The 56716-nt window shown below is 59.4% G+C and carries 51 protein-coding genes and 2 riboswitches (2 of these 53 running past the window's edge); of the genes, 28 read left to right on the forward strand and 23 right to left on the reverse strand.

Going from position 1 to position 56716, the window contains the following annotated elements; all coding sequences use genetic code 11:
• The 10 genes from AC1MDT_RS28925 to AC1MDT_RS28970 form a co-directional block, all read right to left on the reverse strand.
• Window positions 1–188, reverse strand: the 5' portion of a protein-coding gene (locus AC1MDT_RS28925) for a sensor histidine kinase (RefSeq protein WP_480420066.1). The gene continues 835 nt to the left of window position 1, outside the view; 188 of the gene's 1023 nt are visible here — the first part of the coding sequence; it begins with the start codon at window positions 186–188; the stop codon falls past the left edge of the window.
• 9 nt (window positions 189–197) lie between these two features.
• Window positions 198–1673, reverse strand: a complete 1476-nt coding sequence (locus AC1MDT_RS28930) for an ATPase domain-containing protein (protein ID WP_480420067.1) — start codon at window positions 1671–1673, stop codon at window positions 198–200.
• Window positions 1670–2104, reverse strand: coding sequence for a hypothetical protein (locus AC1MDT_RS28935; protein WP_480420068.1), 435 nt, complete (start codon window positions 2102–2104; stop codon window positions 1670–1672). Before AC1MDT_RS28935 ends, AC1MDT_RS28930 begins: the two co-directional genes overlap by 4 nt.
• Before the next feature lie 232 nt (window positions 2105–2336).
• Window positions 2337–3197 carry a fumarylacetoacetate hydrolase family protein gene (locus tag AC1MDT_RS28940; RefSeq protein WP_480420069.1) on the reverse strand — a complete coding sequence of 287 codons (861 nt, stop codon included), beginning with the start codon at window positions 3195–3197 and terminating at the stop codon, window positions 2337–2339.
• Between the two features lie 110 nt (window positions 3198–3307).
• Window positions 3308–3928: an HD domain-containing protein gene (locus tag AC1MDT_RS28945; protein ID WP_480420070.1), complete on the reverse strand. Its 621-nt coding sequence runs from the start codon at window positions 3926–3928 to the stop codon at window positions 3308–3310.
• Between the two features lie 33 nt (window positions 3929–3961).
• Window positions 3962–4840: an SDR family NAD(P)-dependent oxidoreductase gene (locus tag AC1MDT_RS28950; RefSeq protein ID WP_480420071.1), complete on the reverse strand. Its 879-nt coding sequence runs from the start codon at window positions 4838–4840 to the stop codon at window positions 3962–3964.
• Window positions 4841–4897: 57 nt separating this feature from the next.
• On the reverse strand, window positions 4898–5629 hold the full coding sequence (locus AC1MDT_RS28955) for an SDR family NAD(P)-dependent oxidoreductase (RefSeq protein ID WP_480420072.1): 732 nt from the start codon (window positions 5627–5629) through the stop codon (window positions 4898–4900).
• A gap of 40 nt (window positions 5630–5669) precedes the next feature.
• Window positions 5670–7007, reverse strand: coding sequence for an MFS transporter (locus AC1MDT_RS28960; RefSeq protein WP_480420073.1), 1338 nt, complete (start codon window positions 7005–7007; stop codon window positions 5670–5672).
• A gap of 66 nt (window positions 7008–7073) precedes the next feature.
• A complete protein-coding gene (locus tag AC1MDT_RS28965) occupies window positions 7074–7922 on the reverse strand; it encodes a TauD/TfdA dioxygenase family protein (protein ID WP_480420074.1) in 849 nt (282 codons plus the stop codon).
• A 14-nt stretch (window positions 7923–7936) separates the two neighbouring features.
• Window positions 7937–8899 (reverse strand): quinone oxidoreductase family protein, encoded by a 963-nt coding sequence (locus tag AC1MDT_RS28970; RefSeq protein WP_480422882.1) that lies wholly within the window; start codon window positions 8897–8899, stop codon window positions 7937–7939.
• 169 nt (window positions 8900–9068) lie between these two features.
• Here AC1MDT_RS28970 and AC1MDT_RS28975 point away from each other — a divergent pair, with 169 nt between their 5' ends.
• Together AC1MDT_RS28975 and AC1MDT_RS28980 are read left to right on the forward strand one after the other, a co-directional pair.
• A complete protein-coding gene (locus AC1MDT_RS28975) occupies window positions 9069–10076 on the forward strand; it encodes an AraC family transcriptional regulator (protein ID WP_480420075.1) in 1008 nt (335 codons plus the stop codon).
• Window positions 10077–10303: 227 nt separating this feature from the next.
• A complete protein-coding gene (locus AC1MDT_RS28980) occupies window positions 10304–11329 on the forward strand; it encodes a GlxA family transcriptional regulator (protein WP_480420076.1) in 1026 nt (341 codons plus the stop codon).
• 62 nt (window positions 11330–11391) lie between these two features.
• On the opposite strand, the gene AC1MDT_RS28985 is transcribed toward AC1MDT_RS28980, so the two are convergent.
• The 3 genes from AC1MDT_RS28985 to AC1MDT_RS28995 all read right to left on the reverse strand — a co-directional run bounded on the left by AC1MDT_RS28985 (window position 11392) and on the right by AC1MDT_RS28995 (window position 14150).
• The gene (locus AC1MDT_RS28985; RefSeq protein ID WP_480420077.1) at window positions 11392–12693 is read right to left on the reverse strand and encodes an MFS transporter; all 1302 of its coding nucleotides are present in this window, start codon (window positions 12691–12693) and stop codon (window positions 11392–11394) included.
• An 88-nt stretch (window positions 12694–12781) separates the two neighbouring features.
• Window positions 12782–13723 carry an NAD(P)-dependent oxidoreductase gene (locus tag AC1MDT_RS28990; protein WP_480420078.1) on the reverse strand — a complete coding sequence of 314 codons (942 nt, stop codon included), beginning with the start codon at window positions 13721–13723 and terminating at the stop codon, window positions 12782–12784.
• 79 nt (window positions 13724–13802) lie between these two features.
• Window positions 13803–14150, reverse strand: a complete 348-nt coding sequence (locus AC1MDT_RS28995; protein WP_480420079.1) for a RidA family protein — start codon at window positions 14148–14150, stop codon at window positions 13803–13805.
• Between the two features lie 259 nt (window positions 14151–14409).
• Here AC1MDT_RS28995 and AC1MDT_RS29000 point away from each other — a divergent pair, with 259 nt between their 5' ends.
• The 3 genes from AC1MDT_RS29000 to AC1MDT_RS29010 all read left to right on the forward strand — a co-directional run bounded on the left by AC1MDT_RS29000 (window position 14410) and on the right by AC1MDT_RS29010 (window position 17655).
• Window positions 14410–15816, forward strand: a complete 1407-nt coding sequence (locus AC1MDT_RS29000; RefSeq protein WP_480420080.1) for an NAD(P)/FAD-dependent oxidoreductase — start codon at window positions 14410–14412, stop codon at window positions 15814–15816.
• Between the two features lie 10 nt (window positions 15817–15826).
• A complete protein-coding gene (locus tag AC1MDT_RS29005; protein WP_480420081.1) occupies window positions 15827–16177 on the forward strand; it encodes a cupin domain-containing protein in 351 nt (116 codons plus the stop codon).
• Window positions 16178–16730: 553 nt separating this feature from the next.
• A riboswitch (guanidine-I (ykkC/yxkD leader) is annotated at window positions 16731–16832 on the forward strand.
• Window positions 16833–16884: 52 nt separating this feature from the next.
• Entirely contained in the window at window positions 16885–17655 is a 771-nt protein-coding gene (locus AC1MDT_RS29010) for an MBL fold metallo-hydrolase (RefSeq protein ID WP_480420082.1), read from the forward strand.
• A gap of 50 nt (window positions 17656–17705) precedes the next feature.
• Here AC1MDT_RS29010 and AC1MDT_RS29015 read toward each other — a convergent pair whose 3' ends face one another.
• From AC1MDT_RS29015 to AC1MDT_RS29030, 4 genes are all read right to left on the reverse strand, one after another.
• On the reverse strand, window positions 17706–18545 hold the full coding sequence (locus tag AC1MDT_RS29015; RefSeq protein ID WP_480422883.1) for an ABC transporter ATP-binding protein: 840 nt from the start codon (window positions 18543–18545) through the stop codon (window positions 17706–17708).
• 2 nt (window positions 18546–18547) lie between these two features.
• A complete protein-coding gene (locus AC1MDT_RS29020) occupies window positions 18548–19396 on the reverse strand; it encodes an ABC transporter permease (RefSeq protein WP_480420083.1) in 849 nt (282 codons plus the stop codon).
• Window positions 19397–19475: 79 nt separating this feature from the next.
• Window positions 19476–20162 (reverse strand): cysteine hydrolase family protein, encoded by a 687-nt coding sequence (locus AC1MDT_RS29025; protein WP_480420084.1) that lies wholly within the window; start codon window positions 20160–20162, stop codon window positions 19476–19478.
• Between the two features lie 44 nt (window positions 20163–20206).
• Window positions 20207–21214, reverse strand: coding sequence for an ABC transporter substrate-binding protein (locus tag AC1MDT_RS29030; RefSeq protein ID WP_480420085.1), 1008 nt, complete (start codon window positions 21212–21214; stop codon window positions 20207–20209).
• A 47-nt stretch (window positions 21215–21261) separates the two neighbouring features.
• Window positions 21262–21364: riboswitch (guanidine-I (ykkC/yxkD leader) on the reverse strand.
• Window positions 21365–21639: 275 nt separating this feature from the next.
• On the opposite strand from AC1MDT_RS29030, the gene AC1MDT_RS29035 reads away from it, so the two are divergent.
• Complete coding sequence (locus AC1MDT_RS29035; RefSeq protein ID WP_480420086.1) at window positions 21640–22134, forward strand: hypothetical protein; 495 nt, start codon at window positions 21640–21642, stop codon at window positions 22132–22134.
• Between the two features lie 65 nt (window positions 22135–22199).
• Here the strand turns inward: AC1MDT_RS29035 and AC1MDT_RS29040 are convergent, their stop codons facing one another.
• Both AC1MDT_RS29040 and AC1MDT_RS29045 read right to left on the reverse strand, forming a co-directional pair.
• Window positions 22200–22799 (reverse strand): cupin domain-containing protein, encoded by a 600-nt coding sequence (locus tag AC1MDT_RS29040; RefSeq protein WP_201119509.1) that lies wholly within the window; start codon window positions 22797–22799, stop codon window positions 22200–22202.
• A gap of 68 nt (window positions 22800–22867) precedes the next feature.
• Window positions 22868–24829: an oxidoreductase gene (locus tag AC1MDT_RS29045; RefSeq protein ID WP_480420087.1), complete on the reverse strand. Its 1962-nt coding sequence runs from the start codon at window positions 24827–24829 to the stop codon at window positions 22868–22870.
• A gap of 214 nt (window positions 24830–25043) precedes the next feature.
• On the opposite strand from AC1MDT_RS29045, the gene AC1MDT_RS29050 reads away from it, so the two are divergent.
• From AC1MDT_RS29050 to AC1MDT_RS29135, 18 genes are all read left to right on the forward strand, one after another.
• Window positions 25044–26093 carry an ABC transporter substrate-binding protein gene (locus AC1MDT_RS29050; protein ID WP_480420088.1) on the forward strand — a complete coding sequence of 350 codons (1050 nt, stop codon included), beginning with the start codon at window positions 25044–25046 and terminating at the stop codon, window positions 26091–26093.
• A 74-nt stretch (window positions 26094–26167) separates the two neighbouring features.
• Complete coding sequence (locus tag AC1MDT_RS29055; RefSeq protein ID WP_480420089.1) at window positions 26168–26962, forward strand: class II aldolase/adducin family protein; 795 nt, start codon at window positions 26168–26170, stop codon at window positions 26960–26962.
• Window positions 26963–27259: 297 nt separating this feature from the next.
• On the forward strand, window positions 27260–27907 hold the full coding sequence (locus AC1MDT_RS29060; protein WP_480420090.1) for a TetR family transcriptional regulator C-terminal domain-containing protein: 648 nt from the start codon (window positions 27260–27262) through the stop codon (window positions 27905–27907).
• A 91-nt stretch (window positions 27908–27998) separates the two neighbouring features.
• A complete protein-coding gene (locus AC1MDT_RS29065) occupies window positions 27999–28715 on the forward strand; it encodes a response regulator (protein WP_480420091.1) in 717 nt (238 codons plus the stop codon).
• Window positions 28716–28720: 5 nt separating this feature from the next.
• Window positions 28721–29494, forward strand: coding sequence for a substrate-binding periplasmic protein (locus tag AC1MDT_RS29070; protein WP_480420092.1), 774 nt, complete (start codon window positions 28721–28723; stop codon window positions 29492–29494).
• On the forward strand, window positions 29491–31764 hold the full coding sequence (locus AC1MDT_RS29075) for an ATP-binding protein (protein WP_480420093.1): 2274 nt from the start codon (window positions 29491–29493) through the stop codon (window positions 31762–31764). The genes AC1MDT_RS29070 and AC1MDT_RS29075 overlap by 4 nt, the downstream gene beginning before the upstream one ends.
• Window positions 31765–31958: 194 nt before the next feature.
• A complete protein-coding gene (locus AC1MDT_RS29080; RefSeq protein ID WP_480420094.1) occupies window positions 31959–33371 on the forward strand; it encodes an amino acid permease in 1413 nt (470 codons plus the stop codon).
• Between the two features lie 1079 nt (window positions 33372–34450).
• Window positions 34451–35242, forward strand: a complete 792-nt coding sequence (locus AC1MDT_RS29085; protein ID WP_480420095.1) for an enoyl-CoA hydratase/isomerase family protein — start codon at window positions 34451–34453, stop codon at window positions 35240–35242.
• A gap of 51 nt (window positions 35243–35293) precedes the next feature.
• Window positions 35294–36454 carry an acyl-CoA dehydrogenase family protein gene (locus AC1MDT_RS29090; RefSeq protein ID WP_480420096.1) on the forward strand — a complete coding sequence of 387 codons (1161 nt, stop codon included), beginning with the start codon at window positions 35294–35296 and terminating at the stop codon, window positions 36452–36454.
• 18 nt (window positions 36455–36472) lie between these two features.
• A complete protein-coding gene (locus AC1MDT_RS29095; protein WP_480420097.1) occupies window positions 36473–38572 on the forward strand; it encodes an acetate--CoA ligase family protein in 2100 nt (699 codons plus the stop codon).
• Between the two features lie 10 nt (window positions 38573–38582).
• Window positions 38583–40190, forward strand: a complete 1608-nt coding sequence (locus AC1MDT_RS29100) for a 5-guanidino-2-oxopentanoate decarboxylase (protein WP_480420098.1) — start codon at window positions 38583–38585, stop codon at window positions 40188–40190.
• A 27-nt stretch (window positions 40191–40217) separates the two neighbouring features.
• Window positions 40218–41408: a pyridoxal phosphate-dependent aminotransferase gene (locus AC1MDT_RS29105; RefSeq protein WP_480420099.1), complete on the forward strand. Its 1191-nt coding sequence runs from the start codon at window positions 40218–40220 to the stop codon at window positions 41406–41408.
• The gene (locus AC1MDT_RS29110; protein ID WP_480420100.1) at window positions 41401–42816 is read left to right on the forward strand and encodes an aldehyde dehydrogenase family protein; all 1416 of its coding nucleotides are present in this window, start codon (window positions 41401–41403) and stop codon (window positions 42814–42816) included. Before AC1MDT_RS29105 ends, AC1MDT_RS29110 begins: the two co-directional genes overlap by 8 nt.
• A gap of 106 nt (window positions 42817–42922) precedes the next feature.
• On the forward strand, window positions 42923–44524 hold the full coding sequence (locus tag AC1MDT_RS29115; RefSeq protein ID WP_480420101.1) for an ABC transporter substrate-binding protein: 1602 nt from the start codon (window positions 42923–42925) through the stop codon (window positions 44522–44524).
• A 130-nt stretch (window positions 44525–44654) separates the two neighbouring features.
• A complete protein-coding gene (locus AC1MDT_RS29120; protein ID WP_480420102.1) occupies window positions 44655–45614 on the forward strand; it encodes an ABC transporter permease in 960 nt (319 codons plus the stop codon).
• A gap of 3 nt (window positions 45615–45617) precedes the next feature.
• Window positions 45618–46445 carry an ABC transporter permease gene (locus AC1MDT_RS29125; RefSeq protein ID WP_201119220.1) on the forward strand — a complete coding sequence of 276 codons (828 nt, stop codon included), beginning with the start codon at window positions 45618–45620 and terminating at the stop codon, window positions 46443–46445.
• Between the two features lie 2 nt (window positions 46446–46447).
• Entirely contained in the window at window positions 46448–48103 is a 1656-nt protein-coding gene (locus AC1MDT_RS29130; RefSeq protein ID WP_480420103.1) for an ABC transporter ATP-binding protein, read from the forward strand.
• Between the two features lie 9 nt (window positions 48104–48112).
• Window positions 48113–48817 carry an NAD(P)H-dependent oxidoreductase gene (locus AC1MDT_RS29135; RefSeq protein ID WP_480420104.1) on the forward strand — a complete coding sequence of 235 codons (705 nt, stop codon included), beginning with the start codon at window positions 48113–48115 and terminating at the stop codon, window positions 48815–48817.
• A gap of 179 nt (window positions 48818–48996) precedes the next feature.
• Here AC1MDT_RS29135 and AC1MDT_RS29140 read toward each other — a convergent pair whose 3' ends face one another.
• Entirely contained in the window at window positions 48997–49188 is a 192-nt protein-coding gene (locus AC1MDT_RS29140) for a YegP family protein (RefSeq protein WP_201119215.1), read from the reverse strand.
• A 186-nt stretch (window positions 49189–49374) separates the two neighbouring features.
• Here AC1MDT_RS29140 and AC1MDT_RS29145 point away from each other — a divergent pair, with 186 nt between their 5' ends.
• Both AC1MDT_RS29145 and AC1MDT_RS29150 read left to right on the forward strand, forming a co-directional pair.
• Window positions 49375–50301 carry a LysR substrate-binding domain-containing protein gene (locus tag AC1MDT_RS29145; protein ID WP_480420105.1) on the forward strand — a complete coding sequence of 309 codons (927 nt, stop codon included), beginning with the start codon at window positions 49375–49377 and terminating at the stop codon, window positions 50299–50301.
• Between the two features lie 57 nt (window positions 50302–50358).
• Entirely contained in the window at window positions 50359–50724 is a 366-nt protein-coding gene (locus tag AC1MDT_RS29150; protein WP_480420106.1) for a 5-carboxymethyl-2-hydroxymuconate Delta-isomerase, read from the forward strand.
• Between the two features lie 3 nt (window positions 50725–50727).
• On the opposite strand, the gene AC1MDT_RS29155 is transcribed toward AC1MDT_RS29150, so the two are convergent.
• The 3 genes from AC1MDT_RS29155 to AC1MDT_RS29165 all read right to left on the reverse strand — a co-directional run bounded on the left by AC1MDT_RS29155 (window position 50728) and on the right by AC1MDT_RS29165 (window position 53877).
• A complete protein-coding gene (locus AC1MDT_RS29155) occupies window positions 50728–51663 on the reverse strand; it encodes a LysR family transcriptional regulator (protein WP_480420107.1) in 936 nt (311 codons plus the stop codon).
• 96 nt (window positions 51664–51759) lie between these two features.
• On the reverse strand, window positions 51760–52677 hold the full coding sequence (locus tag AC1MDT_RS29160) for a DMT family transporter (RefSeq protein WP_480420108.1): 918 nt from the start codon (window positions 52675–52677) through the stop codon (window positions 51760–51762).
• 15 nt (window positions 52678–52692) lie between these two features.
• Window positions 52693–53877: a cyanate transporter gene (locus tag AC1MDT_RS29165; protein WP_480420109.1), complete on the reverse strand. Its 1185-nt coding sequence runs from the start codon at window positions 53875–53877 to the stop codon at window positions 52693–52695.
• A gap of 552 nt (window positions 53878–54429) precedes the next feature.
• On the opposite strand from AC1MDT_RS29165, the gene AC1MDT_RS29170 reads away from it, so the two are divergent.
• Entirely contained in the window at window positions 54430–55812 is a 1383-nt protein-coding gene (locus AC1MDT_RS29170; RefSeq protein ID WP_480420110.1) for a glutamine synthetase family protein, read from the forward strand.
• Between the two features lie 166 nt (window positions 55813–55978).
• Window positions 55979–56716: the 5' end (the start) of a phosphoethanolamine transferase gene (locus AC1MDT_RS29175; protein ID WP_480420111.1), read on the forward strand. 912 nt of this gene lie beyond the right edge of the window; only the first 738 of its 1650 coding nucleotides appear in the window; the start codon lies at window positions 55979–55981; its stop codon lies beyond the right edge, outside the window.

Consider the following 56716-nt stretch of genomic DNA (forward strand, 5'->3'; position numbering starts at 1 on the left):
AACTGCTGATTGGCCTCGATCACTTGCTCGACCTGTTGGGTATCCACCAGCCGGCTACTGGCGTCGCTCAATTGTTTTTGCAGTGCTGCCAATACGGCGCGTGCTTCAACAGTTTTTTGACCAAGCAGGAAGAGTTCGTGAGCAGCAGTGGCCATCTCACACTCATTCTTGCCACCGGCGTTACTCATGAGTCGAGCTCAAACATTGTTATCTCCTGTGCGTACCGCTCCTGAATTCTGTTTTGTCGGTCGACCACCGAGCAACCCCTCCTGATCTGGCAGCATTTCGCCGATCTGCAGACCGTTATCGTCGATGTAATATTGGCGCAACTCATCGGAGTGGGCGCTGGCCCGAACCTTGACCACGGCCATGATGCGCAACAAGCGACTCTCTACTTCAATATAGCGTTGAACGATGATCGCGTCGGTGAGAAACGCCGTGCCGTAAGGGCTGAAACGCAGGTCGGTGTAGCGGTCTTCCAGCTCAGAGGTCATCAACACGCTGACCCCGGCGCTCGTCAACGCAGTGACCATGCGCGACAGCGACTCACGGAAGTCTTCACGAAAGGTCGGCGCCAGCGCCAGCTCGAAGCCCGATAACGAATCGATCACCACCCGAGTGGCTTTCAGTCGGCTGATCTCGCTGAGCAGCAACTGGACGATTTCGTCGATGGACAGGTCCGGCGCACGGCTATCCACCAGGCCGACCTGACCGCTCTGGATCAGGCCCGCAAGGGTGGCGTTCTGGGAGTGATGGGGCCGTTGTTCAAACACCGCGATCACACCGGTTTCGCCATTGCGCGCGCCTTCGGCGAGGAAGGTTGAGGCTAGAATGCTCTTACCTGAACCCGACGGCCCGGCCACCAGCAAGGAATAACCGCGAGGCAGGCCACCGCCCAGCATCTCGTCGAGCTGTGGCACGCCCATTTTCAGGCGCTTGATCGGAAATTCCAGCGGCGCTTCAACGGGGTTGAGTGCCGCTGGGGCAAAGACCTTGATCCCCGACGTCGCGATGCGGAAGGTGTGCAGCCCTGGCAGCGTTGGCTGGCCGCGCATCTTCATGATTTCCATCTTGCGCACCATGGAGTTGCGCTGAACGCTCTGGCGCAGCCAGATCAGGCCGTCGGCCACGGTGAAAATCGGGTTGGTGTCGGTTTCGGTGAAATATTCACCAATCAGGAACGTCGTCGCCTGCCAGGTGGTCATCAACATACCCAGTTGCTGAACGAACTGCGGCAGGTTGTTGTTGGGGTTGTCCTGGGTCTGGCTGGCCAGCACCACCGAACGGAACGAGTCGACGAACACCAGTGACGGGGAGTGAGCCTCCACCTCGCTGACGATGCGCCGTAGCACTTCGTCCAGATTCCCGGCCAGGGTGTCGTCAGCCAGGTTGATGTAGCGGATCGACTGGTTGATCGCTTCGCTGTCGAAAAAGTCGAATTGCTGCTGATAACGCAGCATCTTCAGCGGCGGCTCGCCGAGCACCGTAAAAAACAGCGCCGGGCGCTCGGGCGTCGCCAGAGCGAACATCATCTGATGCGCCAGGGTGGTTTTGCCACAGCCAGGGGGACCTGCGATCAGGTTGAACGAAAACTCCGGCAATCCTCCGCCCAGCACCTCGTCCAGTCCTGGCACGCCGGTGGCCAAGCGGTTGATAGTCACTTTGGTGCTCATGGCGAAATTTCCTGCGAAGGGGTGTCGCTCAAAGAAGGTTCCCATACGCCACGAAGCAAACGTGCGGTGAGCGAGGGCCCGATCAGCGTGGTCAGCAACTCGTAAAACGTGGTCAGCAACACTTCACCGAAAAACAGTGCATCGGCTTCGCTTTGCTCAACGAGTACGGACTTGAGGGCAGTCAGATCCAGGGAGGCCTGCACACCGTCATAGGTGCCGACCAGACGCGGATGGTTGGAGGTGCACAGGTGAAGGCTGCGGCGATAAAGTGCGCCAACCCCTTGTTGGCCGATGATGGGCGTGAGGGCTACATCCATATCCTGCAATATTGATGCGATCGCTTGCGCGACGGTTGCAATGTCAGCGTTGGGGCCAACGCGGTGCACCAGAGAAGCTACGATCTGGCGGCTCTCTTCGCTTAGCGTGGACATGGCTAACTGATATCTGATGGACAGAGTTAGATGGTACACCCTAAAGCTAGCTGTCGAGCCCCAAATCGGACGCAGCATTGCAGTTGGTATCAATTACGGTGGCAGAATGAGTTAATGGCCAGGCGTAAGTAGCTGGGTTCGTCAGAATTCAGATCCAGGCTTAAGCGCGCAATCACCAGCAAGTTTGCCGACCTTGACGCTGAGTACCGGCTGCTCCGTGTCGGTGAAACACTCAGGCTTCATCTATCACGTGATTGCGCAATAAGCCGATGCCTTCTATCTCGACCTCGCACACGTCTCCTGCTTTCATGTAAAGCGCCGGCTGGCGGGTGAACCCGACTCCCGGCGGTGTGCCGGTCACAATGATGTCGCCTGCCTGGAGCGTGAGCGCTTCGCTTAACAAGGCAATCAACGTGGCGGTATCGAAAATCATGTCGTCGGTGGAAGCGTCTTGCACAATCGTGCCGTTCAAGCGGGTCTGCACGCGCAAACCCTTGCCGCCTGCCGGTACCTCGTCAGGGGTGACGAGACATGGGCCGAAAGCGCCCGTACCGTCGAAATTCTTGCCGACGGTCCATTGCGCACCCTTCATCTGGTAATCGCGCACTGAGCCATCGTTAAACACCGAATAGCCCGCAACGTGTTCAAGCGCTTTTTCCTGGGTGATGTGGCGTCCTGGCTTGCCGATCACGACGACGAGCTCACCTTCAAAGTCAAATTGTTCCGAGGCTTTTGGCCGCACCAGAGGCGCGCCGCTACCGATCAAACTTGTCTGAAAGCGGGCGAAAACAGCTGGATAGGTGGGGGGCTGGAATCCGCCTTCTTTTGCATGCTCCAGATAGTTCAAGCCAATGCAAATAATCTTGCCCGGACTTTGCAACGGCGGCAGCACTTCAACGTCTGTGGCGCTGAATGCACGCCCATCCAGCAGACACCGTCCGGCGGCCTGAAGCACTTCCTCACCTTTCTCGATCAGGGTTTCCAAGGTTCCAGGGTAGGCATTTTCATCCTCCAAACAACCGCGCAACTGTCCTTTTGCATCTACAACTCCCAAACCTTGTTTGCCGCCCGACTTGAATACTTGAAATCGCATGCCTCTTTCCTCAATTTCTTTGCTTGAGTGTTACCAGCGGTCCTCTCGACCTACTTCACCAATTGACCGCCCGACCTGCCAGCACAACTTACGTACCGTTCCCGAGAGAATTACTCCGTGTCCATGACCGCCTTGTAGATCGATCGCTTGGGCGCTCCCATCACTCGTCGCACCATTGGCTCGAAGGTGCTCAGCGGATAAATCTCGCCGTCTGGATCGAAGGCCGGGCTGTCGTATTTATCGATAAACTCTACCGTGCGCTCATAATGCGGATGGCTCTTGAACCGGTCACGCATGTTGCGATCCATGCCGATGTAGTGGAAGAAATTGTGTCCCTGAAAAATGCCGTGATGCTCAATCATCCACACGTTGGCTTCGGATACGAAAGGCTTAAGGATCGCCGCCGCGACTTCAGGGTGGTTATACGAACCCAGCGTATCGCCAATATCGTGCAGCAGGGCGCACACCACATACTCTTCGTCGCGTCCGTCTTTCAAGGCCAACGTGGCGCTCTGCAGGCAGTGGCTGTAGCGGTCGATTGGAAAACCGCTAAAGTCGCCTTCCAGAAGCTTCAGGTGCACCAACACGCGCTCAGACAGTTCGCTGAAGAATTTCGCTGCCTGGGGTTTGATGATCTCCCAATCTTCCTGAGTGCTGTCCTGCATGCGTTTGAATGTCGCCAGTTTCATCATGAGAACCTTCATTTCTAATGTGCCGTAGGGGATTGCCATCTGCAACGCCAGATGGCTTACGGTTCATTTCATTTAAATCACGGCCCCGCCATTGGGACTGATCACCTGTCCCACAAAGTAATGGTCTCCCGCCAGGTACGTCGCCATGGATGCATATTCCTCCATCTGGCCGAAACGCCCCGCAGGAATCATCTGCCAAAATCTGTTCCTGGCTTCTTCGCCGATGGAATCGAGATATTCCTCGAAGAAGGGTGTCGACACACCTCCCGGCGCCAGCGCGTTGACGAGTATATTGGCGCCGGCCACTTCCGCAGCAACCGACTTGGTGAACGCAATAACGGCCCCCTTGGTGGCGCAGTAGTGGGGGCTGTGCAGGCTGATGGTGGAGAAGCCCGCGATGGAGGCCAGGTTAATGATCCTGCCGTACTGCTGCGCTTCCATCAGCTTGAGGGCTTCGCGCGTGCAGTAAAACAAGCCATGCACATTGACATCCCAGTAGCGGAGCCAGTCCTCATCGGTGATTTGGCTGGTGAAGCCGAGGGACTGACGAGGCACAGGCGTGGTCATGTAGGCGTAATGCTTGTTGCGTCGCTCAGCGTCGGCTTTTCCGGTGGGCGCGACCGCCGCGTTGTTCACCAGAATATGCAGCGTGCCAAAACGTTCAACGGCGCTGGCAAACATCGCTGCCACCTCACGGCTCGATGTGATGTCGCAGCGCAGCGCCATACAGGATGCGCCCGTCTCTTCCACTTTTTGCTGGGTTTCTTCCAGGGCAGGCAGGTCAATATCGCAGATAACGATATCCGCGCCGGCCCTGGCCAAGTCGACCGCGATGGTGCCGCCAAGACCGCGGCCTGCACCGGTGATCAGGGCAATGCGGCCAGCGAGCTTGCCTTGTGTTCTGTCACTTGTCGCATGTTCGGTTTGTTGTGAGTGCTGTGACGACTGCATGGCGTTCTCCTGCGTTTAGATACGATCAATTCTTCAGCGCGTATTCGCGGCCATGTCTCAGGCAGGTCGGCGCATGAGGCTGTAGCTCTGGGCCGTCGGGCCGCCGTCGGGCATGCTTGCCAGGAACAAGGCCATGGGCGTCACCTCCTGGGGGGACTTGAACCACTCCCCGGGAGGGATGGCCGCATCGCGGGTCATGTCGGTCTTGACCGGGCCAGGAATGAGTTCGTTGACGCTGATGTTGTATTCATGCAGTTCCAGCGCCAGCGATTGAGTGAGCATCCACATGCCGCTCTTGGAACAGGAATAAGCCGAAAATCCAGGAGTAGGGCGATAGCGTTGACCGGAGCCGACCATGATGATCTTGCCGGCGCCACGCTTACGCAGATGCGGGATGGCGGCATGTGCCGTGTAGTAGGCACCGGTCAGGTTGATGTCGATCGTCTTGCGCCACAACTCAGGGTCGCTGTCTTCGATCCGACGTTGCTCGGTGGCGACGCCGGCATTGGCCACCACAATATCGACTCCACCATATTCATTGCTGGCGCGCTGAAATAACGAGACCAGCGAAGCGTAGTCACCCACGTCAGCGACATGAGCAAGCGCCTGGCCACCCGCTTCCTTGATCAGAGCGGCCGTTTCTGCGATTTCCACGCCGCTGCGAGCGCTGCATACCACGGCAGCGCCAGCCTTTGCATAAGCAATGGCAATGCCGCGACCGATGCCACGACCGGCACCGGTAATGATGGCGACCTTACCCTCGAGCGGGTTGGGATTGGTTTGGATCATGGTCTATTCCCTTATTGCCGGTAGGATGAAAGATGGAGATTCAAAAGAATTGCTGCGGGTTATCCGCTTCGAAACGGCGCAAATCGCGCCCGTAGCTGGCCCTCGCGCAAGCAAATGCCAGCGCAGCGGCGATGGAAATCAGCGGAATCCATTGCAAGGCCCCCAGCAAGCCAATCCGATCGGCCAGTACGCCGGTCAGGTAGGGGCCTGGCGCACCACCAAGCAGATTGTTGGCCAACACGAGCGTGGCAATGGCCGTCGCATGAATGGATGTGTGCACCAGGTTGGTCACCACGGCGCCAGCGGGACCATAGCTACCGCCAGCGAAAAAGACGCCAACGGCGATCAGGGAGAATTGTGCTGCGCCCGGTGGCAAGCGCATGGCGATCATCAGCAAGACACAGGCGCCCAGACAGAGCTTGATCGCCAGCGTCAGTTGTTTCTCAGGCGCTTCGCGCCCGGATCTGTCGGCGAAGGCACCGCACACGGCCATGCCGATCCCGCTGGCAATGAGCAGGACTGCCGCGGCCAGGGCCGACCTGTCCAGAACCATGCCGTAGTAGCGGTTAATGTAGCTCGGCATCCAGGCGATGATGGCGTACACGATAAAAAGCTGCAGGCCACTGGCGACATAGGTGAAAACCAGCGTAGGAGCGCCGAACAACGCCTTGACGATCTTGCGCAGCAGCTTGCGGTCCATTTTATTCCGACGGCCCGCACTACTCACTGCTTCAGACGAATGCGTATGCACGTGCCGGGCAACGCGGGCTTCGGTAATGGTCAATACATAGACCAGCACCAGCAGCAGGCCGAAGAGGGCCATGGCAATGAATGCGGCGCGCCAGCCAAAGTGGGTTGCCAACACGCCACCTGCAGCCATGCCCAGCACCGAACCGAACATGCCGGCTGCAGTGAATGCACCGGTCAGAGTGGCGCGCATGGCCGGGGGGAAAATACTCAGGATGATAGCGAGACCGACGCTTCCGTAACCGGCCTCACCCAGCCCCACGAAAAAACGCGCGGTCAGCATATGACCATAGTTTTGCGCGAATCCGCACCCCAGGGTGGCGAGGCTCCAGAACAGTACCATCAGTACGACACATTTAACGCGTCCCAAACGGTCGGCCAGAACAGCGATCGGGACAGCCAACAAACCAACCATCAGACCGACAATACCGCTGAGCAAACCGAGCTGGGCATCGGTCAGGCTCCATTGCGTTTTCAGCAGGGGAAACACGGCGCTGAGCACTTGCCGAGACATGTAATCTGACAACATCAGGCCGAAGATGATGGCAAATACCAGCCAGGCATAGGCGCGCGAGGGTGAAGCCTCGAGCGGGCCTGCTTTGGCAAACGAGGCGAAAAATTCTTCCTGCATGGGTGCGCCCTCTTGGTCTGTACACGGATACGGGAGATCAGATGGGGTCGATGGTGCTGGCGTGTCTTAGTAAGGCTGATCGCCAATGATGGTGGCGCGGTCCATCTTGCGATGGCAGGGCGGGTAATCCATCACGGCGTAATGCTGGGTCGAGCGGTTATCCCAGATCGCCACGCTGTTTTTCTTCCAGCGCCAGCGCACCTGGTACTCGGGGATGTAAGCCTGGCTGATCAGGTACTGCAAAAGATCACCGCCGCTCTTGTTGTAATCCTGGCCGTAACGCACCCGCTCCTTGGTGTGGTAATTCACGAAGTGCGTCGTGAAAGCATTGACGAACAGGATCTTTTCACCGGTTTGCGGATGCGTGCGCACCACCGGGTGTTCGGCATCTGGAAACTGGGTCTTCAGCGCGAGGCGCTTATCCTTCGGCATGGCGGCGCCGAAGCTGGACTCGATGCTATGGCTGGCAATCAAGTCGGCAATCCTCGCTTTGATGTCATCCGGCAGCTTCTCGTAGGCCAGCACCATGTTGGCCCACAGGGTGTCGCCACCGACCGGCGGGCATTCCACGCAGCGCAGCACGGCACCAAAGGGCGGTGCTGCGCGCCAGGTAGCGTCGGTGTGCCAGCAATTCTCGTAGCGGTCGATGGGGTGGTCCGGGTTCTTGTAGATTTGCACCAGACCCGGCGCGTCCGCGTGCGTGGGGGCCACCGGATGATCTTCAAGGTCGCCGAAGCGGCGCGCAAAAGCCGCATGTTCGGCGCTTGTGATGTCCTGGTCGCGCAGAAAGAGCACGCGATGCTTGATCAAGGCCTCGCGGATCGTTGCGAACAAACCATCGTCATGCACCGCGTCGCGTAAGTTGACACCCATCAGCTCGGCACCGATGGCACCGTTCAGTTGTTCGACTCTCATTTGCGCCGCACTCCTTAGATGACGAAGATCGAGGAGCCGGTAGTCTTGCGCGCTTCCAGGTCGCAGTGCGCCTGTGCCGCGCCTTCCAGCGTATAGCGCTGGTTGATCTCGATCTTGATGCGGCCCGCGCCTACATGGCCAAACAGCTCGCCGGCCAGATCCGCCTTCTCGGCCGGGTCGGCAATGTAGTCGGCCAATGCTGGACGCGTCAGATAAGGTGAGCCCTTGGTGGCCAGGATTTGCGGATCGAAATTGGAGAGGGTTCCGGAAGTGAAGCCCAGGCAGACCACCAGGCCGCGGCGCTTGACGGAATCGAGTGAGGCATTGAAGGTGCTCTTGCCAACGCTGTCGATGACGACGTTCACGCCGACACCATCGGTCATTTCGCGCACGCGCCTGGCCACATCTTCATGGCTGTAATTGATGGTGTGATCGCAGCCATGGGCCCGTGCGATGGCCGCCTTTTCTTCGGTTGAAACGGTGCCGATGACCGTCAAGCCCAACAGCTTGGCCCACTGCGAGACGATCAGGCCGACGCCGCCGGCGGCAGCATGCAATAGAAGGGTGTCGCCCGGCTTGAAGTCGTAGATGCGACGCATCAGGTAGGACGAAGTCAGGCCACGCATGGTCATGGCGGCAGCGGTTTCACAGCTGATCGCTTCGGGCAACTTGATCAAGGGCGCAGCCGGAATCAAGCGCTCGGTACTGTAGGCACCCAGCGTGTTCAAAAAGCCCGTGTAGGTAACACGATCGCCTACCGAGACATTGGTCACGCCTTCACCGATGGCATCGACAACGCCGGCGGCTTCAACGCCCATGCCGGCGGGCAGCGGCATCGGATACAGGCCACTACGGAAATAGGTGTCGGCGAAATTCAATCCGACCGCTTCATGGCGCAGCCGAACCTGACCAGGACCGGGATCGCCGACTTCCACTCTCTCCCAGCGCAGGACTTGCGGGCCGCCTGTTTCATGCATGCGTATGGCGTGTGGCACATTAATTCTCCTGATTCAATACCTACGGCGCGCTGACTTCACTTCATCGCAATGTCATCGCAGTGCAGGAAAAGTATCGGTGAATGAATGTGTGCGAATTTGATATTTTGGGGCGCAGACTTTACATTTTGGGGCATTAGAGGAAATGTCGATGCCGACCTTAATAAGAAGCTCAAGCCTGACAAACTTTATCGAGGTTGCCCGCACAGCTGGCCTGGACCCCTATCGCCAGTTGCGAAAAGCCGGCGTCAGCGCATCAGCTTTATTGGATCCGGACATCAAGATCCCGGCGAAGTCGGTGATGCGCCTGCTGGAGGACTCGGCTCAAGATTCAGGCGTCGAAGACTTCGGCCTGCGCATGGGCGAAACGCGCCAACTGGAAAACCTCGGGCCGTTGGCGGTTGCCCTGCGCGAGGAAGCCACGCTGCGCGAAGCGTTGGGATCGGTCGCACGCCATCTTGTGCTGTATAACGAGTCGATGGATTTGTGCATCGAGGAAGTGGAGGGCGTGGTGCTCCTCAGGCTGCAAGTGATACACGGTGCGCGCGGATCTCTACGCCAATCAATCGAGATCGTCATTTGTACGTTGTACCGCATACTCAAACTGTTCCTTGGGGCAAGCTGGAAGCCAAGAAGTGTCTGCTTCGAGCACAAGGCACCTGTCAGCCTGGCCACGCACAGACGCGTGTTTGGCACGTCAATCCTGTTCAATCAGGACTTCGACGGTATCGTGTTGACCCAAGCCGATTTCGATACAACGATCTCCTCGTATGACCCTGTCCTGGCGTGGCATGCCCGCGACTTCCTGAATGCGAAACTGGCGCAGTCTGATGTGACGATGCCAGACAAGGTCAGAAAGCTGGTATTCGCGCTGCTACCGAAAGGAGAGTGTGTTGCCGAACGCGTAGCCGAGCAACTGGGTATGGACCGCAAAACCGTGCACCGCCATCTGGCCAGCCACGGCCAGAATTACTCCTCCATCGTCGACGCAGTTCGAGTCGACCTGGTGATTCAATATGTCGAAAACAGAGAGCGACCGCTGTCTGATATAGCGACTTTTCTGGGCTTTTCGTCCTTGAGTGCCTTTTCTCGATGGTTCTCGGACCGCTTCGGCTGCAGTGTATCGACGTGGCGCCGCGAAAAGCGCCAGCCGGTTTGAACGCTGAAAACTCACGGGGCTTTTTCGTTTCCGGAGCCTGCCCGAGCAGCAGTTGCACTGGCCTGTTAGCAACGAGTAGCATCGCGTCGCTGCGGGCAGGACCAAGGGTTCTGTTCGAAACCAGCGCAACCCGTAGTGAGGCTTCCCTTGCTGGCGCAATCACACGATTTTTCAACCAGGCCTTCAATTGATCAGGCTGGCATCCGGGTGCTTCTGGAGCAAATAGCGTGAAGACTCAGAGCCGTTTTGAATTGCCGGATGACGCTTCGGAACAGGCGGCGACCAAACCTGATCTGCGCGTGGCCTTCGTGCTTATCGATCAGTTCACCCTGACGCCGGTGGCCGGTTTCGTCGACTCGCTGCGCTTTGCTGCAGACCGCTCTTTCGACAGTCGACAAATTTTCTGTCAATGGGATTGGTTAAGCGTAAGCGGTGAACCAGTGACGGCGAGTTGCGGACTGCCGATCGCTCCGACCAGACGCCTCGACCCGGATGCCCACTACGACTATGTGGTGCTGGCGGGCGGCCTGCTTTCGGGTGTGCTGAATCCTGGGCCGGAGTTGCTTGCCTACATTCACCACATGCATGCGCGAAACGTTCCGATTATTGCGCTCTGTGCGTCCTACTTCACCCTTGGCATTGCGGGTCTGCTCAAAGGTCGACGCTGCGCGGTGCACTTCACCGTGCGCAACGAATTTGCAGCGATGTTTCCTGACACCCACATCGTTGTCGACAAGAGTTATATCGAGGATGAAGGGATATTTACCTGTCCGGGCGGAACCGCTTTTGAACTGGCCGCGGAAATAATCAGCCGCCATTGTGGAAAGCGCCGGGCTCAGAAGGGACTGGAATACTTGCTGGTTGATGACGAGGAAATTCAGCGCAACGGCGAAATCACTGTACCCCATGTCTATCAGGATCCATTGGTGCAACGTGCCATCGACTATATGAAGAGGAGTTTCGACAGTCACTGCACGCTTAAGCAACTTGCCGCCAGCCTGGGTTGTAGTGAGCGTCAACTGCATCGCGGGTTTATGCTCAATACCCATCAACCGCCTGCGCAGTATTGGCGTAAGTTGCGGTTGCAGCATGCACGCAAGCTGCTGAGCGACACCAGTCTGCATGTCACCCAGATTGCTTATGCCACCGGTTTCTCGGACGCCTCACATTTCATTCAGCAGTTCCGCAAGGTCTATGGCGAAACACCTCATCTGTTCCGCAAGTTGCGGCATCAGACTGAGCGATTGGTTTAGCGTGGGCCCAATGGCTTGCAACTGCAGTGTCACGCTGTAGTCGCAAGCCGTGAGAGTGGCGGTCAGTTAACGTAGCGAGGATTGGTTTCGGGGGCCCATCGCTGGCAAACCAGTGCACCGATCACCAGAGCCGCCACGCAGGCACCGATGGCCATTGACGTGCCGAAGCGCTCCATTACCACTGGCAGGAGAAAGGTGCAGGAAGCCGCACCAATACGGCTGGCGGCCACCGACAGGCCTACCCCGGATGCGCGTAACTCAGTGGGAAACAGTTCTGAGGTGTAGGCGAACTCCAGCACCCCGGACGCCGCCATTACAAACGCGAAGATGGCGAACACACCCACCACATAAACCGCCGGCATGCCGCTCCAGGTTGCCAATATGAACAGTGCAATTGCATTGATGCTGAAGGTGCCAATCAGAAAGGCTCGACGTGTCAGCCGGTTGATCAACATCAGCCCGACCACTGAGCCTGCCAGCAGAAAGATGTTGTAGACCAGCCCGCCGGTGTAACTGTCTTCCACTTTTAACGCGGTAAAAATGCGCGGAATGAACGTACTCATGGCGAAGTAAGGAATGACCTGGCAGGTATAGAACACTGCGCCGACCAGTGTGTTGCGACGCCATTTTCGACTGAACAGTTGGCTCCAGGAGGCTTTCACCACATTTTGCTCGATCCTGGGCAGGTCGCCACCGCCAAGACGCTCGACCACCTCGCGAGCTTCTCGTTGGCGCCCCTTCTTCATTAGCCACAGCGGTGACTCGGGGGTGCCTTGTCGAACAAGAAAGACCAACAGGGAAGGCACTGCGCTGCTGAACAAAATCCACCGCCAGGCATCATCACCCATTGTTTGCAGCATATAGCCGATGACATAGGAGATCGTGAAACCGAGTGTCCAGGCAACGGCCATCAACGCAAGTAACGGTCCCCTGAAACGTTGTGGCACCAACTCCGCTACCAGCGATACGCCGACAACAAAATCGGAACCTAATGCAAAGCCCAACAGGAGCCTGAGCGCTAAAAGTTGTGATGCATCCTGGGCGAAGAACTGGGCGATGGAAACGACGCAGAACAGCGCCATGTTCCAGCGATAGATATGCTTCCTGCCGAATCGGTCTGCCAGCGGCCCGGTCAGTAAACTACCGAGGAACAGCCCAATCAGTGCGGCGCCTCCGAGTAAGCCAAGCCACAGAGCATCCAGGCCCAATGGAATGGTTGCCAGGCTGATGGCAATACCGATGATGCCCAACACGTAGCCGTCACAGAACTGGCCACCGACGCCACCCACGGCGGCCTTGATATGCAAGGGGCGAATAGGCGATTCATCAAAAGAGCGGGTACTCGTTATCTCGACGTTTTGCATGACAATAACCTGCCTGTTGTTTTTCTATTTATTGGGTTATGGGCTTACAAGGGTGAAGCAAACGACGGTCAGGACGTCGTAATCGGGTTCAATGACCGGTGACGAACGCTGTGACATTTTCCAGTGCGGCATCCATCAGTCCCTGCATGGCCTCGGCACTGCTCCAGGCGACATGCGGATTGAGAATCAGGTTGTGTGTGGCTGCCAGGTGCAGCAGTGGGTCATCGACGCTAATCGGCTCATGGGTGACGACATCGAGTGCCGCACCGGCAATCTGACCCTGCTGTAGGGCCCCTATCAGATCGGGCTCGTTAATAACGGCGCCCCGAGCGGTATTGATCAGCACGGCATCGCGCTTCATCCATTCCAGCTGTTGACGGCCAATCAAGTGTCGGGTCTGTGGCGTGAGTGGGCAGTTGATCGACACCACATCACTGCGTGCGAGCAACTGTTCCAGCGGCAGATAACGTTCACCGACGTAGCGTCCGTCGCGATCATGGAAGTAAACGATCATGTCCAGACGCGTGGCCAGTTCCGCCAGGCGCTGTGCAATGGGGCCATGGCCGATGATGCCAAGCACCTTGCCGCGCAGATCGCGGATGGGGTAATCGAAATAGGCGTTACTCGTGCTTTTGCCTTGGTCGCGAACACTCATCAGCAATTGGTGATAACGGCCTACGTTGCGCATCAGGGCGAAGATCATTGCCAGTGCGTGCTCGGCAACCGCGTGCGTGCCGTAACCCGGAACGCTGCTGACATGGATACCGCGTTGGCGGCAATAGTCGAGGTCCAGCACGTCGGTGCCGGTCATCGCCAGCGAAATCATCCGCAGAGACGGCAGTTGCTCCAGTTGTTGCACCGACAATGGCACGCCGCTGGAAATGGCGATGGTGGCGTTAGCCAGTCGCGGGACCATTGCCTCTGGCGGCGTGTAGCCATGACTGGTCCAGCGGTGCGCGAACGGCAATTCCTTTATCTCCACGCTTTCTGCAAACCCGTCACGGTCCAGGAATACAACGTCATGCATCATCGACAGCTCCTAAAGGCATCAATAGTGTTTTTATGGGGAGGCGCCGGGGTGGAGGAAAAAGGCGCCGCAAACGTGCGGTTCAGCTGATAGCCGTGGCCTGGATTTCCAGAAGGTAGCGGCTGTCTGCCAGTGCAGAGCCGACGCAGGCACGGACCGGTGGATGGTCACGGTCAACCCAGGCGTCGTAGACCTCGTTCATGGCGCAGAAGTCGTTGGTGTTGGCGAGCCAGATTTGCACTTTGATCAGTCGGGACTTGTCGACTTTCGCCATGGCAAGAATGCCCTCCAGTTGCTGCAGGACGTCATGGGTTTGGGCGCCAATGCCAAGGCTTGGGTCACGGGCGACGATTCCCGATGTTTCGATCTTTCCATCGCAGATGACGCACTGGCTGTAGCGGGCGTTGACGCCCAAGCGTTCGATGTTCATACCGACCTCCTTCTTGTTGATTTAATAGCCACAGAGCCACTGCGGCGGGTCTTGGCGCAAAGTGTGTGGGCTGCTGCGATCGGTGGGCTAGGAAGAAAATGACGATAAACAGGAGAAATCGGCAAGTCTTGAAAATAATCTATAAATTTACCTTCAGTAAAAATATCGTTGTTTTTTTAGATTTGACGGGATAGCTTTCTACGACCGAAACGGCGATGCGCAAGATCCATCAGACGATCCCCTGGAACGAGACGTGCCAATGAAATTCCCTGTCACCCCACCGCTAAAAAGAAGCTTTTGGTTGCAGTCCGCTGAGCCTGCGCTCCAGCCCTCTGATTCACTTCAAGGCGTGCAGGCGGCTGACGTCGTTATTGTCGGTGGCGGATTTGTGGGGTTGTGGACGGCGCTGACCATCAAGGAGCTTGAGCCGCACTGCCGTGTCATCGTTTTGGAAAAGGACGTTTGCGGAGGTGGGGCGTCCGGGCGCAATGGGGGGTTCGTGATGTCCTGGTGGCCCAAAATCAAATCGCTCACTTCGTTTTGTTCCACTGAACAAGCGACCTTTTTGGCACACAGTGCCGAACGTGCGATCTCAGAATTGGGCGAGTTTTGTGAACGTCATAAGCTCGATGCATCGTTCAAGCAGAAAGGCTGGCTGTGGACCGCGACATGCCCGGCGCACATTGATTCCTGGAACGCGACGCTTGAAGCCTGCGAGCGGTTGGGCGCCAAGCCGTTTGAGCGGTTATCTCGCCGCGAAGTGGCAAAACGTACTGGCTCGGATGTTCATCTGGCCGGTGTGCTGGAACGCAGTAATGCCACCGTTCAGCCGGCGGCGCTGGTGCGTGGCATGCGCAGAGTGGCGATGGAAGCGGGCGTTGAAATATTCGAAAACAGCGCGATTACCGCCATTGATCCGGGCGACCTCGTCGGGATTCACACGGCACATGGCCGGGTCGATGCGAAGCGTGTCGTGCTGGCGACCAATGCCTGGTCATCGGCCATACCTGAATTGGCGAAGCTGTTTGTCCCGGTGGGAAGCTCCATTGTGGTGACCCAGCCCATCAACGATCGCCTGGTCGATATGGGATGGAGTGGCGCTGAAGCGATTACCGATTCACAGCTGATGGTGGACTACTACCGCACCACGCCAGATGGGCGGATTGCCTTCGGCAAAGGGACTGGCTCTCTTTCCTATGGGTCAAAAATGGGGCCCCTGTTCAGCGAAGATAGCGAGGGCATAGGTCTCACTGAAGCGGACCTGCGTCGAACCTACCCCCTGTTGAATGACGTTGCAGTGACCCATTCCTGGTCAGGCCCGATTGATCGTACCTACGACAGCCTCCCGGTGTTCAACCACCTGAACGGTTGCGACAACATTCACTACGGGATTGGCTGGAGTGGAAACGGGGTCGGGCCCAGTCGCATCGGTGGCCGCATCCTGGCCAGCCTGGCGCTTGGCAGAAAAGATGAGTGGAGTGGCTGCGCGCTGGTTGGACGCCGTTGCAAGGCATTCCCTCCCGAGCCTGTGCGGTTTATTGGCGGCTCAATGGTTCGCAACGCTGTCATCCGCAAGGAGCGGGCTGAAATCGGCGGCCACAAAGCCAACCGGCTGGATGTGTTGATGGCCGGTTTTGCACCGGCAGGTCTTGAAGATAAATCTTGAGGGAAATGACATGACGCCTATTTTGATCCGGCTCCAGAACGACGCCCAGTTTTGCGCTCCGGTCCCTGCCGGCAAACCGGTCGGGGAGACGATGCCCATGACGCGTACCGCGCTGGACCAGGATGTCCCATCGCAGAATGTATCAACCGGAATCTGGGAGTGCACACCAGGCTGTCTGAGGCGGCAGATCATGCAGGCCGAATACAGTTACATTGTTGAAGGCAAGGGCGTATTCATCCCGGACAACGGCGATCCCATCGTCTTCCAGGCCGGTGACGCGATCTACTTTGCACCGAATACCCACGGCGTTTGGGAAATCACTGAAACGGTACGCAAAACCTATCTGATCCTGGGTGATTGATTTCAATGGCCATGACGGCTCGATCTGTAGCAGCCTGCGTCCGGCTATTTGTAGGAGCGAGCTTGCTCGCGAAGATGGAACATCCGACACATTTTCTGTGGCTGAACGACCATCGCGAGCAAGCTCGCTCCTACACACAGCCGGACGCAGGCTGCGCCAGCTGCTACGGATTGCGTTGTTAGCCCTAAGTCGGGATTTTTTTGATCCTTCCCTAACCTTACGATGAATGCCGGAAAGGGGGACATCTTCAACGGCAAGCGCAATGACTTCGAGCCAGCGGGATCAAGCGCACACCGCCCTCGTAGACAGTGGCTACGGGACTCATCAGCAGACCTTGGCCTATTCACAACGTGTAAGTCTGAATGCCGTCATGCCCGCATGCGCCAAATTTAATCAGAATATGGGTGCTGCCTGATTTTTTGCTTTGTTTTGGTTCGCACGAGGCAAGTGGTCTGTTTATTTCGTCCAATTGGCTCAATTTTTCTTTGGCATACAACGTGCTTTGACTACGCCAGCATGAAGAGCGATTTGCACGTTGTTTGCAATAGCTTATGCGTAGGCTCACTAGGGTTCCGATCGCTCAAAAAGCGCTGACTGGTCCGAGAGTAAGCCGGCCTCGAAAGAGGCTCCACGGAGGGATAAAAGCCCGGGAGAACGTCATTCGATCGTTTCTTCCTGCCCCTTTTATCTATTACTGGAGCTTCATCATGCGCATTGCAGATCGCTGGTTTGAGAAAAAACGTATCAATGACCGGATAACGTTGTTGTGGGAGCCTCATGTTGCTCGGGTCGAACAATGCAATATGTGGCATGTTCGTGGTCGCGACAGCGATCTATTGGTCGATGCGGGGATGGGCATCAGCAGCTTGAAATCGGCGATGGCAGAGCTGTTGAACAAGCCGCTTCTCGCTGTAGCGACCCATAGCCATATGGATCATGTCGGCAGCTTGCACGAGTTTGAACACCGACTGGCGCACCCTTTGGAGGCGCATTCACTGGCAAATCCCAGCGCGTACCCAGTTCTGTGTAGTTGTCACTGGCCAGGCACTATGCGCGCCGATATTGAAGCGCAGGGTTATGAAGTGCCCGATATTTTGATCGATGCTTATCCTCATGAGGGTTTTGACCCACTCGCCTTTCGTACCCTTGGAACTCAAGCGACGCGTCTGATTGATGAGGGTGATGTGGTTGATTTGGGCGATACGGCGTTCGAGGTGTTGCATCTCCCCGGCCATTCCCCGGGCAGCATTGGTCTTTGGGAGAAACGTACCGGCACCTTGTTTTCCGGTGATGCCATTTACGATGGTCCGCTTCTGGACAAGATTGCGGGTGCCAACCTTACTGACTATCAGCACACGATGCAGCGCTTGAGAAACCTTCCCGTCGAAGTCGTGCACGGTGGTCACGATCCAAGCTTCGGTCGAGCACGGATGCTTGAACTGACCGGCCATTATTTGCGCAATAGCCGCCAGGACTGATCACCGCTGCTGGAGCCGCACCAACGTGCAGCTCCAGCTCCGCCTCGACGCTAGGCGTTGACAGCGGTCAGTTTGGTCAGTTGATCGAGGTCGGTCTGCATCCCCGAGGTTTCACGGATACGGGCAAGAATCTGGCGCTTGAGTTCGGTAAATTCAGGTGCGAGCTTCATGTCTTGATGCCTCAGGGATGGCAATGGCACGTCGAAAATCGAATCGATGCGACCCGGACGAGGCGCCATCAGCACCACGCGGCTGCCGAGGTAAATGGCCTCTTCGACGTCATGGGTGACGAACAGGATGGTGGTTTTTTCCAAGCGATGCACATGGCGAATCAAGTCATGCATCACCTCACGGGTCTGGGCGTCCAGAGCGCCGAAAGGTTCGTCCATCAAGAGGGTCGCGGGCTTGGGCATCAGCGCCCGGGCAATGGCGACCCGTTGTTGCATGCCGCCGGAGAGCTGGCTGGGATAAGCGTCGATGCAATGACCCAAGCCCATCAGATTGAGCAATGCATCAGCGCGACCACTGGCGGTTTCGATGTCGCTGTCGTTGCGCACGCTGTCAGAGATCACCTTGAGTCGGCGACAGAACTTGATGTTTTGCATAACCGTCAGCCACGGGTAGAGGCTGTAGTGTTGGAAGACCATGGCCCGGTCTACACCAGGTCCGTCGATGGGGCGGCCATCGAGCAGGATGTCACCACTACTCAGGCTTTCCAGTCCGGCGATGATCCGCAGCAGTGTGGATTTACCACAACCGGAGGCACCGACGAAGGTAATGAACTCGTTGGGCTGTACCTCCAGGTTTATATTCTGCAGGGCTTCCACGTCGCGCTCTTCACTGTGGAAGGTTTTGCCGACCTGTTTGACGGATATTTTCGGTAGGTTCATCTTCATGTCCTCTTCCAGGGGAAGGCGCGTCGACCGATCCAGCGAAATGCCTGATCGGTGAGCAGGCCAATCAGGCCGATCAGCATGATGCCGGCAAAGATTTTGTCGGTATGCATATAGCGCTGTGCCTTGAGAATGGCGTAACCAATGCCGGAGTTGGCGGCCACCAGTTCGGCGACCACCAGATAGGTCCAGGCCCAGCCGCAAGTGATTCGCAACGTGTCGAGCAGTGCCGGTCGGGCCGAGGGCAGAATCACCAGTTTGACGATCTCGCTACGCGAAGCGCCCATGGTCTGCGCCGTCTCAATCTGCGCCATGGGAACCCTGCGCACATCCTCGGCCACCATCAGTACCATCTGGAAAAAGGTGCCGATGAAAATAATGAGAATCTTGGAGCCTTCGCCGATACCCGCCCACAGCATCACCAGCGGAATGAAGGCCACCGCTGGCATATAACGAATGAAATCGGTGAGGGGTTCGAGAAATACCTGAACCGGGCGATAGGTACCGATGTACAAGCCCAACGGGATCGCAAGCAATGTTGACAGGCCAAAACCAGCCATGACCCGATAGACGCTGATGCCTATATCGCTGAGCAGGCCCTCATCGCTCCACCATCGACCGACACTCAGCACTACCGATTGCGGGCTAGGCATGAACATCGGGTCGGCCAGCCCCAGCGCGGTATAGGCCCACCACAGTAGAAAAGGCGAAACCAGCCCGGCCGTGGCGAGAGTCCAGGTGCTGCGTCGCGACAAGTCACCGCGAATGACCCACCAACGTGACGGGCGCTTCTCAGGTGGCGCGCAGGTTGAGGCAGTAGATTTACTGATGGGCTCGTGCGCAGTCATGGCGACGTCTCCTGGCTGTTGGCGAGAGTAGGGTAGGGCACCGTGATCCAGCCACCGAGATAACTTTCAGGAACACAATTCATGGGCAAGTCCTTAGCTGTTCTACCACGGTGGCGCTGTCGAGAACGGTACCGAACAATCCGCCTTCGACACCGATCATGGCCAGCGCCGCAGCGTGTAATTGCGGATACGCCGAGGCGCAGGCGTCGGCGACGGTCAGACAGTCGAAGCCCCGATCGATGGCGCTTCGCAGCGTTGAAGACACACAGACTTCGGTAGTCACGCCCGTCAGGATCAATTGGCGGATGCCTCGCACGGCCAGTAGTAACTGCAGATCGGTTTGGGCAAAGGCGCTGTAGCCCGGTTTGTCGATGATGGGTTCACCGGGCAGCGGTTGCAGCTCATCGATCAGGTCATGACCGTATTCGCCGCGAACCAACAAGCGTCCCAATGGACCCATGCTGCCGATGGCCGCACCGGCGCATTCAGCGCGTCGACGTTTGGGCTCAGGCAAATCACTTAGATCGGGGCGATGGCCTTCACGGGTATGGATGACCAACAAGCCGCGGGCTCGGCCTTGTTCCAGTACTCGGCGGATCGGTTCGATCGACATGCGCAGTTTCTCGATGTCCATGCCAGCCTGATCGGCATAGCCACCGGGAGCGCAAAAATCGCGCTGCATATCAATCACCAGTAGCGCGCATCTCTCAGGATCGAATTCGCTGTTGAACATGTCGCTATAACGAGACAGTGATTTGGTCGACATGGTTATCTCCCGCGAAGGCGGGCCGATGGGCCCGCTATTGGCATTTACTGGGCGAGTTCTTGGGTGAACTTCGCGTCGTAGGTTTCATTGAGGTCGGGGATGGCAGATATCTGGGCGTTGTTTTTCAGCAGTTGAGCGATGATCGTTCCGCTGCCCTTCAACGAGCTGGTCTCCAGCGATGGGGTAAAGCTCTTCGCCATCTCGCCAAGCGGGATATTGTAGGCACCGCTCATCTGCGCCTTGGCCTCGGTGGCACTGACACCCAGCACCTGACCGATGATTTGCGCGGCTTCATCGGGATGGGCATTCATATAGGCCAAGCCATCGAGATAGCCCTGCATCAGCGCCTTGATCGCCACGGATCGCTTGGCGATCACCGCCTTGTCGAACACCAGCACATCGGTGATCAGGCCCGGAGCGTCCTTGGACGAAAACAGTACTTTGAACTTGCTGCCGCCGCTCATGGACAGGATTTGTGAGACGCTCGGTTCGTAGGTCACACCGATCGCCAGGTTGCCCGACGCCATCGCACCAGGAACGCCTTCGGGGGTCATGTTCACAGGCTTAATGTCGTTCTCGCTCATCCCGTTTTTTTGTAAGGCATACGCCAGCAGGAAGTCCGACGGGGACAATGGATTGAACCCTACCTGCTTGCCCTTGAGGTCGGCGACAGACTTGATCGACGTGTCGGTGACGATGGCATCACCGCCATTGGAAAAGTCGATAGGCATCACGACCTGCTGCTTCAGGCCCTTGGCTGCCGAGCCGACGACCTGGTCGTAGGTCAGCATGCCACCGTCCAAGGCATGGCTCGCCATCGCCGTGGGAACCAAGGACGGATCACTGAAAAACTTCAGTTCGACTTTTAGGCCGTGCTGTTTATAGAGGTCGAGTTTGTCGGCGACATAGAAGGGGCCGTAACCGGCCCAGACCGCCGTACCAATGGTCAGCTTCTCCATTGCCTGGGCGGCCAGCGGAATGACACATGCGGTGGTCACTAGAGTCGTTGCAATCAGAGTCTTGCGCAGCGAACGGAACATTAAAGCTGACATGGCGTTACTCCTACACGTTGGAAAAAAGCGGCACGGGATGACATCGCGTCTCCCGGGCTTTTATCCCGCCGTGTAGTCCTGATCCTTAGGACCGGAGAACTCTCGGACCAGCGCTCATGTGCATGAGCCGGAACCCTAGTTCGCCTTGGTGTTGCTCCTGTGTGCCAAGCGCTATGAGTGCCATTTGGCGACTCACCCCGTTCTGATTCAATCAGAGCAGAATGTGTGCCAGATATTCTTTTAAAAAAAACTCATGCAAATACAGCAGCTTGCCAATGTTTCCTCCGCGGTGGAGAACAAAAGACTGGGGGAACAGGCGCGCTCGGTCTGAAATGGGGCGCTGCTATGCATCGAAAGAGGGCGTTGCAGTGTCTTCGGCTTACCGAAAGATGATGCAGGAAAAGACCAGGTGGCCTTTGCCGTGCATGTATCAGAAAAGCACGGCATTAGCCCAAAGCCGTTTTTTTGATCCTTTCCTGGCGTTATGGCGAATGCCGGTGAGCCGCCGGGCATTCAAGAAATACGGCGCATCCAGCTCATTAGCTATCATGCATAACAGAACACATCGCCGGATGACGGGAGGATGCATGAACAGATGGCGACTGCTTTGGTTGTCTGTGAAGCTGCTGGCAGCCGCTGGGGCCTGTCTGGCTGTGGCTTTTCAGGCTTTTCAATACCTGTTGGAAAGCCCTGACGCAGTGCAAATTCATCCCTTGAGCATTGTGGGCGTCGGGCTGATTTTTGGCTTCGTCACCTATGGAGTCCTTTCACTGATTGAATGGGTTGTCCGCCGTTTCGTGGCGCGTTTTACCCGGGTGACTCCTCAACCTCCGGCAGAAGTTGAGAGCGATGTGGCGCTAGCACCGGAACCGCCACTCACCTTGGCATCTGAAGATTCAACTCAGCAGAAAAATCAGTGAGCAGGGCTTCTCAGATCCTCAGCGAATTTGCGTTGCGGACTTCTTTTTTTTTCGTTTGCGCACGTTTAAAACGTAGGTGGCGTAATCACCCAAATCACCACCGCATCCACTTCTCCAGGATTCCCATACCGATGGGGTTCTTGGCTCGAAAAGCTGAAACTATCCCCTTCACTCAGCTGAAAATGCCGATCCCCGACCCACAACTCAAAACTCCCTGACAGTAAATACCCAGCCTCTTCACCTTCATGGCTGTAGCTCTGCTGGCTATACGTCCCCGGCGGAAACCGCGAGTGCAGCATCTCCAGTTGCCGATTTGGCTGCGGCGTCAGCAGGTGATCAACGATGCCGTCTTCGTAGTGCACGCTCATCCGGCTGTTTTTGCGAACGACAATGCCATCGTCTTCGGGTGTCGTTTGAGCTTCGCTGGCAAAGAACCACTGAATGGTTACGCCCAGACTACGGGCGATGTTGAACAGGGCAGGGATGGAGGGATAAGCCAGATTCCGTTCAAGCTGACTGATATAGCCCGCCGTCAGCTCGCTCATCTGCGCCAATTCCGCCAGGGTCATGCCCCGGCGTTTGCGCAGGCCACGAATGCGGGTGCCGAGAAAATGCGGTTCCGCCGTGGCGCTGTCTTGCGTAGGCGCACTGTTGGCAGGCGGCATCGTGCTGCTGTTGCTCATGGCGTGCTCCGAACCGGGGTTTGCGTAAAAACCCCGGAGTATAAACAGCCTTAAAGCTCCCAGGCGACTTTCAGACCTTCGTAAATCGCTTCTTCGGCAGTGCGCGGTGCCAGGCAGTCGCCGATGCGCCGGAACTCCACCAGGCCTTGCAACTCTGCGCCGAGGGTGTCGACCGGTTGATGACCCTGGCAGAGCACCAGTGTGTCGATGTTTTCGAACAGCATCGGTTCGCCGCTGGCGGTGTGTTGCAGGTAGACGGTGTTGTCGTCACAACCGTACAGGCGGGCATAGGGCGTGATCGGGATGCCGAGTTTGTGCAGTTCGCCGGCCAGTTGATCGCGTACGTACAGCGGCAGGTTTTCCCCGCAATGGGTGCCGTTGACGGCCAGTTGCACCTGATGCCCGGCGCGTACCAGGCGTTCGGCGATGCCGGGGCCGATCCAGTCGCAGCGCCAGTCGACGACCACCACGGAACGGCCGATCTGGACTTCATCGCGCAGCACTTGCCAGGCGTCTACGACCTGCAATTCACCGCCGCGCTCGAAGGCCGGCCAGTAAGGCTCGGCGCCGGTGGCGACGATCACCATGTCCGGCCGCTCGCGTTCCACCAGCGTCCGGTCGACGCGGGTGTTGCGCACGACACGCACGCCGGCCAGTTCCATTTCACGTTGCAGGTTGGTGCTGGCGCCGCCGAACTCGGCACGCTTTGGTAAGAGTTGCGCGAGCAATACCTGGCCGCCGAGTTGCGAGCTGGCTTCGTAGAGGGTGACGTCATGTCCGCGCTGGGCGGCCACGGCGGCGGCTTTCATCCCGGCGGGACCGCCGCCGGCGATCATGATGCGTTTGCGCTGGGTGGTCGGTTGCCGCTGCCCGAAGATCAGTTCGCGCCCGGTTTCCGGGTGCTGGATGCAGGAAATCGGCAGGCCTTTGTGGAAGTGGCCGATGCAGGCCTGATTGCAGGCGATGCAGGCGCGCACATCTTCGACGTGGCCGGTGTCGGTTTTGTTGGGCATTTGCGGGTCGCAGATCAACGCGCGGGTCATGCCGCACACATCGGCCTGGCCGCGCGCCAGAATCAACTCGGCTTCCTGAGGCTGGTTGATGCGCCCGGTGACAAACAGCGGAATCGACAGGCCCGCCTTGAACGTTCCGGCTTCCTTGGCCAGATAGGCGGCTTCGATCGCCATGGGCGGCACGATGTGTACCGCGCCGCCTAATGACGCCGAGGTTCCCGCGACGATGTGCACATAATCCAAAAACGGTTGCAGCAATTGCACGGCAGCCAGGGATTCATCCTCGGTCAGGCCTTCGGGATCGCGTTCGTTGGCGGAAATGCGCAGGCCGATGATGAAGTGTTCATCAGTGTTGGCGCGTACGGCCGCAATCACTTCGCGCAGGAAACGCAGGCGTTGTTCCAGCTCGCCGTTGTAGCCGTCGGTGCGACGGTTGACCCGTGGGTTGATGAACTGCGCCGGCAGGTAACCATGGCTGGCGACCACCTCCACACCGTCGATTCCAGCCTGATACAGGCGACGGGCCGCTGCGCCGTAACCGGCGACGATCTCATCGATCATCGCTTGATCGAGCGCACGCGGCATCACCCGGAACCGCTCGTTGGGCACCGCTGATGGCGAGTAGGCGACGGCCAGCAGGCCATCGCTGGACTCCATGATTTCCCGACCCGGATGGAAGACCTGCGACAGCACTACCGTGCCGTGCGCGTGGCAACTTTGGGCGATTTTTCGGTAACCCTCGATGCAGGCGTCGTCGGTGGCCATCAGCACATGGGAGGTGTACCGCGCGCTGTCATGCACCCCGGCCACTTGCAGCACGATCAACCCGACACCGCCTTCGGCCCGCGCGGTGTGATAGGCGATCAACTGGTCGTTGACCAGGTTGTCCGTGGGCATCGAGGTGTCGTGACCGCTGGACATGATGCGGTTTTTCAGCCGTTTGCCTCGCAGCTGCAAGGGTTCGAACAGGTGCGCAAACGCGGTGGACGAGGTCGGCATGGTGCGGGTACTCCAGACAGGCTGACACCGAAAACCGGGTTTTCGGCGCTGTTATTATTTGCCTATAGAAATTTACTCGTAGTAAAAAATCAACTTGTTTTTTTACTGTGTCTCGCAGTAGATTCGTTTTGCGCCCGAACCTGGGGCGAACCTCACAACAATAAAAAGGGTCACGCGGCGTTTCGTCGAGTGGCACCGGCAAGAGGAACCACTGATGAAATCGAACACGCTCAAGCACGGTTTTTATCCCTTGTTGCTGTCCCTGGCCATGGGCCTGGGTAACGCTCAGGCAGCACCGGACATGGTGGTGGTGGGTTACGGCGGTGCCGGCCAGAAAGCCCAGGACGTGGCATTTTTCCAGCCGTTCAGCGTCGCGGACCACAGCAAGCTGATCCAGAGCGAATACAACGGCGAGATGGCCCGGATCAAAGTGATGGTCGATACCGGCAACGCCGATTGGGACGTGGTGCAGATCGAAGGCCCGGACCTGATGCGCGGGTGCGACGAAGGCATGTACGAAAAGCTCGACTGGAAAACCCTGGGCCGCGCCGAGCAGTTGATTCCCGATGCGGCGCAGGCGTGCGGCTCGGCGGCGCTGGTGTGGAGCGTAGCGATTGCCTACGACACGCAAAAGCTGGCGCAGGCCCCGACCTCGTGGGCCGACTTTTGGGACGTGAAGAAAATTCCTGGCAAGCGCGGCTTGCGCAAACGTGCGGTGTACAACCTGGAATTCGCCTTGCTGGCTGACGGCGTGAAGGTCGAAGACGTGTATTCGGTGTTGAGCACGCCGCAGGGTGTCGACCGTGCCTTCGCCAAACTGACTGAACTCAAACCCTATATCCAGTGGTGGGAAGCCGGCGCGCAACCCGCGCAGTGGCTGACGGCCGGGGACGTAGTGATGACGTCGACCTACAGCGGACGTGTGGCCGCCGCCGCGCAAAGCGGCAGCCACCTTGGGCTGGTCTGGCCGGGCAGCCTGTACGGCATGGATTACTGGGCGATCATTAAAGGCTCGAAACATGTCGATCAGGCCAAGCGTTTTATCGCGTTTGCCAACCAGCCGGACGCTCAGGTCAAGTACGTCGAGCAGATCCCGTATGGCCCGACCAATACCGAAGCCGCCGCCAAACTGGACAGCAAACTCGCCCAATGGGTGCCCACCTCGCCGCAAAACCTCAAAGGCGCGCTGTCGATGGACGTGGCATTTTGGGTCGATCACGGCGAAGAACTGGAAGAACGTTTCAACGCCTGGGCCAGCAAGTAAGTGCCATCGGCTGGACGCCGTACGCGTCCAGCCTTACTGTTCGCACAGTCGATCAGCCAGGAGAACCACAACAAATGAACGAAATCGTCACGAACCTTGGCGCGACGCCTCAGCGCAGCGCTACCGAACAGCGCCTGCGCGAAGAGTTGGCCGCCTGCTACCGATTGATTGCGCACTTTCGCATGACCGATCTGATCTTCACCCACATCTCGGTGCGCTTGCCGGGGCCCGAGCATCACTTCCTGATCAATCCGTACGGGCTGATGTTTGAAGAAATCACTGCGTCCAATCTGGTGAAGATCGGCCTCGATGGTCGGGCCGTGGAGCCATCGCCGTACCCAGTGAATCCGGCAGGATTTGTTATTCACAGCGCCATTCACGGGGCTCGCGACGACGCGCAATGCGTGCTGCACACCCACACCAAAGCCGGTTGTGCGGTGGCGGCGTTGAAAGGCGGGTTGTTGCCGGTGAACCAGATTTCCATGGAGTTCTATGGTCGGGTTGCCTACCACGACTATGAAGGCGTGGCGCTGGACATGAGCGAACAGCAGCGCCTGGTGCAGGACCTCGGCGACAAGTCGGTGCTGATGCTGCGCAACCACGGTTTGCTGACCGTCGGTGAGTCCGTGAGCCAGGCGTTTTTGCGCATGTATTACCTGGAAAAAGCTTGCGAAATCCAGTTGGCCGCGCAAGCTGCCGGTGAGCTGGTTTTGCCGCCGGTCGAGGTGTGTGAACACACCGAGCGCCAGTTCAACGATCCTGGCCGTCCGTTGGAGGAGGGGCAGTTGAGTGACCCGGACGGTATGCAACTGGCGTGGGCGGCGTTGTTGCGATTGCTTGACCGTATTGCGCCGGGTTATCGGGATTGATCCAAATTTTTCTGTGAGTGGGCTGACGCCATCGCGAGCAAGCTCGCTCCCACATTGGATCTGCTACTTACTGCAAATCCCCTGTGGGAGCGAGCTTGCTCGCGATAGCAGATTTTCAGGCGACATCAATGCTGAATATGATGTCCCCATCGTCAGAACGCCGCCGGACGATGACGACAACACGGTCTCTCAAGCATGCGACTGACTGGAGACTTGCCACACTCTTGCTGTACAGTCGTTCAGCTCGCGGGCTTCACCGCCGCGCCCTTAACGATTGATCCACGGAGAGTGTTGCCCATGAGTCAGGAAGCCCGTTTTTCCCGGATGGAGCCGGAGCTGCGCAAGGCCAACCTGATCGAGGCTACGCTGGTGTGCCTCAAGCGCCACGGCTTCCAGGGCGCGTCGATCCGCAAGATTTCCGCCGAGGCCGGGGTGTCGGTCGGGCTGATCAGCCATCACTATTCCGGCAAGGATGAACTGGTGGCCGAGGCCTATATGTCGATTACCGGTCGGGTCATGAGCTTGTTACGCGATGCCATGGCGCAGGCCGCGCCCAACGCCCGCGAGCGCTTGTCGGCATTTTTTCGCGGGTCGTTTTCCGCCGAATTGCTCGACCCGCAATTGATCGATGCCTGGCTGGCATTCTGGGGCGCGGTGAGGACCGCGGAGTCGATCAATCTCGCGCATGAGCATTCCTACGGCGAGTATCGCGGCATCTTGCGCAAGGTGCTGACCGAGTTGGCGCAGGAGGAGGGTTGGGAAAACTTCGACGCCGATCTGGCCGCCATCAGCCTCAGCGCGTTGCTCGACGGTTTGTGGCTGGAGTCGGGGCTCAACCCCGGAACCTTCACCCCGGAGCAAGGCATTCAGATTTGCGAAGCCTGGGTCGACGGATTACAGGCGGGCGGTCGCCAACGGTTTTGCGTCCAGACGACGGACTGTTGATCGGTCGTTCAGCTGTCGATACTCTCTGGCGCCAATGCGGTAATCACTCTAATAAGAAACACGCCTTCGGGCATACGCGGGACACCAAGCGATGACTCCTCGGGTACTGATCGTCGATGACGATCCGCTGATTCGCGAACTGTTGCACGCCTACCTGTCCCAGGAAGGGTATGAGGTGCATTGCGCCGCCACGGCGGAGCTGGCCGAAACCTTTCTGGTGAGCCAGACCGTCGATCTGGTGATGCTCGATATCCGTTTGCCGGGCAAGGACGGCCTGACGCTGACCCGTGAGCTGCGGGTCCGTTCGGAAGTCGGGATCATTCTGATCACCGGGCGCAACGATGAAATCGATCGTATCGTCGGCCTTGAGTGCGGCGCCGATGACTACGTGATCAAACCCCTCAATCCACGTGAGCTGGTGTCCCGGGCGAAAAACCTGATACGCCGGGTTCGGCACGCGCAGTTACCGCAACCGGTGGCGGCGGTCTCCCGGCCTGTCAAACAGTTCGCGGACTGGGCGCTGGACACTGACCGCCGTCGCCTGATCGACCCCGCCGGCAGCGAAACCCTGCTGACCCATGGCGAGTACCAGTTGCTCAGTGTGTTCTTGCGCAACAGCGGCCACACCTTAAGCCGTGATCAGTTGATGGATCAGATCCGCAATCGCGAATGGGTGCCCAACGATCGCTCCATCGACGTGCTGGTCGGGCGCTTGCGCCGCAAGTTGCACGACGACCCGGCCGAGCCGCAATTGATCATCACCATTCACGGCGCCGGTTACCTGTTCACCGCCGGCGTGGCGGCCTGAAGTCTATGCGGCGTGTGTTCGGGCTGCTGTTGGCGTTGGTTGCGAACAGCGCTATCGCGGCGGAAAAAATTCGCTACTGCGACTATCCGGTGTACCCGCCGATCTCCTGGAGCGACGGCAAGCACGTGCGCGGTCTGGCACCGAGTGTGGTGAAAAACCTCTTTGGGCGATTGGGCTACGAGGTCGATGTCATCGTGCTCGGCAACTGGAAGCGCTGCCTGCTGGATGCCGCCGAAGGCCGGGTCGATGTCGTGCTGGCCTACAGCACCGCGCAACGGGAACAGAGCATGGTGTTTTCGACGGTGCCGGTATTGCGTGAGGAAGTCGCCTTGTTCGTCAACCGTCAGCGTCCGGTGAAATTCGAACGTCTGGAGGACCTGGCCCAGTACCGTGGGGGGCTGTTGTTCGGTGAAAGTTATGGCGTGGACTTCGACCGCTTCGTCGCTCAACACCAGAACATCGAATGGGTCTCTGACAGCCGCCAGAACTTCGGCAAACTGATTCGCGGGCGCATCGACTTCATCACCTCGGAGCGACGCACCGGGGAGCTTTACGTCGAGAACCTGCCGGGCGCGCAAGACATCGTCGCGCTGCCCACTTCCCTGAGCGTTGACTACCTGCGGGTTGCCGTCTCGCGCAAATCCCCATTGGCGAGCCGCATGCCGGAGATCGATGCACAGTTGAAACGCATGGTCGATAGCGGGGAGGTCGAGCGTTTGCTCAACGAAAGTGAAGTCACCTACCGCGACATGATCAACCTGCCGGCGGATACGCAATGATTCGCGCTCGGCCCGGTGGATTGTTGCGGCGTCTGCTGCTGTTCATTCTGTTGTTCAGCCTGTGCTTCACCGTGTTGGCGAGCACCGTGCAGTTGTACTTCGAATACCGCCGCGAGATGCGCGACATCGACTCGCGGATGGAGCTGATTCGCGCCGGTTACCTGGCCAGTCTCGAGCGCAGCTTGTGGGACTTGAACCAGGAACAATTGAATGTGCAATTGCGAGGCCTGGTGGACTTCTCCGACGTGGCGCGGGTTCATCTGACCAGTCCCGATTTCGATGTGCTGCAAGGTGATCCGGACCCGGTGGGGCCATTGCGCATCGAGCGTTTTGAATTGGACTATCAACCTCCGTCAGGTCCCGTGCGGCATCTGGGGCAGTTGGAAGTCAGCACCGACCTGGGCGCCGTGCATCAGCGTTTATACGCCACCGGTTTGACCAGCCTGCTGTGGATGAGTGTGTTTCTGTGCGGGTTGGCGGTGGCATTGTCGGGGCTGTTTTACCGCTTGGTGACGCGTCACCTGCAAGTCATGGCCGAGTTCGCCCGGCGCATCGCCGCCGGTGACTGGCACGAGCCCTTGCACCTGGACAAAAGCCGCAGCGGCAACGAGGACGAAATCGACACCGTGGCGCATGCCCTGGACGACATGCGCAGGGCGATCCTCCATGACATTGACCGTCGGGAAACCGATCGACTGGCGCTGCAAGACAATCGCGATGAACTGCTGCGAATGGTCGAGCGCCGCACCGCCAGCCTGATGCGCGCCAAAGACGAAGCCGAAGCGGCCAACCTCGCCAAGTCACGGTTCCTGGCGACCATGAGCCATGAGTTGCGCACGCCGCTCAACGGCATCCTCGGCATGGCCGAACTGCTGCGCGATGCGCGACTGGATGAGCGCGACGGCAAACGTCTGGAGGCGTTGTACAAGGCTGGCGAAGGGTTGCTGTCGATTCTCAATGAAGTGCTGTATTTCGCGCGACTGGAGGAAGGTGTCAGCCACCCTGAACCGGTCGACTTTTCCGTTCGCCAATTGCTCGACGAAGTGCTGACGCTGCTTGAGCCGCGTGCACTCGGCAACGATACGCTGTTGCAGTGTCGTATCGATCCGCAGGTCGCTGACCTGTACAACGGCGCCGAACAATTCTTGCGTCAGGTGTTGAGTAACCTGCTGGCCAACGCGATCAAGTTCACGGAGGGCGGGCAGGTCAGCGTCGAGGTGGTTGTGCTGGCTCAAGCCCCCGGGCAAATCGGGCAGCGGTTGCGCTGGCGTGTGAAGGACAATGGCATCGGCATTGCCCCACAGATGCAGCAAAAGATTTTCGAACGTTTCACCCAGGCCAGCGAAGAGGTGGCGCAACGGTTTGGCGGAACCGGGCTCGGGCTGGCCATCAGCAAGCATCTGGTGGAGCAGTTGGGCGGGCAGATCGGTGTGGAAAGTGAAGTCGGGCGGGGCAGTTGTTTCTGGTTCGACCTGACGTTGCAACCGGCGACCGGTGTGGCCGGTGTGGCCGGTGTGGCCGCACTCAGCAGTGAACCCGGCCGGGCGCTGAGTATTTTGGTGGTCGAGGACGTGGCGCTGAACCGTGATGTGGTCAGTGGCTTGCTGCAAAGGGACGGGCATCGGGTCTGGCTCGCTGAAGACGGCGAGCAGGCGCTGACGCAATGCTCGGTTCAGACCTTCGATTTGATCCTGCTGGATGTGCATCTGCCCGGCATTAGCGGCGTCGACGTGTGCACACGGATTCGCAGCACCGCAGGTCCGAACCGTCACAGCCGGATTTTCGCCCTGACCGCGAGTGTGCAGCCGGCACTGGTGCGCGGTTATCTGGATGCTGGAATGGACGGCATTCTCGCCAAACCCCTGAAGCTCGGCACGCTGCGACAGGCGCTGGCCGGACAATCCGCGACGCCCGCTGCGCCGCACGATGACGAGGAGATGGACTGGCCCCTGTTACACACCCACCGCACCTTACTTGGCGAACAGAAACTTCAGGGATTGCTGGCGGTGTTGCGCGACTCGATCCTGCAGCATCGCGAAGCAATCACCGAAGCGATCGAGGCCGGCGATTGCACCGAAGTCGCTCACCTGACGCACCGTTTGGCGGGCAGCAGCGACTCATTGGGTTTTCGCGCATTGGCCAACGTGCTAAGGGCACTGGAAGAGGCTGCGATGGCCAACGACGAGTCGGCGTTGGGCGGGCTGGCGCCGCAGCTGAATGATCAACTGCTTCGTTCGCATCAGACGCTGGCGGACCTGTTGCACACCTGACGTACAAGTTCGTTACGACTTTTTACAACTTTGATCTTTACGGTCAACGGGACCTTACATGGTCTTCCAATAATCGACGCAACCGCCACAAGCGCGGTCTTCGAAGCTTATTGGAGATAATAATAATGAACGGCCGTAAAGCTCATCCTTCCCTGCGCCATGCCGCGCACCTCGCTGACTACTGAGGTGCGGACATGAACGACACTACCGAACGCAAAGGCATCCAACTTACCCGCGCCCTGAAAAGCCGGCACATTTTCATGTTGTCGCTGGGCGGCGTGATCGGCACCGGGCTGTTTATGGGCTCCGGCGTGACGATCAACCAAGGCGGGCCGGTGGGGGCGATTCTGGCCTACCTGGTCGCCGGTTTCCTGATGTACCTGGTGATGGTCTGCCTGGGCGAATTGTCCGTGCAGATGCCGGTATCCGGTTCGTTTCAAACCCATGCCACCAAATTCATCGGCCCGGCCACCGGCTTCATGATCGGTTGGGTGTACTGGATGAGCTGGGCGACCACCGTGGGTCTGGAGTTCACGGCGGCGGGCATGTTGATGGTGAGATGGTTCCCGACGATTCCCATCTGGTATTGGTCAGCGCTGTTCGTGGTGGTGTTGTTCGGCCTGAATGCGTTGGCGACCCGCGCCTTCGGTGAGGCGGAATACTGGTTCTCCGGGATCAAGGTCGCGGCGATTCTTGGTTTCATCGTGGTCGGTGTCTTGGTGATTTTCGGTGCTATCCCGCTGAACAGCGGCGCACCGGCGCCGATGATGAGCAACCTGATCGGCGACTCGTTGTTCCCCAACGGACTGTCGGCGGTGTTCGCGGTGATGATGACCGTGGTCTACGCCTTCCAGGGTTGCGAGATCATGGGTGTGGCGGCTGGCGAAACCGATCAGCCGGAAAAAAGCATTCCGCGCGCGGTTCGCAATGTGGTGTTTCGTGTGTTGATTTTCTATGTGCTGGCGATTGTCGTGCTGTCGGCGATCGTGCCGTGGCAGCAGGCCGGGCTGATGGAAAGTCCGTTCGTGCAGGTGTTCGACATGGTCGGCATTCCCTACGCGGCCGACCTGATGAACTTCGTGATTCTCACGGCGATTCTGTCGGTGGGTAATTCCGGGCTGTACGCTTCGACGCGTATTCTGTGGGCCATGTCGAAGACGGGTATGGCGCCGAAAAGCCTGGCGCCGTTGAGCAAGCGTGGCGTTCCATTGCGGGCGTTGAGCATTACCTTGTGCTTTGCGCTGGTGTCGCTGATGACCAGTTTTGTCGCGGCCGACACGCTGTTCATGGTGTTGATGGCGGTGAGCGGGATGTCGGGCACGGTGACCTGGATTGTTATCGCATTGGCGCAGTACAAGTTCCGCAAGGCTTACCTGCGTGATGGCGGCAAGCTCAGCGATTTGAAATACCGGGCGCCGTGGTTTCCGCTGTTGCCGCTGACGTGCATTGCGTTGTGCTGCTCATTGTTTGTGTTTCTTGCGCTGGATGAGACTCAGCGTCCTTCTCTGTATTGGGGGTTTGGGTTTATTGCGGTGTGTTATGGGGCTTATTTTCTGATTCACCGTAAGCGTCAGGGGGCTTTGGCGCCGAGTTTGTCTGGGGTTTAGTTGTAGGTGATTTGATTGGGGGTATATCCGTTTTTTTGGTAGCGGCGGCTATTGGTTCCGCCCTTACGGCGGGTCACTTTGAAAAGCGCAAAGTAACCAAACGCTCTTGCCCCTTTCGTTCGGTGCCTCGCTGTGGCTCGGCATGCCCTCGCTCCGGTCCTGCTCCGTGGGCCCGCCGCCATCGGCCATCCATGGCCGGGGGCGGCTAACCCGGCATCCATGCCGGGTTGCCCACTACGCAGAACCTCCACTCGGCCTCTCGAGGGGGCGGTGCATCGAGATCAAAAGCTGAAGGCGAGCTAACGCTCGGCCTGATGAGTGGTGAGAATCAAAAGCGGTACGCCGATCCATTGTAGGGGGGAATAATTGCGGTACGCCGATCCAATGTGGGAGCGAGCTTGCTCGCGATGGACGTGAACGATAACGCGTGCTGTCTGGAAAAATGCGTTGCCTTCGAATTCATCGCGAGCAAGCTCGCTCCTACATGATTCTCAACATACGGGGAGCGAGGCCTGCTCGCGAAGCTGTTGATCTTGCTGTTGCTTTGGCTGCTGATCTTGATCTGCCTGCCCCTTTCCCAGAGGCCGAACGCAGGCGTTGCGCAGGGGGCACCGCGGCAAGGATGCCGCGGTAGCCGCCCCCGGCCATGGATGGCCGATGGCGGCGGGCCCCCGGAGCAATGCCTTCGTTAAGGCATGCCGAGCCTAGGCGAGGCACCGAATGGAGGGGCAAGACTTTTTGGTTACTTTTGACTGGGCCGGCATTCCGGGCGTTTGTCAAAAGTGACTCGCTGTAAGAGCGAAACCGTCAGCAGCCGCTACCAAAAAAACGGATATGCCCCCAACCCCAACAAACCAAACCAGAACCAAACCCAACCTGTACCCAGTTGTTCAAAGTTGTAACAGCCTTTCCCCCACATCCCCCCAACAAACAAATAAACCGTTTAAAACCAATAACTTATCTATGTTTTTAAGCTGTTACAGCCTTAGAGATCACAGATTGCCGCCTTACTGAACACTCGTTTAGTATGGCCTCAAGTCGCATCACCTCACGCCAAACACAATAATTCGAGGATTCGCATGACTACTCAATCTTCTCTGCTCAGTCAGGTCGAAGCCGGTATTGCCTGGATCACCCTCAATCGCACCGCTCAGCGCAATGCGCTGGACATCCCGACCCTGAAAAACCTTCACACCTTGCTTGACGAGTTCAACGCCGATCCCGCCGTTCGGGTCGTGGTGCTGACCGGTAGCGGTCGCAGTTTCTGCGCTGGCGCCGACCTCGCCGAGTGGGCCGAAGCCGAAGCCCGTGGTGCGCTGGAAACCTACGGCTGGACCGAAACCGCCCATGCCTTGATGAGCCGCTTGTACAGCCTGGAAAAACCCACCATCGCTGCAATCAACGGCACTGCCGTTGGCGCCGGGATGGACCTGACGCTGTGCTGCGACCTGCGCATCGCCGGTCAATCGGCACGGTTCAAGGCCGGCTACACCAGCATGGCGTACTCGCCGGACGCCGGTGCCAGTTGGCATTTGCCACGGCTGATCGGCACCGAACAGGCCAAGCGCTTGCTGTTTCTCGATGAGTTGTGGGGCGCGGACCGGGCCTTGGCCGCCGGCCTGGTCGGCGAAGTTTGCGCCGATGAGCAACTGCTCGAGGTGACCACTGAACTGGCCACGCGCCTGGCCAACGGCCCGACGTTCGCCTTCGCCCAGACCAAGAAACTCATGCGCGAAGGCGCCGGGCGCAGCTTGCCGGAACAACTGCAAGCCGAACTGGCCGCGGGTCTGCTCTGCGGTCGCAGCGAAGACGGCGCCGAAGCCTTGCGCGCCTCCATCGAAAAACGCCCGGCACAGTTTGTCGGCCAATAAGCCCGCAGTTGCCACGCACCTCTAACCCGTGAACGAACAACAGGTAGCACCATGAATTTCCAACTGACCCAAGAACAAGAAATGTTGGTGGACGCGGTACGCAGCTTTGTCGCCAAGGAACTGCTGCCCCATGAGGAAGCGGTCGATCGCGCCGACGAAGTCTCTCCGGAGCTGGCCGCGCAGATTCGCGGCAAGGCGATTGCGGCAGGTTTCTATGCCTTCAACATGCCTGAAGAAGTGGGCGGTGGCGGTCTGGATTACCTGTCTCAGGCGCTGATCGAACGCGAGCTGTCCAAGGTGTCATGGGCGCTGCATGTGTTCGTTGCGCGGCCGTCGAAAATCCTCATGGCCTGTACCGGTGATCAGATCAACGACTACCTGCTGCCGTGCATTCAGGGCGAGAAGATCGATTGCTTCGCGCTCACCGAACCGGGCGCCGGTTCCGATGCCAACGCGATCAAGACCCGCGCCGTGCGCGAGGGCGACGACTTTGTTCTCAATGGCAGCAAACACTTCATCAGCCATGCCGGGCACGCCGATTTCGCCATTGTCTTCGCGGTCACCGACACCTACGAGCACAACGGCCGCAAGCGTAACGCGGTGACCTCGTTCCTGGTGGATCGCAACACGCCGGGCATGACCATCCGCCGTGGCCCGAAGTGTGTGAGCAATCGCGGTTATCACACCTACGAAATGTTCTTCGACGACTGCCGTGTCCCGGCGTCCAAAGTGCTGGGTGAAGTCGGCAAGGGGTGGGAAGTGGCCAACGCCTGGCTCACCGCCGGGCGCGTCATGGTAGCGGCCAACTGCGTCGGTCAAGCGCAACGTGCACTCGACGTATCGCTGCAATGGGCGGCGGATCGCAAGCAGTTCGGCCAGCCAATCGGCACGTATCAAGGCATCTCGTTCAAGCTCGCGGACATGGTCACGCAGATCCGCGCAGCCGAGCTGCTGACGTTGCACACCGCCTGGAAAATGGACCAGGGCACCATGACCGATGGTGAGGCCGGCATGGCCAAACTGTTCGCCAGTGAAGTGCTCGGTCGGGTGGCCGATGAAGCGGTGCAGATCTTTGGCGGCATGGGCCTGATGGATGAATGCCCGGTGGAGCGCATCTGGCGTAACGCTCGGATCGAGCGCGTCTGGGAAGGCACCTCGGAGATCCAGCGCCACATCATTTCCCGCGAACTGCTGCGGCCGTTGCTGCGCTGATCAGCCTGGAGAATACGCATGTCGCAGACCATTCGTGACAACCTCAAACGCCTGCTCGCGCCGCGCCACTTGGCGTTTGTCGGTGGCCGCAGCATGGCCCGGGCACTCAAGCGCTGCGCCGAGGGCGGATACCTTGGGCAGATGTGGCTGGTCAACCCGCAGCACGAAAGCCTCGAAGGCGTGCCGTGTGTGCGCAGCGTCGCCGAGCTGCCATGCGGCCCGGATGCGGTGTTTATCGCGACCAACCGTGAACTGACCCTGACCTGCGTCGCCGAGCTGGCGGCAAAGGGCGCGGGTGGGGCGATCTGCTACGCCTCGGGGTTTGCCGAGACGGGCGACGAAGGTCAGGCCTTGCAGCAACAGTTGCTCAAGGCGGCCGGCCACATGGCGTTGCTCGGCCCCAATTGCTACGGCGTTCTGGACTATCTGCACAGCTCGGCGCTGTGGCCGGTGGCTCACGGCGGCAAGTCGGTGGAGAAGGGCGTCGCCGTCCTGACCCAGAGCGGCAACTTCGCCTACAACCTGTCCATGAGCGACCGCTCGCTGCCGGTGGCTTACATGGCATCAGTGGGCAATCAGGCGCAACTGGGCATCGCCGAGTTGATGGACGTGTTGCTCGACGAGCCACGCGTCACCGCCATCGGCTTGCACCTCGAAGGCCTGAAAAACGTGCCGGGTTTTGCCCGGGCCGCGCACAAGGCGCTGGAGAAGGGCATTCCGATCATCGCGTTGAAAACCGGCGTGTCGCAGATCGGCGCCGAACTGGCCATCAGTCACACCAGTTCGCTGTCCGGTTCCGATGCGCTGTACGACAGTTTGTTTGCGCGCCTTGGGGTAATTCGCGTCAGTGGTCCGGTGAGCTTTGTCGAAACCCTCAAGGCGGCGGCGTGCGGCAAGCTGCCGTCGGGCAACAGCCTGATCGCGCTGGCCTGTTCCGGCGGTGACGCCGGGTTGATTGCCGACTATGCCGAATGCAACGACTTGGGCTTGCCCAAACTCGATGAAGGTCAGCGCAGTGAGCTTGCCGACGTGCTGCCGAGCTACGCCAACCTGGTCAATCCGCTGGATTTCACCACGGCGATCTGGGGCGACGGCGACGCCTTGAACCGCATGCTCGACAGCGCCCTGCGCACCGAAGCCGATGCGGCGATGCTGGTGCTCGATTACCCGTCGGAGTTCACTGGCGAACGCAAGGAATGCGATCTGCTGCTGGAGTTGTTCTGCGCCGCGCTGGTGCGGCACGGCAAGACCGGTTTCGTCACCTCGGCCTTCCCTGAACTGCTGCCGGCTCACGCTCGTGAACGTCTGCACGCGCAAGGCGTGGCGGCGCTGCAAGGCGTTGAGGATGGACTGGCGGCCTGGGGCCGAATCGCCGGCTATCAGCGCAATCGTCAGGCGCTGCTGGCGCTGGGCGAGTCGGCGCTGGTGCCGTTGTGTCCGCAGGCACTGGAAGGTGAAGGTCGTGTGTTCAACGAGTGGGAATCGAAACTGGCCCTGCGTGCCTTTGGCCTGCCGACACCCAATGGTGTGTTGAGCACTCCAGACAACGCATTGAGTGATGCAAACAAGTTGGGTTACCCGCTAGTGCTAAAAGCGGTCAGCACGCAACTGCCGCACAAAACCGAAGCCGGCGCCGTGGCGCTGAACCTCAAGGACGCCGCCGCCCTGAGCGCAGCACTGGAAAAAATGCGCGCGAGCATTGCCGATTACGCGCCGCAGGTGCCGTTCGATCAGGTGTTGCTGGAACCCATGGCCACGCCACCATTGGCTGAATTGATCGTCGGCATCAAGCGCGAAAACGACTTCGGCCTGGCCTTGGTCATCGGTGCCGGCGGGATTCTGGTGGAGTTGCTCAAGGACAGCCGCAGCCTGTTGCTGCCCACCACCGATGGCGCCATTCGCGCCGCGTTGCTGAGCCTGCGCAGTGCGACGTTGTTGCAAGGCTTTCGCGGTCGCGAAGCGGCGGACCTCGACGCGCTGGTGGCGGCGATTCGTGCGGTGGCCGATTACGCCTGCGAGAACGCCGGGCAATTGCTGGAACTCGATGTGAACCCATTGTTGGTCGGTGCCCACGGCACGACTGCGGTCGATGCGTTGATTCGTCTCGGCCACGAGTGAGGATATGAACATGCAAACCACGACATTGACCGGCGGCCAGGCACTGGTGCGTCTACTGGCCAACTACGGCGTCGACACCGTGTTCGGGATTCCCGGCGTGCACACGCTGGAGTTGTACCGCGGCCTGCCCGGCAGCGGCATTCGCCACGTCCTGACGCGCCACGAGCAAGGCGCCAGTTTCATGGCCGACGGCTATGCACGCGTGAGTGGCAAACCGGGCGTGTGTTTCATCATCACCGGGCCTGGCGTGACCAACGCCGCGACCGGCATCGGTCAGGCCTATGCCGACTCGATTCCGATGCTGGTGATTTCCAGCGTCAACCACACCGCCAGCCTCGGCAAAGGCTGGGGCTGCCTGCACGAAACCCAGGATCAGCGCGCCATAACCGCACCGATCACGGCGTTTTCGGCGGTCGCATTGAGCGCCGATGATCTGCCCGAACTGATCGCCCGCGCTTACGCGGTGTTCGACAGCGAGCGTCCGCGCCCGGTGCATATTTCGGTGCCGCTGGATGTGTTGGCAGCGCAAGTCAGCCGCGACTGGAGCAACAACGTAGTGCGTCGTCCGGGGCGCGGTCCGGCATCGAGGGCGGCACTTGAGGAGGCCGTGGCCAAGCTGCAAAGCGCCAAGCGGCCGATGATTATCGCCGGCGGTGGCGCATTGAATGCGCAGCAGGCATTGCACGAACTCAGCACCCGGCTGGCCGCGCCGCTGTTTACCAGCGTTGCCGGAAAAGGCTTGTTGGCGCCCGATGCACCGCTCAATGCCGGCTCGACGTTGTGCGTGGAACCGGGCTGGAACCTGATCGGCGAGGCCGACGTGGTGCTGGCTGTCGGCACCGAATTGGCCGACACCGATTTCTGGCGCGAGCGCCTGCCACTGAATGCCGAGTTGCTGCGCGTCGACATTGACCCGCGCAAGTTCAATGACTTTTACCCGTGCGCGGTGGCGTTGCACGGCGATGCGCAGCAAACCCTCGCTGCGCTGCTGGAGCGTTTGTCGCCCACTCCACGCGATGCCAGTGCGGCCATCGCTGCCGTCGCCGCATTGCGTGAAGCGGTGAAGGCCGGCCACGGTCCGTTGCAGTCGATCCATCAAGCGATTCTTCAACGTATCGAAGCCGAGCTGCCGGACAACGCGTTCATCAGCACCGACATGACCCAACTGGCCTACACCGGCAACTACGCCTTCGACAGCCTGGCCCCGCGCAGTTGGTTGCACCCCACCGGCTACGGCACCTTGGGGTATGGCTTGCCCGCCGGCATCGGCGCCAAGTTTGGTGCGCCGCAACGGCCAGGGTTGGTGTTGGTGGGCGACGGCGGTTTTCTCTACACCGCGCAGGAACTGGCGACGGCCGTTGAAGAGCTCGACAGCCCGCTGGTGGTGTTGCTCTGGAACAACGATGCGTTGGGGCAGATTCGCGACGACATGCTCGGGCTGGATATCGAACCGATCGGCGTGTTGCCGCGCAACCCGGACTTCGCCGCGCTTGGCCGAGCGTTCGGTTGCACCGTGAGCCAGCCGCAAAGTCTGGCGGAACTGCAAACCGATTTGCGCCATGGCTTCAAGCGCAATGGCGTGACCCTGATCGAACTCAAGCACGCGTGCGCGCACTGACTTTCATTTTTTTACAGGGGTATCGCCATGCGCTTTTCCGATCTGACTCAACGTATCGCCGGTGACGGCGCTGCCGCCTGGGGGATTCATTACCGTGCGCTGGCGCTGCAGGAACAGGGCGAAGACATTCTGCTGTTGTCGGTGGGTGACCCGGACTTCGACACCCCGGTGCCCATCGTGCAGGCGGCCATCGACAGTCTGTTGAACGGCAACACTCACTACGCCGAAGTGCGCGGCAAGCGCGCTTTGCGTGAAAGTATCGCCAAGCGTCACCAGCAACGCAGCGGCCAGCAGGTCTCGGCCGACCAGGTCACCGTGCTCGCCGGTGCGCAGTGCGCATTGTTCTGCGTCGCCCAGTGCGTGCTCAACCCCGGCGATGAAGTACTGGTCGCCGAGCCGATGTACGTCACTTACGAAGCGGTGTTCGGTGCGTGTGGCGCGGTGGTGATTCCGGTGCCGGTGCGCTCTGAAAACGGTTTTCGGGTGCTGCCCGAAGACGTCGCGGCCCGCATCACGCCGCGCACTCGTGCGCTGGCGCTGAACAGCCCACACAACCCGTCGGGCGCCAGTCTGCCGCGAAGCACCTGGGAGGCGCTGGCTGAACTGTGCATTGCCCACGACCTGTGGCTGATTTCCGATGAGGTCTACAGCGAGTTGTTGTTCGAAGGTGAACACGTCAGTCCGGCCAGTTTGCCGGGCATGGCTGAGCGCACCGCCACGCTCAACAGCCTGTCGAAATCCCATGCCATGACCGGCTGGCGCGTCGGCTGGGTGGTGGCGCCGACGTCCCTGTCGACGCACCTGGAAAACCTCGCGCTGTGCATGCTGTACGGCTCGCCGGAGTTCATTCAGGACGCCGCTGTCGTCGCCCTGGAAAGCCATTTGCCGGAACTGGAAGCCATGCGTGAGGCCTACCGTCAGCGCCGCGATCTGGTCTGTGAAAGACTGGCCGACTGCCCCGGCGTACGTGCCTTGAAACCCGATGGCGGGATGTTCGTGATGGTCGATATCCGCGAAACCGGACTCAGCGCCCACGCGTTCGCCGACCGCTTGCTCGACCACCATGGCGTGTCGGTGCTGGCCGGCGAAGCGTTCGGTCCGAGCGCCGCCGGGCATATTCGCCTGGGGTTGGTGGTGGGGGCAGAACCGCTGCGGGACGCCTGCCAGCGCATCGCCCGTTGTGCCCGTGAGCTGATGGAGGCTCGCCAGTATGCATAACTACAAGACGTTGTTTATTGATGGTCAGTGGCAAACCCCGTCCGGACAGGGCATCGCCGAGGTGATTAACCCGGCCACGGAAGACGTCGCCGGTTCGGTGCCGCTGGGTGATGAGCGCGATGTAGACCGGGCCGTGGCGGCCGCACGTCGGGCGTTTGGTCCCTGGTCGCGCACGCCCTCGAGCGTGCGTGCTGGCTACATCCGTGCCCTCGCCGAGCAATTGCGCGCGGGTGCCGATGAGATGGCCGCGGTGATCACCGCTGAACTGGGGATGCCGGTGCAATGGTGCCGTTCGGTTCAGGTGGACGGGCCAATCGAGGGGCTTGAGCAGTACGTCGAACTCGCCGGCCTGATGGACGAAGTGCGCGAGGTGGGCAATTCGTTAGTGATTCGTGAAGCGGTGGGCGTTTGCGCCTTCATCAATCCGTGGAATTACCCGCTGCATCAATTGATCGGCAAGCTCGCTCCGGCGCTGGCCGCCGGTTGCACCGTGGTGGTCAAGCCGAGTCAGGAAACCCCGTTGCACGCCTTTTTGCTGGCCCGGATGATCGAAGCCATCGGTTTGCCGGCCGGGGTGTTCAACCTGATCAGCGGGCCAGGTTCGAAGGTTGGCGAAGCATTGGCCAAACACCCGGACGTGGACATGGTGTCGTTCACCGGTTCCACCGGCGCCGGTGTACGCGTGGCGCAAGCGGCGGCGCCTTCGGTGAAGCGGGTGTGCCTGGAACTGGGCGGCAAGTCGCCGCTGCTGATTGCCGAAGAGGCGGATCTGGCGGCGGCTGTGCGTTACGGCGTGCAGGACGTGATGATCAACTCCGGGCAGACCTGCACCGCGTTGACCCGCATGTTGCTACCCGCCAGCCGTTACGCCGAAGCCGTGGAACTGGCCATCGCCGAGACCCAAAGCCTGCGCATGGGTGATCCGCTGGACCCGCAAAGCTTCCTCGGACCGATGTGTTCGGCGGCGCAACGTCGCACCGTGCGTGACTACATTCAGGTCGGCCAGCAGGAAGGCGCACGTTTGGTGTGTGGTGGTGAGACAGCGCAGGCGTTCGAGCGTGGTTTCTACGTCCGTCCAACCTTGTTCGCGGATGTCGATAACCGGATGCGCATCGCTCAGGAAGAAATCTTTGGTCCGGTGTTGTGCCTGATTCCTTACGCCGACGAAGCGCAGGCCATTGAGATGGCCAACGATTCACCGTTCGGGTTGTCCAGCGGTGTCTGGGCCGGCAGCACTGAACGCGCCTTGCAACTGGGCCGTCAGCTGCGGGCAGGGCAATGTTTTCTCAATGGCGCCGCGTTCAACTATCAAGCGCCGTTCGGTGGCTACAAACAATCGGGCAATGGCCGGGAATGGGGGGAAGAAGGGCTCAACGAGTTCGTCGAAGTGAAGGCGATTCAGGTGTGAGCCTTGATGAGGTAAACGATCTTCGCACCGGGCCCTGGCCCGGTGTTTTGCGTGGTTTTGAACCGGTAATTCATTACTTTCGTGGCTTTTGATCAGGGGCAATGCAATGAGCGATAACAACAACAAGATTACTCAAGCGAACCATGAATTCAGTTTCCCGCGTCGGGACTTTTTCAAATACAGCGCCGCTGCCGCCGCGGTGGCCGGGGCATTCTCCATGGGGCTGCCGTTTGGCGCCTTCGCCGAGGAAGCGACTCCCAAGCCAGGTGGCGTGTTGCGCCTGGGCCTGGCGGGCGGCAGCACCACCGACTCAAAAGACCCCGGTTCCTGGAGCGACACCTTCACCTTCGTCGGCTTCTCGGCGGTGTATAACACCCTGACCGAAATTGCTGTGGACGGCACCGCGATTCCGGAACTGGCCGAGAGCTGGACGTCGACCCCCGACGCGCGCATCTGGACCTTCAAACTGCGTCAGGGCGTGACCTTCCACAATGGCAAAACCCTGACCGCCGATGACGTGGTGGCGTCGATCCAGCATCACCTCGGCGAAAAATCCACGTCAGCCGCCAAGACCGTTTTGGGCGATGTCGCCAAGGTCAGCGCCCAGGGCACTGACAGCGTGGTGTTCGAGCTGCATTCGGGCAACGCCGACTTCTCTTTCGTGGTCGCCGATTATCATTTGGTGATCATGCCCAGCAAGGACGGTGTACCCGACTGGCAAGCCGGTGTCGGCACCGGCGGCTATCGCCTCAAGGCGTTCGATCCAGGCGTGCGCATGGTCCTGGAGCGCAGCCCCGATTACTGGAAACCGGGCCGGGCGCATTTCGCCAGCGCCGAGCTGATTGCCATTTCCGACGGCGCTGCACGGATCAATGCGTTGGTCACCGGGCAGGTCGATGTCATCAACAAGGTCGACCTGAAAACCGTGGCGTTACTCAAGCGCAACCCGAACCTGGTGATCGAAGAAACCAAAGGCGCCCAGCACTACACCTTCCCGATGTTGTGCGACAGTCAGCAGTTCCAGAACAGCAACATCCGCCTGGCGATGAAGCACGCGATCAATCGCGAAACCCTGCTGGCCTCGGTGCTGCATGGCTACGGCCTGGTGGGTAACGACCATCCGATCCAGCCGGGCAGCCGCTTCATCAACACGGCGCTGGAGCAGCGCACGTACGATCCGGACAAAGCGCGTTTTTACCTGCGCCAGGCCGGTGTCGATTCGCTCAAGGTCCGCCTGCAAGCCTCCGACGCGGCCTACGCCGGCGCGGTGGACGCGTCGGTGCTGTTCAAGGAGCAGGCCCGTCAGGCCGGGATCGATATCGATGTGGTCCGCGAGCCGGCCGACGGCTTCTTCTCCAATGTCTGGATGAAGCAACCGTTCACCACTTCCTTCTGGTACAGCAGCCTGACAGCCGACCGGATGTTCAGCATCGGTTACGCCAAAGGCGCGGCGTGGAATGAAACCCATTGGGACAACCCGCGTTTCAACCAGTTGCTCAACGCCGCCCGAGGCGAGATGAACGACCCGCTGCGCCGCGAGATGTACAACGAAATGCAGTCGCTGTGCCGGGACGACGGCGGGGCGATTGTGCCGTTGTTTGCCAGTTCGGTGGCGGCGCGGTCGAACCGGGTCGCTCATGGCGGCCAGACCGCGCCTTATGGCGAGCTGGACGGCCTGCGCGTCATCGAACGCTGGTGGCAGGCGTAGTGACGCTGTTGTTGTAGGAGCGAGCTTGCTCGCGATGGAGTGTCAGTTGACACCAATGTGGCTGACACACCATCGCGAGCAAGCTCGCTCCTACACAACGCCTGCCGATCCAATTTCAAGGAACTGCACGATGATTAGTATTTGCAAGCTGTTGACGCAGCGTTTGGCGTTGGGCCTGTTATCGCTCTTCGCGGTATCGGTGATTATTTTCCTGGCCGTCGGCATGCTTCCGGGTGATATCGCCCAGGCCATGCTCGGCCAATCCGCTACCCCGGAAACCGTTGCCGCGTTCCGTGCTCAACTGGGCCTGGACCTGCCGCCGCTAACCCGCTTCGGCCACTGGATCTGGCACCTGCTGCAAGGTGATCTCGGTGTCTCGCTGGCCAATCAGCGGCCCATCGCCGAACTGGTTGCCTCGCGTCTGGGTAACACCTTCAGTCTGGCGGCGCTGGCGGCGTTGGTTTCCGTTCCGCTCGCCTTGTTGCTGGGCATGCTGGCGGCGCTGTATCGCAACAGCTGGTTCGACCGCTTGCTCAACACGACGGCGCTGAGTGCGGTGTCGTTTCCGGAGTTCTTTGTCGCCTACATTCTGATCCTGGTGTTCGCGGTAAAACTCAATTGGTTCCCGAGCATTTCCAACCTTGCGCCAGATGCATCCTTGGGCACCGTGCTGGAACGCTCGGTGCTGCCGGTCGCGACATTGAGCCTGGTGGTCATCGCGCAGATGATGCGCATGACCCGCGCCTCCTTGATCAATCTGCTGGCCAGCCCCTACATCGAAATGGCCCGGCTCAAGGGTATCAGCCAGTCGCGCATCATCTTCCGTCACGCTTTGCCCAACGCACTGGCACCGATCGTCAACGTGGTGGCGCTGAACCTCGCCTACCTGGTGGTCGGCGTGGTGGTGGTCGAGGTGGTGTTCGTCTATCCGGGCCTTGGCCAATTGCTGGTGGACTCGGTGGCCAAACGCGACATCCCGGTGGTCCAGGCCTGCAGCCTGATTTTCGCGGCGACCTACATTCTGCTCAACACCACGGCCGATGTGCTGTCCATCGCCAGCAACCCACGCCTGATGCATCCGAAGGGGTAGAACATGAGCCTGCTCAAACAATTGTTCCGGGCGCCACTGAGTGCCAAGTTCGGAATATTGGTCATCATCCTGTACATCCTGGTCGCGCTGTTCGCTCCGGTGTTGGCGCCGTACGGCGAAACGCAAGTGGTGGGCGACGGCTTCGCGCCATGGAGCGGTGAGTTTCTGTTGGGCACCGACAACCTCGGCCGGGACATGTTCAGCCGCCTGGTCTACGGCGCGCGCAACACCCTGGGCATTGCCTTCCTGACAACGGTATTGGCGTTCTTGCTTGGCGGCTTGAGCGGATTGATCGCGGCGATCAAGGGCGGCTGGGTCGATCAGGGCCTGTCGCGGGTGGTGGATATTCTGATGGCGATCCCGCAACTGATCTTTGCCTTGCTGATTCTCAGCGTGGTCGGTACCACAGCGACGTCGCTGGTGTTGGTGATCGCGCTGCTGGATGCGACCCGAGTGTTTCGCCTGTCGCGGGCGGTGGCGATGAACGTGGTGGTGCAGGACTTCGTCGAAGCCGCGCGTCTGCGCGGTGAAGGCCTGTGGTGGCTAGTGACCCGCGAAGTGTTGCCCAACGCCGCCGCACCGTTGATTGCCGAGTTCGGCCTGCGTTTCTGCTTCGTGTTTTTATTCATCAGTGCGCTGTCGTTCCTCGGGCTGGGCATTCAGCCGCCCACCGCCGATTGGGGCAGCATGGTCCGCGACAACGCGGTGCTGATTACTTTCGGCGACATCAGTCCACTGTTGCCAGCGCTGGCGGTGGCGTTGATCACGGTCAGCGTCAACTTCGTCGTCGACTGGATGTTGCATAAATCCAGCGGCCTCAAGGAGTGCTGAACATGAACGCGATCGACAATGAAAAGCCGCTGCTGGAAATCCGCGATCTGCACATCGAAGGCCATTACGAAGACGCCTGGCACCCGTTGATCAAGGGCATCGACCTGACCCTGCAACGCGGCGAAGTATTGGGGCTGATCGGGGAGTCGGGTGCCGGCAAGTCGACCCTCGGCCTGGCTGCCATGGGCTATACCCGTGACGGTTGCCGGATCACCGGCGGCTCGGTGCAGTTCGACGGCATCGACCTGCTGCGCGCCAAACCTGAAACGCTGCGCACATTGCGTGGTCTGCGGATTGCCTACGTCGCACAAAGCGCTGCGGCGTCGTTTAATCCGGCCCATCGGCTGATTGATCAGCACGTGGAAACGGCGGTCAAGAACGGTGGCATGAGCCGTGCCCAGGCCATGGCAGAAGCGGTGGAGTTGTATCGGGTGCTGCGCCTGCCGAATCCGGAACAGATTGGTCAGCGCTATCCGCATCAGGTGTCTGGCGGGCAATTGCAGCGGGTCATGACCGCCATGGCCATGGCCTGCCACCCTGACCTGATCATCTTCGACGAACCCACCACCGCCCTCGACGTCACCACGCAGATTGAAGTGCTGGCGGCCATTCGTGATGCGGTGGCGACTTACGGCAGTGCGGCGATCTACATCAGCCATGACCTGGCGGTGGTGGCGCAAATGGCCGACCGGATCATGGTGCTGCGTCACGGCAAACTGGTGGAGGAGGCCGAGACCCGCAAAATGCTCGGCGACCCGCAAGAGGACTACACCAAGTCGCTGTGGGCGGTGCGCAGTTTTCGCACCGAACCCAAGCCATGCCCGCAACAGGAAAAACCCTTGCTGGAATTGCGCAAGAGCTGCGCCAGTTACGGTCATCAGCCTGTACTGCACGATGTTTCGTTGAGCCTGTATCGAGGCCAGACCCTGGCCGTGATCGGCGAGTCCGGCAGTGGCAAGAGCTCGACCGCGCGCTTGATCACCGGGTTGCTGTCGCCGACATCGGGTCAGGTGCTGTATGACGGCGAGGCGCTGCCGGCGGACTTTCGGCAGCGCAGCAAGGAGCAATTGCGGCGCATCCAGATGATCTACCAGATCCCCGACACCGCGCTGAACCCGCGTCAGCGCATTGTCGATATCATCGGTCGGCCACTGACCTTTTACCTGGGGCTCAAAGGCAAGGCGATGCGGGCGCGGGTGGCTGAGTTGCTGGAAATGATCGAGCTCGATCCGGCGACCTTCATGGAGCGTCAGCCCCGCGAGCTGTCCGGTGGGCAGAAGCAACGGGTGTGTATTGCTCGGGCACTGGCCGCCGATCCGCAGTTGATTATTTGCGATGAAGTGACCTCGGCGCTGGATCAGTTGGTCGCCGAAGGCGTGCTGAAACTGCTCAACCGGATTCAGCAACAACTGGGCGTCGCTTACCTGTTCATCACCCACGATGTCGCCACCGTGCGGGCGATTGCTGATGAAGTATTAGTGATGCAGCGGGGCAGGGTGGTCGACCACGGCTCGCGCAGCGCCATTTTCACGCCGCCGCATCAGGATTACACCGGGCTGCTGTTTTCTTCCGAACCGCAAATGGACCCCGACTGGCTCGACCGGTTGTTGGCCGCGCGCGCGTTACCGTCTTCCAACACAAAGCTTGTAAACGTCTAAGGAATTGCCATGAAAGTACTGATCGTCCACGCCCATCCAGAGCCTCAATCCTTTACCGCGGCGTTGCGTGACCAGGCTGTTACGACCCTCCAAGCCCAAGGGCATGAGGTCCAGGTCAGCGACCTTTACGCGATGAACTGGAATCCGGTGGCCAGCGCCGATGACTTTTCTTCGCGGGAAAACCCTGAGTACCTGGTGTATGCCCTGGAGCAACGCTTGGGTGTGAAGAGCCAGTCGCTCGCGCCGGACATCCGGCAGGAACTCGACAAGCTGCTGTGGGCCGACCTGTTGATTCTGAATTTCCCGATTTTCTGGTTCTCGGCGCCGGCGATGCTCAAGGGCTGGATTGATCGGGTGCTGGTGTCCGGTGTCTGCTACGGTGGCAAACGCTTCTACGACCAGGGCGGATTGAGCGGCAAGAAGGCGCTGGTGACCGTGACGCTGGGCGGGCGCGAGCACATGTTTGGTGACGGCGCGATTCACGGCCCGCTGGAAGACATGCTGCGACCGATCCTGCGGGGCACGCTGGCCTATGTCGGCTTCGACGTGCTGGAACCGTTCGTGGCCTGGCATGTGCCGTACATCAGCGACGAAGCCCGCAAGGCGTTCCTGCGTGGTTACCAGCAACGCCTGGAACACGTGAGCGATGACCTGCCGATGGTGTTTCCGCGTTTGTCGCAGTTCGATGATGCGTTGTATCCGTTGCCTGTCTGAAGCGGTTTTTTGCCCTGAAATTTGATGGCGTTTTTTCCGGCCCTATCGCGAGCAGGCTCGCTCCCACAGTTGATCTCGGTTGTTCGCAAAAAGTGAATTCACTGAAAATCCCCTGTGGGAGCGAGCCTGCTCGCGATGAGGCCAGTGGGTTCAATCCAAAAAGCCGGTTCTCTTGAGGCCTAGATTTCCTTCACCGGCGTTTCACTTTCCACGCCTTTGATCAGCCCGATGGCGTGGAGACAATCGCCCTTGTTCACGTACGACTCGCCACTGGCGATCGTCTCGTGATTTCCCGCCCTCAAGCGCCAGCGCCATTGTCCTTTTCCCGTGCTCGGGGTGCCTTTGGATTGCCTGTAAATCTCAAAATACATACTGCTCGCTCCATGCGATGGGTCTATGCGCAGCCTGTGTGGCGCGTCGAAAGAAGCCTAGCGGAGCTGGGTTATTTGGCCATTGGGCATTTGTTTCGAATAGTTTGGACGCAGGCCCGACAGCGCAGTAGACGCCTTCTCCCTGCCTTTCTAAACTGACGCGAGTCTTGGGCATGGGGGAACCGCATGAATCGTAATGAACTGCGCAAGGCCGACATCAACCTGATGGTGGTGTTCGAAACATTGATGCTGGAGCGCAACGTCACGCGGGTGGCGGAGAAATTGTTTCTCGGTCAACCGACCATTAGCTCGGCGCTTAACCGCTTGCGCACGATGTTCAACGATCCGCTGTTCATTCGCGTGGGGCATCGCATGGAGCCGACGGCGCGGGCGGAGGAAATCATTCGGCACCTGTCGCCAGCGCTGGATTCGTTGTCGGTGGCGTTGAGCCTGACCCATGATTTTGACCCCGCCAGCAGCACCATGACCTTTCGTATCGGGCTGTCCGACGATGTCGAGTTTGGCCTGTTGCCGCCGCTGTTGCGGGCCTTGCGCCAGGAGGCGCCGAAGGTAGTGTTCGTGGTGCAGCATGTCGATTACTGGCGGATTCCCGATTTGCTGGCCTCCGGCGATATTACCGTCGGTATCAGCCAGACTCGCGGCCTTCCGGCCAATGCCAAGCGCAAATTGCTGCGACATATTTTGCCAAGCATTTTGCGCGCGGATGCCTCCGACACGCCGCTGACCCTCGATGAATATTGTTCACGCCCCCATGTGCTGGTTTCCCACACGGCCAACGTCAGTGGATACGCCGATGAGTGGCTGGCGGAGATCGGTCGTACGCGCCATGTCGTACTGTCCGTGCCGCAATACAGCTCGTTGCCGGCCCTGCTGGCGGGAACCGACCTGATCGCCAGTCTGCCGGACTACGCGGCCGAGGCGATGGCGGCGTCCGGTATGCTGTTCCATGAGCCATTCCCGTTCAAGACGCCGACCCTGGACCTGTCCATGGTCTGGCTCAGCCATGTCGACACCGACCCCGCCGAACGCTGGTTGCGCTCGCGGCTGGAGGCGTTTATGAGTGAACGTCCCGCGTTGCCGTTGTCCCAGTGAGTCCGGCGACGCTGTGTTATATGTAGGATCTTTGCGCCGCACTTCAGGAGCCCTGTCATGCCCCACCTGCACATGGAATACACCGCCAACCTGCCCGAGTTGAATGCCGATGTGGCGTTGATCCGGCTTAACAATGCCCTGATGGCTTCCGGTCAGTTCGCTGCCGAATTCGACATCAAGAGCCGCGCGGTGAAGGTCGAGACGTACAAGGTCGGCACCGCGCTGGCTGAGCGCGCCTTTGTGCATGTGAAACTGGCGCTGTTGAGCGGTCGCTCGCCGCAGATCAAGAAACAGTTGTCCGAAAGCCTGCTGGCGGTGCTACAGGATGTGAGTGAATGGCCGGCGGAGATTGAGGTTCAGCTGGCCGTGGAAATCCTCGACATCGATCGAGAGTCTTACGTCAAAACCGCCATCAGCCACTAACGGTCAGGTCATTTCCTGCTCGGCGCAGGCCTGAATGATTTGCTCGCGCAGCCAGGTGTTGGCGCTGTCCTGATCGAGGCGTTGATGCCACTGCATGTCGAGGGTGAACCCCGGCAAGCCGAGGGGGGCTTCGCGATGATCAAAGGTCGCCTCGCTGGCCAGCCATCGCTGGATGCGCCGAGGCAAGGTCACCATGAACTCGGTGCCGGTAATCATTTTCAGCGCCGCGCTGTAGCTGTTGGCGCGCGCGATGATCTGCCGTTTTTGCCCCTGCTGCGCGAGCCAGCCGTCGACCATGTTGGTGGCGGACGTCCAGGGGGTCGGGAACACATGCCGGCGTTCGACAAAGGCTTGCAGGCTTAAGCGCGGTTCCAGCGGCGCGGCGTGTTTATCGAAGACACACACCAGGTCATCCTTCAGCAGCTTCCGGGATTTTAAATCGTCGTGGCTACGATGAAAGTTCGGCCCGAAACACATCACCAGGTCGAGGCGGCCATCGCGCAATTGCTCGGCGGGGATATCAGTGTCGAACTTGTGCATGTTGATCATCACCGGCAGGCCGGCGAAATCGAAATGCTTCAACAGATGCGGCAAGATCAACTGCTCGAAGTATTCCGGCGCACAGAGGTTGAAGGTAACCGGTTGCGCGGTCGGGTCGAACGCTCGGTCGCCGGCATGACACAGGTTGATGCTTTCGAGGATCTTCAACACGTGGGTGTACATGTTGTTGGCTTTGCACGTTGGCCGCATTCCCGCGCGGGTATTGATGAACAGCTCGTCCTCGAAACTGCTGCGCAGTTTTTTCAGGCAGTAACTCACAGTGGACTGGCTGACACAGAGCGCCTCGGACACCGCAGTGACGCTGCTTTGCTCGTACACAGCGACAAACACCATGAGGTCTTGCATGTCGAGCTTTCTTAGCACGTTACTGTTCAGCATCCATTGCGTCTCGCCGTATTCCTTGCGCTGACTGTGCGCAAGGTGTGCGAATGATCCTAACGGAACGAGCGAGCCAGGAGAATGCTTCGTCGGCATTCAGCCTTGAACGACGGCTGAAACGGCTCTGCGGCTGGACATTAGGAGTGCCAGCATGCCGAGCCCTACCAGTGTTGCGCCGAGGACTTCCAGGGGCAATGGCGACTGGCGCAACCAGAGCCAATGAAACAAGGTGATGAATAGCGTGCTCAGGTAAATGTAGGAAATGACCGAGGAAGGGGCGATCACGCCGATGGCCCGGTGCAGGAGCCAGAACGTGGCCAGCGTGGCGAACAGCGCCAGGTAGATCAACCAGAAAAAATCGTTCAGGGTCAACAACGATGCGGAGCGCCAGCCGCCGCTGAAGCCACACAGCAGCAACAGAAAAAGTGCGCCGAACAGCATGTTCCAGAAGGTCATGCCCACTGGCCCGCGTCCCTTGAGACTGTGGGCCTTGAGTCGCTGACTCAGCGGTGAGTAGAGCGCCATCGCCAGGCAACCGACGCCATACACCGACACCGCATACAGCGATGGCAGCTCGTCTGGCCCCGTGCCTTTGAGTACCAGCAACACTGCCCCGGCGGCGGCCATCAGCATTGGCAGCACGCGTTGTTTCAGGCTGCTATCGGGCATCAAAACGGCTTCGAAAAGCAGCGTCAGCAAGGGAACCAGAGTGAACATCGTCCCGGTGTTGACCGCCGAGGTGTAGCGCAACGCCTCGAACAGCGAGCCGAAATACACCGCGAGCAACAAACCGAGCCCGGCATGCCCGAGCAAGCCGCGAGCGGTCATGGCGGTATCGCCGTTGAACAGCCGCAGCGGTAAAAACACTACGCAGCAAAACAACAGACGCAATCCGGTCAGCAGCATCGGGTCGATGGCTTGACTGACCTGCGCCGCTGCCGAAAATGAGGCCGCGATCAACAGTGCCCACAGCAGCATGCCAGTGTGGGCGATGGCGAAACCTGTGTGTTTCATGAGGGGGTTCCCGGGTCAGTGAATGTGTCGGGCGTAATGCCTTGGGTCGAAGCGCAAGACCATCAGGATCATCAGCGCCATAACCCCCATGAGTGACCACCACGCCCATTCGAAGCTGCCGAACTGGTCGCGGATTATCCCGGCCATCAGCGGCGAAAGGCCGGCGATCAGGTAGCCGATGCCTTGCACGAACGCGGTCAGGCCACCGGCACGGCGTGGATTGTCCAGATGATCCAGGGACACGATGAGGCTCATCGGGAACAGTCCGCCGATGCCCAGTCCCAGCAGACACGGCCACAGCAGGCTCAGGTGCTGCGGGCTCAGAACCAGTCCGCTGAAGCCGGCCATGATCAGCACCAGCAACACCACCAGCACCCCACGTCGGTCGCGGCTACGGTTGGCGATGGCGGGCGTCAGCAGGCCGGACAACACTTCCATGGCGGTCAGGAAGCCCAGCAGCAGCCCGGCGCTTTGCTCACTCCAGCCTTTTTCGACGTAGTACGGCGCCAGCCAGGCCAGCACACAGGTATAGGAGGCCGTACCCAGACCGAAGAAGAGTGCGAGTAACCAGGCGCGGGAATTGCCGAAGAGCGATGGGTTGCGTGAATCACTGGATTCTCGTGTCGGCATCGCCGGGCGTTGCACGCGCCAGAACAGCAACGCCACCAGCGCCAGCACCGCCCACACCGCCAGGCCCCCGCGCCAACTGCCGGTGTGGGTCATCACCACGGGAGCAACAGACGCCGCGATGGCTGCACCGCCCATGATTGATGTGACGTAGAGCCCCATGCACAGCGCAACGTTGTCGCTGAAGCGTGACTTGATCAGCGCCGGCATCAACGCCTGGATCAGCGCGATACCGACACCCGCCAGCACGGCGCTGAGGATCAGTTCTGCCGCGGAGTCGAGGAATAGGCGCGCTACCGTGGCCAGGCCAATAATCAACAACGAGAGCACCACCGTACGTTGTTCGCCGAGCCGCTGGCTGACGCTCAGGCCAAAAAACATCGCCAACCCCATCGCCATCACCGGCAGCATGGTCAGCAGTGAGGCGAGGCTGAAACTCAGCGCAATGTCGCCGCGAATCGCCGACAGTAAAGGCCCGACGGCTGCCATGGAGGGACGCAGGTTCAGGGCGACCAGAACAATGCCGAGCATTAGCCAGAGCGCGGAGCGGGAAGTTGCACGAACGTTTTCCATCAATCGGACCTTGAGTAAACAGGAGTCGATTAGGCGCGCGAGGCTTGATGAGCCGCAAATCAGAAAGTCCGAAGTCTTATTTAGAAATTAAATACTTGTGCCGCACCTCAACTCCCCTGTGGGAGATTCTATGTGGACCGGGAGTGTAGGAGCGAGCTTGCTCGCGATGGACTTGAGAGCAACGCGTTTATTCAGGAAGAACGCGTTATCGTTAACGTCCTTCGCGAGCAGGCTCGCTCCCACAGAGATAGCAAGCGGCCGGGAGGTTGAATGTTTAGTCATCCCGCAACCAAAGTTCTTCAAATCCCGATTTATCGACTTAACCGCCCGTGTGACGCTGCTTGGCATCTGTTCTCTGCGGTTTCTTCTATGGACGGTTGTCCCGTCGTACTTCCCTGCGAACTAGCCTTTTGGGCGCTGTGGCACTGCCGACACGCGCGCCCGCCGGATTCCTGCATTTCCCGTTGATTGTTCCTACGGGTCCCGCGCTATGCGCAGGATCAGACCGGCAACGCCTGCGCGTTTGCCTGACGCGGAAAGAAGAGAATTCCCATGAGTAATGCCACGACCTCGTTTGCCACGAAACAAGAAGCCCTGACCTTTCTTGAACAAAACCCGGATATCGAGATGTTCGAGTTATTCATCATCGACAACAACGGTGTGCCACGGGGCAAGTTGCTGCACCGCGATGAGTTGCTGGCGGTGTACGAAAGCGGCCGACCATTGCCGAGCACTATTCTCGGCCTGACCATCAACGGCGACGACGTGGAGAATTCCGGTCTGGTGTGGGACGTCGGTGATATCGATTGCCGGGCTTATCCGATCAGCGGCAGTTTGACGCGGATGCCGTGGCGCCTGATTCCGACGGCGGCGGTGCAAGTCAGCATGCACCCGAAGGAGGGCATGCCGGCGACTATTGCTGATCCACGACACCTGCTGGCGAACGTCATTGAAGGGCTGCAGGCCGACGGTTATTACCCGGTCATGGCGGCGGAACTGGAGTTCTATCTGCTGGACCAGCAGCGCGACAGCAACGGCCGGCCACAACCGGCGCGGGATGTCGATGGTGGCCGCCCGCGGGGTACTCAGGTCTATGGTTTGCGCGAACTTGAGCAAATCGAGCCGTTTCTCGCCGACCTGTACAGTGCCTGCAAGCTCCAGGGTATTCCGGCGCGCACAGCGATTTCCGAATACGCGCCGGGGCAGGTGGAAATCACGCTCGAACACCGCGCCGACGCGTTGCAGGCGATGGACGAAGCAGTTCGCTACAAACGGCTGGTCAAGGGCGTAGCCCACAAACACGGGATGACCGCCTGCTTCATGGCCAAACCGTTCGATGACCTGGCTGGCACCGGCATGCACATGCACGTCAGTCTGGCGGACAAGGAGGGCAACAATCTGTTTGCCAGCGAAGCGGCGGACGGCACGCCGCTGCTCAGGCACGCGGTTGGCGGGATGCTTGGCACGTTGCTTGATTCGTTGCTGTTGTTCTGCCCGAACGCCAACTCTTATCGTCGTTTCCAGACCAACAGCTACGCGCCGCTGGCGGCTACCTGGGGCGTGGACAATCGCACCGTGAGTTTGCGCGTACCTGGGGGGCCGACGTTCTCCCGGCATATCGAGCACCGGATTTGCGGTGCCGACGCCAACCCCTACCTGGCGGCTGCGGCGATCCTGGCCGGTATCCATCGCGGTATTCGTGAACAACTCGACCCCGGGTTGCCGGTGGAGGGCAATGGTTACGCGCAGGCCAAGGAACTGCTGCCGACGGACTGGTTGACCACATTGCGGGCGCTGGAAGGTTCGAGCTGGGCTCGGGAAGCGTTCGGCGGTGAATTCCTCGGCGTCTACCTGGCAGTGAAACGGGCTGAATACCGGCAATTCATGGGTGAAGTTGGGGAACAGGATTGGCGTTGGTACCTGAATCAGGCCTGAACCATTCTGAAATAGTTTAAGATATTTGCGCTGATTTCATTAGCCAACTAATCGTTGGCTTCTTTTTCACAAAAAATTGATGGCCGGCGGCTTAAGATTCAAGCTGCCGCGGAAAATGAAATTTTCACATTTGCCGAAGGCGCTCTTTCAGGAACAGTCGATCCCCATGTTGAAATTCAAAGCCGTGCGTCCCGAATGGGTCACACTGATTGCCAGTGCCTTTCTTTTGGCAGGGTTCAATTTAGTTCTCTGGCAGCACCTGTTTGAAATCACCGATTCCGACGCCCAGGGCATCGCCATGCGTGTGGCCTTCGGGGTGATGATCCTGGCCGCTTTCAACATTGTGCTGACCTTGCTGGCTTTCCGGCGTGTGATGAAGCCTGTCTTGACGCTGATCTTCATGATCAGCGCCGGGGTGGCGTATTTCATGAGCCAATACGGTGTGCTGATTGACACGGGCATGCTACGTAACTTCGCGCAAACCAATGCGACGGAAGTGCGCGACTTACTGTCCTTGAAGCTGGTTGTTTATATTCTCTTGCTCGGTGTTTTGCCCTCTTTGCTGTTGTGGAAAACCCCGGTCAGCTATCGCCGCTGGCACCGCGAGCTGTTGAGTAAGGCGTTGGTCAGTATCGCCTCGATCGCCGTCATAGGTGGTGTCGCGCTGGTCAACTATCAGGGCTTGTCTTCATTGTTTCGTAACCACCATGAGTTGCGACTGATGGTGGTGCCGAGCAATTACATTGGTGCCTCGGTTGGCTACCTGCGTGAGCAAGTTGTTTCGGCGCGGCAACCCTTTGTCAAAATCGGCGAAGATGCCCAGAAAAATCCGGCGTGGCAGACCCATAGCCGTAAATCCCTGACGGTATTGGTCGTGGGTGAAAGTGCCCGGGCCGAGAACTTC

It is taken from the genome of Pseudomonas sp. ASL7 (genome assembly GCF_056680375.1).

What these genes read in the sequence shown, in the direction of transcription:
- AC1MDT_RS28930 (WP_480420067.1), bottom strand. Translation starts at nt 1,673, where the DNA reads ATGAGCACCAAAGTGACTATCAACCGCTTGGCCACCGGCGTGCCAGGA.
- AC1MDT_RS28935 (WP_480420068.1), bottom strand. Translation starts at nt 2,104, where the DNA reads ATGTCCACGCTAAGCGAAGAGAGCCGCCAGATCGTAGCTTCTCTGGTG.
- AC1MDT_RS28940 (WP_480420069.1), bottom strand. Translation starts at nt 3,197, where the DNA reads ATGCGATTTCAAGTATTCAAGTCGGGCGGCAAACAAGGTTTGGGAGTT.
- AC1MDT_RS28945 (WP_480420070.1), bottom strand. Translation starts at nt 3,928, where the DNA reads ATGGCAATCCCCTACGGCACATTAGAAATGAAGGTTCTCATGATGAAA.
- AC1MDT_RS28950 (WP_480420071.1), bottom strand. Translation starts at nt 4,840, where the DNA reads ATGCAGTCGTCACAGCACTCACAACAAACCGAACATGCGACAAGTGAC.
- AC1MDT_RS28955 (WP_480420072.1), bottom strand. Translation starts at nt 5,629, where the DNA reads ATGATCCAAACCAATCCCAACCCGCTCGAGGGTAAGGTCGCCATCATT.
- AC1MDT_RS28960 (WP_480420073.1), bottom strand. Translation starts at nt 7,007, where the DNA reads ATGCAGGAAGAATTTTTCGCCTCGTTTGCCAAAGCAGGCCCGCTCGAG.
- AC1MDT_RS28965 (WP_480420074.1), bottom strand. Translation starts at nt 7,922, where the DNA reads ATGAGAGTCGAACAACTGAACGGTGCCATCGGTGCCGAGCTGATGGGT.
- AC1MDT_RS28970 (WP_480422882.1), bottom strand. Translation starts at nt 8,899, where the DNA reads ATGCATGAAACAGGCGGCCCGCAAGTCCTGCGCTGGGAGAGAGTGGAA.
- AC1MDT_RS28975 (WP_480420075.1), top strand. Translation starts at nt 9,069, where the DNA reads ATGCCGACCTTAATAAGAAGCTCAAGCCTGACAAACTTTATCGAGGTT.
- AC1MDT_RS28985 (WP_480420077.1), bottom strand. Translation starts at nt 12,693, where the DNA reads ATGCAAAACGTCGAGATAACGAGTACCCGCTCTTTTGATGAATCGCCT.
- AC1MDT_RS28990 (WP_480420078.1), bottom strand. Translation starts at nt 13,723, where the DNA reads ATGATGCATGACGTTGTATTCCTGGACCGTGACGGGTTTGCAGAAAGC.
- AC1MDT_RS28995 (WP_480420079.1), bottom strand. Translation starts at nt 14,150, where the DNA reads ATGAACATCGAACGCTTGGGCGTCAACGCCCGCTACAGCCAGTGCGTC.
- AC1MDT_RS29000 (WP_480420080.1), top strand. Translation starts at nt 14,410, where the DNA reads ATGAAATTCCCTGTCACCCCACCGCTAAAAAGAAGCTTTTGGTTGCAG.
- AC1MDT_RS29005 (WP_480420081.1), top strand. Translation starts at nt 15,827, where the DNA reads ATGACGCCTATTTTGATCCGGCTCCAGAACGACGCCCAGTTTTGCGCT.
- AC1MDT_RS29010 (WP_480420082.1), top strand. Translation starts at nt 16,885, where the DNA reads ATGCGCATTGCAGATCGCTGGTTTGAGAAAAAACGTATCAATGACCGG.
- AC1MDT_RS29015 (WP_480422883.1), bottom strand. Translation starts at nt 18,545, where the DNA reads ATGAACCTACCGAAAATATCCGTCAAACAGGTCGGCAAAACCTTCCAC.
- AC1MDT_RS29020 (WP_480420083.1), bottom strand. Translation starts at nt 19,396, where the DNA reads ATGACTGCGCACGAGCCCATCAGTAAATCTACTGCCTCAACCTGCGCG.
- AC1MDT_RS29025 (WP_480420084.1), bottom strand. Translation starts at nt 20,162, where the DNA reads ATGTCGACCAAATCACTGTCTCGTTATAGCGACATGTTCAACAGCGAA.
- AC1MDT_RS29030 (WP_480420085.1), bottom strand. Translation starts at nt 21,214, where the DNA reads ATGTCAGCTTTAATGTTCCGTTCGCTGCGCAAGACTCTGATTGCAACG.
- AC1MDT_RS29035 (WP_480420086.1), top strand. Translation starts at nt 21,640, where the DNA reads ATGTATCAGAAAAGCACGGCATTAGCCCAAAGCCGTTTTTTTGATCCT.
- AC1MDT_RS29040 (WP_201119509.1), bottom strand. Translation starts at nt 22,799, where the DNA reads ATGCCGCCTGCCAACAGTGCGCCTACGCAAGACAGCGCCACGGCGGAA.
- AC1MDT_RS29045 (WP_480420087.1), bottom strand. Translation starts at nt 24,829, where the DNA reads ATGCCGACCTCGTCCACCGCGTTTGCGCACCTGTTCGAACCCTTGCAG.
- AC1MDT_RS29050 (WP_480420088.1), top strand. Translation starts at nt 25,044, where the DNA reads ATGAAATCGAACACGCTCAAGCACGGTTTTTATCCCTTGTTGCTGTCC.
- AC1MDT_RS29055 (WP_480420089.1), top strand. Translation starts at nt 26,168, where the DNA reads ATGAACGAAATCGTCACGAACCTTGGCGCGACGCCTCAGCGCAGCGCT.
- AC1MDT_RS29060 (WP_480420090.1), top strand. Translation starts at nt 27,260, where the DNA reads ATGAGTCAGGAAGCCCGTTTTTCCCGGATGGAGCCGGAGCTGCGCAAG.
- AC1MDT_RS29065 (WP_480420091.1), top strand. Translation starts at nt 27,999, where the DNA reads ATGACTCCTCGGGTACTGATCGTCGATGACGATCCGCTGATTCGCGAA.
- AC1MDT_RS29070 (WP_480420092.1), top strand. Translation starts at nt 28,721, where the DNA reads ATGCGGCGTGTGTTCGGGCTGCTGTTGGCGTTGGTTGCGAACAGCGCT.
- AC1MDT_RS29075 (WP_480420093.1), top strand. Translation starts at nt 29,491, where the DNA reads ATGATTCGCGCTCGGCCCGGTGGATTGTTGCGGCGTCTGCTGCTGTTC.
- AC1MDT_RS29080 (WP_480420094.1), top strand. Translation starts at nt 31,959, where the DNA reads ATGAACGACACTACCGAACGCAAAGGCATCCAACTTACCCGCGCCCTG.
- AC1MDT_RS29085 (WP_480420095.1), top strand. Translation starts at nt 34,451, where the DNA reads ATGACTACTCAATCTTCTCTGCTCAGTCAGGTCGAAGCCGGTATTGCC.
- AC1MDT_RS29090 (WP_480420096.1), top strand. Translation starts at nt 35,294, where the DNA reads ATGAATTTCCAACTGACCCAAGAACAAGAAATGTTGGTGGACGCGGTA.
- AC1MDT_RS29095 (WP_480420097.1), top strand. Translation starts at nt 36,473, where the DNA reads ATGTCGCAGACCATTCGTGACAACCTCAAACGCCTGCTCGCGCCGCGC.
- AC1MDT_RS29100 (WP_480420098.1), top strand. Translation starts at nt 38,583, where the DNA reads ATGCAAACCACGACATTGACCGGCGGCCAGGCACTGGTGCGTCTACTG.
- AC1MDT_RS29105 (WP_480420099.1), top strand. Translation starts at nt 40,218, where the DNA reads ATGCGCTTTTCCGATCTGACTCAACGTATCGCCGGTGACGGCGCTGCC.
- AC1MDT_RS29110 (WP_480420100.1), top strand. Translation starts at nt 41,401, where the DNA reads ATGCATAACTACAAGACGTTGTTTATTGATGGTCAGTGGCAAACCCCG.
- AC1MDT_RS29115 (WP_480420101.1), top strand. Translation starts at nt 42,923, where the DNA reads ATGAGCGATAACAACAACAAGATTACTCAAGCGAACCATGAATTCAGT.
- AC1MDT_RS29120 (WP_480420102.1), top strand. Translation starts at nt 44,655, where the DNA reads ATGATTAGTATTTGCAAGCTGTTGACGCAGCGTTTGGCGTTGGGCCTG.
- AC1MDT_RS29125 (WP_201119220.1), top strand. Translation starts at nt 45,618, where the DNA reads ATGAGCCTGCTCAAACAATTGTTCCGGGCGCCACTGAGTGCCAAGTTC.
- AC1MDT_RS29130 (WP_480420103.1), top strand. Translation starts at nt 46,448, where the DNA reads ATGAACGCGATCGACAATGAAAAGCCGCTGCTGGAAATCCGCGATCTG.
- AC1MDT_RS29135 (WP_480420104.1), top strand. Translation starts at nt 48,113, where the DNA reads ATGAAAGTACTGATCGTCCACGCCCATCCAGAGCCTCAATCCTTTACC.
- AC1MDT_RS29140 (WP_201119215.1), bottom strand. Translation starts at nt 49,188, where the DNA reads ATGTATTTTGAGATTTACAGGCAATCCAAAGGCACCCCGAGCACGGGA.
- AC1MDT_RS29145 (WP_480420105.1), top strand. Translation starts at nt 49,375, where the DNA reads ATGAATCGTAATGAACTGCGCAAGGCCGACATCAACCTGATGGTGGTG.
- AC1MDT_RS29150 (WP_480420106.1), top strand. Translation starts at nt 50,359, where the DNA reads ATGCCCCACCTGCACATGGAATACACCGCCAACCTGCCCGAGTTGAAT.
- AC1MDT_RS29155 (WP_480420107.1), bottom strand. Translation starts at nt 51,663, where the DNA reads ATGCTGAACAGTAACGTGCTAAGAAAGCTCGACATGCAAGACCTCATG.
- AC1MDT_RS29160 (WP_480420108.1), bottom strand. Translation starts at nt 52,677, where the DNA reads ATGAAACACACAGGTTTCGCCATCGCCCACACTGGCATGCTGCTGTGG.
- AC1MDT_RS29165 (WP_480420109.1), bottom strand. Translation starts at nt 53,877, where the DNA reads ATGGAAAACGTTCGTGCAACTTCCCGCTCCGCGCTCTGGCTAATGCTC.
- AC1MDT_RS29170 (WP_480420110.1), top strand. Translation starts at nt 54,430, where the DNA reads ATGAGTAATGCCACGACCTCGTTTGCCACGAAACAAGAAGCCCTGACC.